Origin of the sequence: Acinetobacter sp. F-1, from assembly GCF_022869025.1 — a bacterium.
Lineage (GTDB): Bacteria > Pseudomonadota > Gammaproteobacteria > Pseudomonadales > Moraxellaceae > Acinetobacter > Acinetobacter pseudolwoffii.
In genome coordinates this window covers 1-57,671 of sequence record NZ_JAJKFX010000010.1, presented here as the reverse complement: position 1 = coordinate 57,671, position 57,671 = coordinate 1, and the positions used below count along the sequence as shown (strand labels likewise).

The following is a 57,671-nucleotide window of genomic DNA, read 5'->3' as shown; positions in this document are numbered from 1 at the left end:
ATTTAGGCTTGCGTTGTACCAGCCGTCATACTCAGGATAAGACTTGACCCAGTAAATACTGAGTAACCAGGTAATAATAGAAGCCACCCATAACAACAAAGCGACTTCAGCAAAATACAATGCCAATGCTGATAGAGCCGCGGTCAGCAACCCATATCCCCATGCAACGGGTTTGATGACATGTTTAAATTTTCGCGGCATGAGTTTGAACCACTCATAACCGGCCACCCCAGCAGCAAGAACCATCAATACAAACATTGGATAATGTGATTCGGTAGCAAACATACAGCTCAGTACAACTGCTACCAACACCAATGCGGTTATAATCCGCTCAAACATGTATTAATTCTCAAGTTTTTCCTGACGAATCTGTTCTGATGTTTTACCAAAACGACGTTCACGCCCACCAAATACGGCAAGTGCATCATCAAGTTCTTCAACGGTAAATTCTGGCCATAGCGTCTCAGTGAAATAAAGCTCTGCATAGGCTGCCTGCCACAACAGGAAATTCGACAGACGGAAATCTCCACCCGTACGAATCAGCAGATCAACTGCAGGTAAATCACCAAGGCTGACATATTGACCAAATACATCAGTATTAATTGCATCAAGATCTAATTTATTTGTTAAAACATCGCTGGCAATTCGCTGTGCAGCTTGTGCCATATCCCACATACCACCATAACTGATTGCAATAGTGAGTGTCATACTATTGAAATTAGCAGTCCTTTGTTCGGCATGCAACATAAGCCCCTGTAATTCTGGGGACAAACGGCTGCGATCACCGATAAAGCGTAAGGCAATATTGAATTTTTCCATGCGGGGTAATTGTTCATGAATGGTATCAACCAGCAACTTCATGAGCAATTCGACTTCAAACTGTGGACGATTCCAGTTTTCACTGGAAAAGGCAAATACAGTTAAAGCCTGGATATTTCTTTTTTTACAGTGTTCAACAATCGGATCCAGAACCGTTTTTCCTTCACGGTGTCCATCACCTTTCTGCATCTGATTTTTTTTGGCAAAACGATTGTTGCCATCCATAATGATGGCAACATGTTTCGGAAGACGGGGATTTTCTTCAGCAACGGTCATCGATGAATTAGACCTTCATCAATTCAGCTTCTTTCGCAGCCAAGCGCTTATCAACTTCAGCAACAAATTTGTCCGTAATTTTCTGGATTTCGTCAGCAGCACGACGCTCTTCGTCTTCAGAAATTTCTTTTTCTTTCAACAAAGCTTTGATATCACCCAATACATCACGGCGAATGTTACGGATCGCTACTTTGGCATTTTCTGCTTCATTACGCGCAACTTTTTGCATGTCACGACGCGTTTCTTCAGTTAACGCAGCCATCGGTACACGAATCGCATCTGCTGTAATTGGGTTCAGACCCAAATCAGATTCACGAATCGCTTTATCAATTGCAGAAACCATTGAACGTTCGAAAGGCTGGATTAACAAAGTACGTGAATCTTCAACACCTACGTTTGCCACCTGGTTCAATGGAACGTCTGAACCATAGTAAGAAACCATCACGTTATTTAAAATAGATGGATGCGCGCGACCGGTACGAACTTTTGCAAAACCATGCTCTAGAGATTCTAGAGTTTTGTTCATACGGTCTTCGCTGTCTTTTTTAAGATCGTTAATCATATGATCTTCCTTACTTAATTCTAAAAAAGTTAATTGCTAAATTAGCGCGTAGTATAAAGTGCTTTGGTGCTCACGTCATTAATTGGTAACGTGAGTCCCTTCTTTTTCGCCCATCACCACTGAAAGTAATGCGCCAGATTTATTCATATCGAATACTTGTAGTGGCACATTGTGGTCACGACATAAACAGATCGCAGTTAAGTCCATGACACCCAGTTTTTCATCCAGCACCTGATCAAAGGTTAAAGTGTCATATTTAACCGCATCGTCATATTTGCTTGGATCTTTGTTATATACGCCATCGACTTTAGTGGCTTTCAAAATCAAATCTGATTCGATTTCAATACCACGCAAACATGCTGCGGTATCTGTGGTAAAGAATGGATTACCTGTACCTGCCACGAATACACACACTTCACCCTGAGTCAGGTGACGGATCGCATCACGGCTCGAGTAAGACTCAACCACTGCACCAATTGGCAGTGCAGACATCAAACGGGTTTTAATATTACGGCGCACCAAAGCGTCGCGTAGTGCCAGACCGTTCATCACGGTTGCCAGCATACCCATCTGGTCGCCAGTGACCCGGCCAACCAGACCGTCTTTTTGCAGCTGGCTACCGCGGTACAGGTTACCACCACCAACCACGATACCTACTTGTACGCCTAAACCCACAAGGTGCGCAATAGAAAGCGACATCTGGTCGAGCACTTGTGCATCGATTCCCATGTCTTTATTGCCTGCCAGTGCTTCACCAGAAAGCTTTAACAGGATGCGACCAAAGCGTGGCTTTTTAGAATCCAACATCATCAAACTCCAAAGTATTCAATTTAAATTTTTTTAATTCAAAATCTTAAGCAGATTTGACTGAAATGAGTTTTGCATACAGATCGTACTCGTCTGCATCGGTAATCTCGACTTCAAGCAAATCCCCTGCCTTAATGACGCTTTTATCGATATCTTCAACAAAAACATTGCCATCAATTTCAGGTGCATCTGCATAAGAACGCGCAACTGCCACCGGGAATTCTTCTTCCAGGTCATCTACCAGCACGGTCATGGTCTGACCAATACGTTTTTGGAGTTTGGCTGCCGAGATTTCTTGCTGAACCTGCATGAAACGCTCATAACGCTCTTGTTTAATTTCTTCAGGAACGTGATCTGGCAAATCGTTTGCTGTCGCACCTTCAACTGGTGAATAGGTAAAGCAACCTACACGATCCAATTGAGCTTGTTTCAGCCAATCGAGCAGCATCTGGAAGTCTTCTTCGGTTTCACCCGGGAAGCCCACCACAAATGTTGAACGGATAACCAGATCAGGACATTTTTCACGCCAGATATTCAATCGCTCCAGTGTGTTTTCACTGTGCGCAGGACGTTTCATCAGCTTGAGAATTTTTGGACTCGCATGCTGAAATGGAATATCCAGATAAGGCAGGATTTTGCCTTGAGCCATCAGATCAATCACGGCATCGACATGCGGATATGGATAAACATAGTGCAAACGCACCCAGATTCCCAACTGACCGAGTGCTTCACACATGTCATAGAATTTGGTTTTCACCGGCTGGCCGTTCCAGAAATCCAGCTTGTATTTGGTGTCCAGACCGTAAGCAGAAGTATCCTGGGAGATAACGAGTACTTCTTTAACACCGGCACGTTTCAGCGCTGCGGCTTCTTCAAGCACAGAACCAACTGGACGGGAGACCAAATCACCACGCATGCTTGGAATAATACAGAAAGTACAACGATGGTTGCAGCCTTCCGATATTTTCAAATAGGCATAATGTTTAGGCGTTAGGCGGATGCCTTGCTCTGGAACTAAATCAATAAATGGATTGTGTTTTGGCGGTTCAGGCACGTATTGATGAACCGCATCCATAACATCTTTATATGCCGCTGCACCTGTCACTTTCAGGACATTTGGATGCATCTGGCGAATCTTGTCTTCGTCTTTACCTAGACAGCCTGTTACGATAACGCGACCATTCGCGCTCATCGCCTCACCAATCGCGTCTAGCGATTCTTGCACTGCGGATTCAATGAAACCACAGGTATTTACTACAACTAAATCAGCACCGTCATAATCCGAAGCGACGTCATAACCTTCAGTCTTTAACTGGGTTAAAATACGTTCAGAATCTACCAATGCCTTAGGACAACCTAAAGATACAAAACCGACTTTGGGGGACTTCATGAATTTTCGCTCTACTAGAATGCGCGTATTGTATGTCTTTTCGCATCATAAAAATAGTTGAAAACCTGACTCTTTGCATCATGCACTAAAATAACGCCATAAAATATACAACATATTTGCGCGCGCACCAAAATAGAACATTTTAGATTTACAGCCTCAATTTAATCCGCTATACCTAAGATGAATTGTGTCGCTGTGGCACATTTCTGCATTTCATCGCAATAAATAAGCTTTAGTCATAAAAGTTGGCGTGCATCTTGCATCAAATCAGAACTTAAAATTGATTAAATTGCTTTATGAAGATGCCATTGCGCCATTTTAATACAGGAAAAAAACCGCGAATGGATCAGCTTATTCCGATCGACTATCGTGTTTTAGTGGACAATATGACCACGTGTATCTTATTGGTAGACCGCGATCTTAATATTTATTATCTCAACTCTGCCTGCGAAGCCTTATTTGATGTGAGCTTATTTCGCGCCAGTGGAAGTCCGGCACTAGGTCTTCTGCAACATCCGACCGATGAGTTTAATACTGAAGAAGCGCTGAACAACACTTTAACTACAGGCCAACCTTATACGCGCCGTGAAGCCACACTGATTGTCAACTTTAAGGACATTCATGTCGATTACACCGTTTCTCAGCTAAATCTGGGTAAGCCCTATCACCCACTGTTGTTAATCGAGCTCAATCCTCGCGACCGCATGCTCAAAATTTCGCGTGAAGAAAACCTGATTCAGCAACATCAAGTGGCTCGCCAGCTGATTCGTGGTGTCGCGCACGAAATCAAGAATCCACTCGGCGGAATTCGGGGGGCAACACAACTTCTGGCTCGCAGTCTGAATGATCCACAATACAAAGAATTTACCGATATTATTATTAGTGAAGTCGATCGACTCCGAAATCTGGCCGACACCATGCTCGGTTCACGCCAACTGCCAAGCTATGAGCTGGTAAATGTACATGAGCCACTTGAGCGGGTGCGCTCACTCATCGCCAATCAAAGCAAAAAGAAAATCAAGATTATTCGGGATTATGACCTGTCCTTACCTGAAGTGCTGGCAGACCGTGATCAACTGATTCAGGTGATCTTGAATATTTGCGCCAATGCAGTACAGGCCATGACCGAGAACAAAGAGTTTTTTGTCGATCACCAGCCTGAACTGGTTTTAAGAACCCGGATTCAGCGCCTATTTACCATTAACGGGGCAATTCATCGCTCTGTGGTACGCATTGATATTGAAGACAATGGCCCTGGGGTCCCCGAAGACATTATCGAATCTGTGTTTTATCCACTGGTCACCAGTCGCGCCAAAGGTACCGGACTGGGTCTCAGTATTGCTCAAAATATTATTCATCAGCATAACGGCATGATTGAATGTCAGTCCGTGGCTGGAAAAACCGTGTTTAGCTTATATTTACCTTGGGAGTCGAATCATGTCGCGAAATAAAATATGGGTGATTGATGACGATCGTGCCATGCGCTGGGTACTGGAAAAAACCTTTAAAGAAGAAGGCTTGGACGTGACCAGCTTTGAAGAAGCACAATCCGCACTAGATCAACTCAGTGTTGATGCACCAGATGTGATTCTGACCGATATCCGTATGCCGGGGATTGATGGACTCACCTTCTTGGGTAAGGTCAAACACAATTATCCTGACCTGCCTGTGATTATTATGACGGCGCATTCAGACCTAGAGTCTGCTGTATCAAGTTATCAAACTGGTGCTTTTGAATATCTGCCAAAGCCTTTTGATATTGATGAAGCGCTGGCACTGGTCAATCGTGCGATTTTGCATATTACCAAGCTGCAACAACAAGAATCAGCAAAAGTTGCCCCGCCGATTCAATCGACTGAAATTATCGGTGAATCTCCCGCCATGCAGGAAGTGTTTCGCGCCATCGGCCGTTTAGCGCAATCGCATATTACTGTACTCATTAATGGTGAGTCCGGTACAGGGAAAGAATTGGTGGCACATGCCTTGCACCGCCATTCACCGCGTAGTGCAAAGCCCTTTATTGCCCTGAATATGGCAGCCATTCCCAAAGACCTGATCGAAACCGAACTTTTTGGTCACGAAAAAGGTGCATTTACCGGTGCCAATACCCAGCGTCAAGGTCGTTTTGAACAGGCCAACGGCGGCACGCTGTTTCTAGATGAAATTGGCGACATGCCTTTTGAAACCCAAACCCGTTTATTGCGTGTTTTGGCCGATGGCGAGTTTTATCGTGTCGGTGGTCATATTCCCGTCAAGGTTGATGTGCGGATTGTGGCTGCCACACATCAGGATCTGGAAAAACTGGTACATGACGGCCGTTTCCGTGAAGACTTGTATCACCGCCTGAATGTGATTCGGATTCACATTCCAAAACTGGCACATCGCAGTGAAGACATTCCGATGCTGGCGCAGCACTTCCTGGCACGTGCTGGTAAAGAACTCGGCGTTAATCCCAAAATTCTGCGTCCTGAAACCCAGGAATATATGCAAAAACTGCCGTGGCAAGGCAACGTACGCCAGCTTGAAAATACCTGTCGCTGGCTAACCGTGATGATCACGGGTCGTGAAGTCTATCCAGAAGACCTACCACCTGAGCTGAAACAAATCCCAATTCAAGATTTAGATTTAGGCTCACCAATTCCAAACTTAAACCAAGTGGGTCCACAGCACTGGGATGAATTGCTGGGTCAATGGGCCATGCAAAAACTCAAAAATGGCGAGATGAAACTTCTGGATGTTGCGACGCCGATGTTTGAACGCACCCTGATTAATGCTGCGCTACAACAAACCCGTGGTCGCAAACGTCATGCAGCTGAACTTTTGGGCTGGGGCCGTAATACACTAACCCGCAAGCTCAAAGAACTCGGTATGGATACGGCCGATGATGAGGTAGAAGAAGAAATCGAAAGTCCAAGCTAATCTATAAAAGCACCTTCGGGTGCTTTTTTATACTGAAATGAGTTAAACAGTTAAGCCGATATAACGCGAATAACCTGCTGCGCCCAAGTCTGACTTTAAGATCAGATAGTCTGAATAAGTACTGGCGGTAATTTCATCAAACATATTCACCTGATCGTCATTGGCATGCAGATCATCTACCGAACGCGGCATGCTGTGCTCAAATTCATCGGTCATATATTCAAAGCCAATATCCATGGCAATAAATAAAGTATGTTCACATGGCTGTACATATTGTTCTTCAGTCCAGTCAATAATGTTCTGCTGGCAATGTGGACAGGCAATATTATCGGCGGCCTGAATATCGAGTTCGATCAGTTGGTAAGGCATATAAAAATCAGTCTGTTTGCTATCCATCTATTTTAGCAAATTTTATCTGCCGATTTTACTCAATTAAAATATGAGCCATAACAAAGGAATCCGTAGATTCCTTTTTAGTAGCGAAAAAAGCACAAAATTGGCTTATTTATGAGCTGCCTTATAACGTGACAGTGCCGTGACCGCTACCGCTGATACAACCACCGCAGGTAAACTTGCCATAAGGATACCTGTAGTTCCCAAACCTAATGCCAAAATTTTTCCGGTTAATAACGGACCGGTCATGGCACCTAAACGGCCTAAAGAAATGGCGCTGCCCACGCCTGTAACTTTACCTGCACCTGAATAAAAAATCGGTGAGATGCCATACAGAATAGATTGACCACCTGTAGAAAAGATCCCACCCATCACCCCGGCTAAAATTAATAGCGGAATCGAAGTACTGGTGAACAACAAAACCAAGGCAACAAATAAGCCGCTGTAAATAAGGGTTGCCATTTGCCACAATTTTAAACGATCTAGCAAATAACCCAAACTCAAGGTTCCAATCACCGCACCCACCTGAAACACCAGCATCACCAGAAATGCCTGCTGTTTTTGCAAGCCTTGTTCCATTAGCAGATTAGGCAACCAGCTAATCAGAATATAGTTGATCATCAAGGTAAAAAAGAAACCCACCCAAAGCGGCACTGTATTTTTATACTGTTGCTGCTTGAACAAAACCTCGACCATGCCCGGTACAGCTTCGCCAGATCTTTTTTGCGCTACCGCTGCTGTAGACTGATCTTTAAGAATAAAGGTCATAAAAGGGAGAAGCGCTAAAGGCGTTAAACCACCAATTAAAAATAAAGTCTGCCATTGAATATCTGGAAGCAGCATAGCCAAACCGGCGACAAAAATAGCACCGACAGGCAGGCCACAATACATCAAGCTATTGAGCTTACCGCGATTGGCTTCAGTTGCTTCATCTCCAACCACGGAAATCATGGTCGGCATTGCAGCACCCAGACCCAAACCGGTCAAGAAACGCGCAGCATATAAAACCTCGATGCTCGGTGCAATTGCAGTCAGCGACATGAACACACCAAAAATAGCCACAGACAACATCAGGACTTTCTTTTGTCCCAAATAATCCGCGATACGTCCGCCAAAGAATGCACCAAAGAGCATTCCAAAGACGCCCAGACTAAACACATAGCCCATCTGAACCTGATCTAAAGCAAAGCTTGCCGCAATTCCTTTTGCTGCAATTCCAGGAGCCTGAAGATCGAAACCCTCAAAAAATGCCACCCAAAAGCACAAGAAAATCGTCAATATTTTTCGTAATTTTTCACTATAAGGCTTTATCATGATTGATCTCCATCAATAACCTATAAATCGTTTGATAGCCTGACGATCCTATTTCCCCTATTCTTATCCTAATCTGGTCAGAGAAATACCACGACAATAGTCGGATTTAAGTCCATCAACTCTACTTAATACCCTTTCCATTAGACCTAAAAGCTAAAATTTATAGACTTTTTACATCTTAATAATTTTTATTATCTTTATAAATAAGACACTTAGTTAAATAGTAGTTATTTATAATTGAATGATAGCCGAGACTTATACAAAAACATCAGCCGATAAAAAGCCCGCATTGCGCGGGCTTTTTCACACTGTATTCTTAAGCAGATTTTTTCGTTTGTGCATTCTTACGAATCGTAATCATCACCAATTGAACAGCCGCAGGCGTCACACCCGGAATACGGCTGGCTTGCGCCAATGTTTCAGGACGTACATCCTTCAGTTTCAACGTGATTTCACGCGACAGACCCGACACGATATCATAATCGAAGTCGCCTGGAATACGGGTTTCCTCAAGACGTTTCATTTGTGCCACATCTTCATGCTGACGGTTGATATAACCCGCATATTTCACTGCGATTTCAATCTGATCACCGACCTGCGCAGATACATCAGAACCGGTTAACTCGGCAATTTGTGCAAATGAAATATTTGGACGTTTCAAAAGATCGATCGCTGAACATTCTTTAGATAAATCTGCGCCAGTCATCTCAACGAATTTCTTGCCCATTGGATTGTTTGGCGCCGCCCAAAGATGCTGCAAACGACCGGTTTCTTTTTCAACTGCTTCCATTTTTTCGCAGTAAACCGCCCAACGTGCATCATCGACCAGACCCAATTCACGACCGATCGTAGTTAAACGCTGGTCGGCATTGTCTTCACGTAACATCAAACGATATTCAGCACGTGAGGTAAACATACGGTACGGTTCTTTGGTGCCTAACGTAATCAGGTCATCTACCAATACACCCATATAGGCTTCATCGCGTTTTGGTGTCCACTGCTCTTGATCCCAGGCACGACGTGCAGCATTTAAACCTGCCAGCAAACCTTGTGCACCTGCTTCTTCATAACCAGTGGTTCCATTAATTTGACCAGCGAAATACAGGTTATTAATCGCTTTGGTTTCAAGGGTAAATTTCAACGCTTGCGGGTTGAAATAGTCGTACTCAATGGCGTAGCCCGGACGCAAAATATGCGCATTTTCCATACCACGGATTGAGCGAACCAACTCAAACTGCACATCAAATGGCAATGAAGTTGAAATACCATTTGGATAAAGCTCATGCGTATCCAGACCTTCCGGTTCCAAGAATACTTGATGCGAGTCTTTATCGGCAAAACGGTGAATCTTATCTTCAATTGATGGGCAATAACGCGGCCCCACACCTTCAATTTTACCAGTATACATCGGTGAGCGATCTAGACCACCGCGAATAATCTCATGCGTACGTTCATTGGTATGCGTGATATAGCAGTTCACCTGTTCCGGATGCATAGACGCATCGCCCATAAACGACATGGTTGGAGATGGGAAATCACCCGGCTGCGGTGTCATTACAGAAAAGTCGACCGAACGTGCATCGATACGCGGTGGTGTACCGGTTTTTAAACGCCCCACAGGTAAATTCAATTCGCGCAAACGTGCTGCCAATGAAATCGACGGCGGATCACCGGCTCGACCACCACTGGATTTTTCCAGACCAACGTGAATTACGCCACCCAGGAATGTACCCGCAGTCAACACCACAGTTTTGGCATCAAAACGAATACCCATTTGGGTAACCACACCTTTGACGGTATCGCCTTCAACAATCAGGTCATCAGCCGCTTGCTGGAAAATATCCAAGTTCGCCTGATTCTCTAAGGTTTCACGAATTGCCGCTTTAAAACGGACACGGTCTGCCTGCGCACGTGTTGCACGAACTGCTGCACCTTTACGCGAGTTCAAAATACGGAACTGAATACCGCCTTTGTCGGCAGCCAGCGCCATTGCACCGCCCAAGGCATCAATTTCACGCACCAAGTGCGATTTACCAATACCACCGATGGCCGGGTTACAGCTCATCTGCCCTAAAGTCTCAATGTTATGAGTTAAGAGTAAAGTCTGTCGACCCATACGCGCTGCAGCCAGAGCTGCTTCTGTACCGGCGTGACCGCCACCGATAACAATGACATCGTATACTTTAGGATAATGCATAGTGGTAATTGAGAGATAAAAAAGGATAGCTGAGTATTATAGCAAATTTCATTCTAAAGTAGACAGATTCAGTCGAATTTATCCTGAGATAAAAAATGAATCATCTTGTACAAGAATCAAGCACTGTAATTTAACTTTGCAGAGGGACTATATAAATTAAACATATAAGTTCAGAAAATTACTCGATTTACACTGTTTAATTTTGAGTATTTTTTAAGCTATATACTGCTTACATTACAAACAAAGGTATAACTGATGAATAAGAATATTTTTCTCTCAACTGTTCTGTGTGGTTTATGTTTTGCGCCATTTGCAGCCTCAGCAAATGATAAGGTCGAAACCACTTATAATGCGCAAAAGTATCAACAGGTTTGTAAAGGCAAAACCCAAGGTGCACAAGTCAGTTTTGCCCATCGAGGCATTATCTGGAATGGAACCTGTGAGCCACAGTTTTTCGCTTCATCAAAAAATGCTTCAATCAAAGGTGATGAAGCTGAACTCATGAGTACCTGTAGTGGCAATAGTAGCGCGACCACCGCCACCATTAATGGAACCGAAGTCAAAGGTAAATGTGCTTTAGGCTTTATGCCGCCACGCCCTCAGGGACAATCCCAAATGCACAGTCAGCCAATGCAACCACAAATGAGCCAGCCGCAAATGCAGCAACCAATGAATGACCAACAGACTCCGCCTGATGCGCAAATGCAAACTCAGCCAGGCATGTAAGCTGTCATAGCTCTAAATAGCTTACATTTCAAGTAAAAGCTTTGACGGGCAAAGTGAATACATTTTGCCCGTTTTATATTGCTTATTTATTCAGCTCCGCTACACTTAAAATCTATCTAAAAATCAATAATAAAAAGGATTTTTCATGGATTCGGGGTTTTTTAACTTTTTTTTGCCTATTACATTGGCAATCATGATGATGGGGCTGGGACTCGAATTAAAAATCAAGGATTTCCTGCGCTTAAGCCGCTATCCTAAAGTCATTTTTATTGCCCTATTTACACAGCTCGTGCTGTTGACCAGTATTGCTTTCTTTATTTGCCTGATTCTGGACTTAGCTCCTTTACTCGCAGTAGGTTTAATGCTTCTGGCCGCTTCACCAGGAGGCCCAACCGCCAACCTGTTTAGCTATCTGTATAAAGGCGATGTCGCACTGAATATCACCCTGACTGCCATCAATACCATCATTTCTATTTTCACCCTGCCCTTTATTATCAATCTCTCATTACAATACTTTATGAGTCACGACTCGACTGTGACATTTCCAGTTGAAAAAATGATACAGGTGTTTTTAATTACCCTGATCCCCGTGATCATCGGGATGCTGCTTCGAGCCAAATTTCCACATTTATCCATTACCGTCAGCAAATCGATGCGCTTCGTTTCAATTAGTTTTTTAAGCATACTCTTGATATTTGCCGTTTTTAGAGATCGTTTTAATCTCTTTGAATATTTTTCCAGTATTGGTTTAGCTACTGTGATTTTATGTTTTTCCAGCCTGTTTATTGGTTATTGCATTCCGCTACTGATGGGTATTCCAGAAAAAATGGCACGGGCCTGTACCTTTGAAATCGGCATTCATAATACGGCGATTGCGATCACCATTGCGATTTCGGTCTTAGGCAATGTCACCATGGCGATTCCGGCCGGCATTTACACCATTGTCATGTATAGTTTTGCGACTATTTTCGGGGTGATGATGAGTCGCCAATATATCGCTTATCGCCATAAAAATCGTTTATCGGATTTGTAATTTATTTGGCTGAGTCTGCGATAAAGCTGTATGCTTTTCCCAAGAAAAGCAAAAGTATTAAAATAATTTTTAACAAGGAGCATGACAGATGGATTCTGGCATTATTACGATTTTACTGCCGCTTGCGCTCGCAATTATTATGGTGGGTTTAGGTCTCGAACTTACCCTCAAAGATTTCGCCCGGGTCACCCAACATCCTAAAGCTGTTTTAGTCGCATTATTTTGTCAACTGGTCTTATTGGTCGGTATTGCATTTATCCTGTGTAAAGTTCTGGCCCTACCCCCACTTCTTGCCGTGGGTCTGATGCTGTTAGCCGCCTCACCCGGCGGCAGTACGGCCAATCTGTTTAGCTATCTTTTCAAAGGTGATCTGGCACTCAACATCACCCTGACTGCGATTAATTCAGTGATTGCAGCCTTAACTTTACCGTTGATCGTTAATTTTTCGATTATGCATTTCATGCAGGACAGCCAGCAGATCACGCTCCAGCTTGGCAAAATTCTTCAGGTGTTTGGCATCATTATTATTCCTGTCGCGATTGGTATGCTGATTCGACATCATGCACCACGCCTGACTGAAAAACTGAATAGACCGCTGCGTATTTTTGCAGTCATATTCTTGATTCTGATTATTGTCGGGGCCATCTATAGTGAACGCACCAATATTGCCGAATATCTGACTCAGGTCGGTGTCGCCACGGCATTGTTCTGTATTTTCAGCCTGACCATCGGCTATTTTGTCCCCCGCTTAATGAATATAGATACCGCTCAGGCACGGGCCAGTGCCTTTGAAATCGGCATTCACAACAGCACATTAGCCATGACCATTGCCCTGACCGTGATGTCCAGCACTGCTGTGGCCATGCCTGCCGCGGTTTATTCAATCTTCATGTATATTTTTGCTGCCATTTTTGGTCTACTGCTTAACCGCTTTGCACCATTAGACAGAACACCTCTTCTCTCTAAGGTTTCATAAGTCTTTATAGAGCTTTATAGAGCTTTATACAGGGTGCTTCGGCATCCTTTTTATTTTGGGTATGCATCAAGAAGATAGCAGCGTTGTGTCTGAACTTCCGTTACAATAGCTTTTTGAAAAATGTATAAAGGTTATTTCTGTGAAGTGGTTACAAATTCATATTACGGTTGAACAAGCTCAGGTCGATTATACTGAGACATTACTCAGCTCACTAGGCGCAGTGAGTGTGACCCTGGATGATGCTGAAAACCAGGATTTGCTGGAACCACTTCCAGGCGAAACACCACTCTGGAATAAAGTGATTGTGACTGGTATTTATGCACAGGAAGAAGGCGAAGAAATTGACGTTGCTGCACTAGAAACCTTTATTGGTGCGCAAATGCCAGAAGCGCCGATCAAGTACGAATTCATTGAAGATCAGGCTTGGGAACGCACCTGGATGGATGCGTATGAGCCAATCCAGATTGCTGAAAAATACTGGATTGTACCGGAATGGATGCAAGCACCTGAAGCCGATGCAGTCAATATCAAGCTTGATCCGGGTCTGGCATTCGGTACAGGGAACCACGCCTCTACATTCTTGTGCTTACAATGGCTCGGCAAAATTGACGTTAAAGACAAAATCGTCATCGATTATGGCTGTGGTTCAGGCATTCTCGCGGTAGCTGCCCTGCTCTTAGGTGCTAAAAAAGCATATGCCACTGATATTGACCCACAAGCAGTTCTGGCCACCCAGCAAAATGCTGAACTGAATGGTGTACTGGACAAACTTTATGTCGGCCTGCCAGAAGAATTTAGAGATGAACTCGGCACTACCAAGGCTGACGTATTTGTTGCCAATATTTTGGCTGCGCCACTAATGATGTTGGCTCCTGAGTTCGCAACTTTAATTAAATCTGAGGGACAGTTCGCACTTGCCGGAGTTATCGAAGAGCAAGTTGCTGATGTTACTAGCATTTACTCAAATTATTTTGATATATTAGACGTAGAAAAACGAGACGAGCACTGGTGCCGTATCTCGGGTAAACGCCATAAGAATGAATGAGTCTACAAATAGTTTATGAGTGACAAACGAACCCATTGCCCTACCTGTTCCACCACCTACAAGGTCACAGTTGCTCAACTCACCATTGCGCAGGGTATGGTTTGCTGTCCCAAATGTACCACTTCATTTAATGCCTTATCGCATCTGGTGGCCGAAGCCCAAAACTCGGTCACTACCTCAGCGTCTCAGGATCAAACCTATTCTCGATATAACCCGCCTGTATATGGTCGCGATCAACAGCAAAATACGCACAGTCTTTTATATATTTTCGATCAGAAAGTTGAACATTCAAATATCGATCTGGAAACCTATTTAAACAATCTGAACTATTTCAGTACCGAACCTATCTCGGTACTGCCGAGCATGAACTGGGAAGATCAGGCAGAAAAACAGATATACCGTGGGCCAATGTATTATATTGGCTGGAGCATCTTGAACCTGATGCTATTTGGCGTATTGCTGTTCCAGTTTTTCTGGTTTAATCCGCAATACATCAAAAATAGTCATATCATGAGTCTGGCCTTTAACAATGTATGCGAGGTGTTTAATTGTTCCAATCTGGAAAAATACTACACGCTGATTCAGGTCAATAAAGTCAAGATCAAGGCAACCAGTCACAAGAAAACTGAATTTAGCGGTGAGCTGATCAACTTCCATGACCGTAGCCTGGCTTTACCGATTTTAAAAATCAATCTGGAACAGCGCGGTGAAGTTGTTGCGACTTATAACCTGTCTGCCAAAGAGTATCTGATTGAAAGTCTGGTCAATATTGAACGTATCCCGAAAAACAGTCCATTTAAATTCAAATTTGAGCTTCCTGTCGATCGTAAAAGCTTTGATCGCTATAGTTTGGAAATAATTCGCCCTTAATCTGAATAGAAAGCATTAAAAAATTAAAAAAAGTTAAAAAAAATGCAGTTTTCTTGCTCACTTTTGCTTAGACAATGGTATGATACGCGCCACGAAAGCTATGTGCTGCAACTCCTCGCTACTTTTTCACAACAAATACAGTCTTGCCTAATGCGCTATAAAATTTATTGCGTATCGTGCAGATTTTTTTGTTTTGATTTTGGTCAGTAACAAAACTTTAACTATTGTTACGCTTATTTTTCGACCAAAACGTTGAGATGTGTCAAGCTATTGGCTCAATGCAATGATTAAGTTTTAGAACTCCAGTTTTAGGATCTAAAGCGGAGTTCATTTCAATTTTAGACCACTTTTTATATCGCTTTACCCAAGCGATATTTGTTTTTCGGATTAATTCGCATGAATAGCAAATCTCCTATTTTTACTGCACAATCTGATGTTGCTTTACGTATCCACGTAGATCGCGCAGTTCGCCATTATTTTGCGCAACTACAGGGCGAGCAACCATCTCAGGTATACGACATGGTGCTAGCAGAAATGGAGAAACCTCTTCTATCTGTAGTTCTAGAATATACACGTGGTAACCAAACACGTGCTGCCGAGATTCTCGGACTCAACCGTGGTACTTTACGTAAAAAGTTAAAAGCTCACGGTTTAATGAGTGAATAAATGATAAAATGCTTGCGGCTTCCGCAGGCATTTTTTTTAACCTGTAAATTGCTGATTTTGTTTTATTCTGTTCCTTAAAAACTGTGACGAAGATCATGACTATTAAACGCGCTTTAATCTCTGTGTCTGACAAGACTGGTATTGTTGAATTTGCACAAGAACTTGCTGCTCTAGGGGTAGAAATTTTATCTACAGGTGGTACCTACAAATTGTTGAAAGACAATAGTGTCGCTGTAGTAGAAGTTTCAGAGCATACTGGTTTCCCAGAGATGATGGACGGCCGTGTAAAAACGCTACATCCTAAAATTCATGGTGGTATTCTGGCTCGTCGTGGTCTAGACGAAGCTGTGATGGCTGAACACAACATTGATGCTATTGATTTAGTCGTTGTAAACCTCTATCCATTTGCTGCAACTGTAGCAAAACCAAACTGTTCACTGGCTGATGCGATCGAAAACATCGACATTGGTGGCCCTACCATGGTTCGCGCTGCGGCAAAAAACCATGCATCTGTAGGCATCGTGGTGAATGCTTCTGACTATGCCACTGTTGTAGCTGAGCTTAAAGCTGAAGGCGCTTTATCGCATGCGACTCGTTTCGACCTTGCAGTAAAAGCATTTGAACATACTGCACAATATGACGGCATGATCGCATCTTACCTTGGCGCTCGCGTAGGCAAACAAGAAGGTGAAGCGGACAAGTTTGCACGTACCTTCAATACACAATTGAACAAAGTTCAAGATCTTCGTTACGGTGAAAACCCGCACCAGTCTGCTGCGTTCTACGTTGAAGACACAGCGACAGAAGCATCTGTTTCTACTGCGAAACAGCTTCAAGGTAAAGAACTCTCTTATAACAACATTGCAGACACAGACGCTGCACTTGAATGTGTTAAATCTTTTGCGAAACCTGCTTGTGTAATCGTTAAGCACGCAAACCCATGTGGCGTTGCAGTGTCTTTAGACGGCATTCAAGCGGCTTATGACCTTGCGTATGCAACAGATCCCGAATCTGCATTTGGCGGCATCATTGCATTCAACCGTGAATTAGACGTTGCAACTGCACAAGCGATTGTTGAGCGTCAATTCGTTGAAGTGATCATTGCACCAAGTATTGCTGATGGCGTACTTGAAGTGACTGGTGCGAAGAAAAACGTACGTGTTTTAGTTTGCGGTGAACTTCCAGCAATCGATGCACGTCAATCACAACTTGACTACAAACGCGTGAATGGCGGCTTGTTAGTACAAGATCAAGACTTGGGCATGATTACTAAAGATGATCTTAAAGTGGTGACCAAGCGTGCTCCGACTGAACAAGAAATTGATGACATGATCTTTGCCTGGAAAGTCGCAAAATACGTGAAATCTAATGCGATTGTTTATGCGAAAAACCGTCAAACCATTGGTGTTGGCGCAGGTCAAATGAGCCGTGTTAACTCTGCTCGTATTGCTGCAATTAAAGCTGAACATGCTGGCTTGGTCGTTGAGGGTGCAGTTATGGCGTCTGATGCATTCTTCCCATTCCGGGATGGTATTGATAACGCCGCTAAAGCGGGTATCAAATGTATTATCCAGCCGGGTGGTTCTATGCGTGACGAAGAAACCATTGCGGCTGCTGACGAAGCAGGTATTGCGATGGTGTTCACTGGCATGCGTCATTTCCGTCACTAATTGATTCAAAGTCGTATTTATTAATCCCCCTAAATCCCCCTTTGTAAAAAGGGGGACTTTTCACAAATAAAGGGACATTTTTATTCGTGAAGCCCTTCTTTTTTACAGGGTGAGAAGCATGGCTTCGCAAGGTGGGATTCTATTCTTTTGAGGGATTTTTAGATGAATATTTTAGTTTTGGGTAATGGCGGTCGTGAACATGCACTTGCATGGAAAATCGCACAAGACGATAAAGTTGCAAAAGTCTTTGTTGCTCCGGGCAACGCAGGTACAGCCACTGAAAATAAATGTGAAAACGTAAATTTAAGTATTTTAGACAATGCTGCGATTATCGATTTCGCAAAAAACAATGCCGTTGAGCTTGTCATTGTCGGCCCAGAAGCTCCATTGGTAAACGGTGTCGTTGATGCTTGCCGTGAAGCGGGTGTAAAAATTTGGGGTCCAACTCAATTTGCTGCGCAGCTTGAAGGCTCTAAAGCTTTCGCGAAACATTTCTTAAAACGCCACAACATTCCAACTGCGTTTTACGATGTATTTACAGAAGTAGATGCTGCGAAAGCATTTGTTGAAAAAAATGGTGCGCCGATCGTCATTAAGGCCGACGGTCTTGCTGCGGGCAAAGGCGTGATCGTTGCCATGACCAATCAAGAAGCATTTGATGCGATCGATGACATGCTTGCAGGCAACAAATTTGGCGATGCAGGTTCTCGCGTTGTAATTGAAGAATTCCTTGCAGGCGAAGAAGCATCTTTCATTTGTATGATTGATGGCGACAACATCTTACCTATGGCGACTTCACAAGATCACAAACGTATCTTTGAAGGCGACCAAGGTCCAAACACGGGTGGTATGGGTGCTTACTCGCCTGCGCCTGTTGTGACTGCGGATGTATTTGAAAAAACCATGAATGAAGTGATGCGTCCTACCGTTGAAGGTATGAAAAAAGACGGTCACGTTTATACTGGTTTCTTGTACGCTGGCTTGATGATTGATGAACAAGGTCAACCGAAAGTGATCGAGTTCAACTGTCGTTTTGGCGACCCTGAAACTCAACCCATCATGATGCGTTTAAAATCATCTTTAGTGGATTTGGTTCAAGCAGGCTTAGACGGTAATTTACCGAAAGAAGCTGAATGGGATGAGCGCAAGACTGTCGGTATCGTACTGGCATCAAAAGGCTACCCAGAAACATCAAGCAATGGTGATGTGATTTCTGGTTTAGACACTGAAATGACTGATGCAAAAGTTTTCCATGCCGGTACGAAAGCCAATGAAAATGGCGAGATTGTGACTGCGGGTGGTCGTGTACTTTGCGTAACTGCGCTTGGTAATACGATTGGTGAAGCACAAGCCAAAGCTTTGGAACTTTGCAAAAAAGTGACATTCGACGGCGTTCAATATCGTAAAGATATCGGTTACCGTGCCATTGCACGTGAAAATGCTTAATCTTAATTTTGATTAAGTAAAAACCCCGCTGAGTGCGGGGTTTTTTTAATACATTTATTTCATCAGAGATACTAATTCTTTCCATTCATCAAAATTATTATTATGTGAATTATTCCAATTGATTTCTTGTCCAATTTTTATTTCTCTCATACCTATATTTTTATAATCCGTAGCAGACTCTAGAAGTTCGGGCAATTGTTCCCATAACGTAATAACTACTTCACGATTTGGCTGTCTTCCTCTATGTGCTAAATTATTACGAGATTTTCGAGCGCATTCTAGTATTTTATAATTTTGCCTTGTGATAACTTTAGCCAACCTCAAAAGCTTATGTTTTGTAGCAATATGCTTTAAATAATTACTTTCTTTGTAATTTGCATGACACTTTTGCACTCGTCTTGGATAATTATCTTTATGCCTAATATAAATTTGCTTCCATAAAATTTCTGTAAGTTGTTCAACAACAATCCAAAGATTATTTAAAGCATCATTAATATTTTGATTGATTAACGATGTATAACCATTTAAAAGAAAAAATGGCGTGAAAGTAGGTATAGATTCAAGAATTTCTCGCCCATCCATATAAGCTTTTTGCAAATCATTTAAATGTAAAACTCTTGGAACCATCAATGGCTGAAACCTATCTGCAATAGATGCCCAATTGAATCTCAATTGATTATAAAGCGATGGTGCATAACAAAATAAGTGCGTTTTTTCATGTAAAGTCCCTACTGTTAACTCATGTGTATGCAATACTTCTGTATGAATTCCACCTAATAAAAAACGACAGAGAATTTCATTTAACTTAGTAATACCATCAACTCTCTTTGAAAATTTTTCACTTTGAGGTATTGCTATTCCACCATCATAGCTGATCAATACATCTAAATTATCCTCTAAAGAAAGTATTCCTATTACTTTAGATAATTGCATTCCATCATAAGAATTGTTATTGATTTGATCTAATGAGAACTGAAACTGTGGTTGTTTATCACTCACTATTGCTGAATAGGGTTTTAAATGTACCATCCAAGCAGGATTGTATGATGGTACGCTAGAAGTAGGCTCTATATAATCAATTGGCGCATCTGTTCTCTCAATCCAACCACCATCATACCAAACTGATGTTTCTGTTGGTCTTGTTTTAATATTTTTAGTTAGTGTCTTAGGAGTATTACGATTATCAGAAAGAAAGGGATCATAATCATCTTCAAAAGCATAAATCTGACCTGTTTCCTTATCCTGATAATTCTTCACAAATACATCTCTGTTATAATTAATTCGTCAATAATAGTGTAATACCACGATGCCATCCATAAGCATTCAGCCCCCTAGCCTGATCCTCCGCCAATGGAAAGACTCCGACACCGACCCATTTATCCAAATGTGCACAGACGATGAAGTTATGTGCTATTTCCCAAAGAAGCTGAATCGAGATAACACCCTGATGTCTAGAACAGCGCAACGCTACTTTGATTCCATCAATAAATCATATATATCCATTTTTATGATTTAGATTGGATAAAATCTTATAAAGCTCACTATTTAAACAACCCCCTAAAAACCATACCCCTAATATAAATAAAATATTGTTTTAATTAATATTTTTATAAAACAACTTGGTTTTTTATTCAACTAAAGAGCTAAACAAGGCTTTGCTATCCAGTATATCGAATATAGATTTATTGCTATGATATCGACAATCCCAGAATGCTCAAACTACTTCATGTGCTTATAAACTATCTATTTTTCTCTCCAAAATAGATCATTTACAATCAGGTTTGTGGCATTTCTGACTTGATCGCGTTCACCAGAACAATTGCTGTAGGCTTGGATCTTTTAGTTTAAGGCCAGCACCAACAACGATCAGGACACATACTTAGATCGTATAAAAATCTTATTTAACACGATTTAAAAATTCTTATACTCTAGGCAAGATTAAAATTAGGAAAATTTCATGAAAAAATTACTTGGCGTTTTATTGAGTGCCTCTGTATTAACTTTGACTGGGTGTGGCAAACAAGAAGCGCCTGCCAATGATGCAGCACAAGCCAAAGATGCGAATGGCCTTCAAACCGTAACCATGGCATCGACCGGTTCAGATGCAGATGTATGGCGCTATATCGCCACATTACCTGAAACCAAAGCAGCCGGCATTAAACTTGATGTGAAAAATTTCACTGACTATGTGTCAATGAACACAGCCGTTGCCAATAAAGAAATCGATGTCAATGCATTCCAGTCATATGCCTATATGGTTGCGTATAACGATGCCAATACAGCAAAAATTGCACCATTGTCTACCACCTATTTAGAACCAATGGGAATTTACTCAAGCAAAGTAAAATCTTTGAATGAGTTTAAAACAGGTGCAACCATTGCCATTCCAAACGACGGTGCAAATGAATCACGCGCGTTATTACTTTTACAATCGGCAGGTCTGGTCAAATTAAAAGCTGGCTTTGACAATGTAAAAGGCACAACAGCTGATGTGGCTGAAAATGCAAAACAAATCGTGATTAAGCCTATTCAAATGGCAACTGCAGTACGTGTAAAAGATGAAGTTGATGCAATTGTGCTAGGCAATACGCTGGCAATGGAAGGCGGTTTAAACGTATTAAAAGATGCGGTTTACTATGAGCCAATTGATCAAAGCACAAAAATGAATGTAAACGTATTAGCGGTTGCAGCAGATCGTCAAACGGATCCTGTACTGCAAAAAGTAGGTGCCTTGTATCATACGCCAGCAGTTCAAGCGTATGTCGATGAAAATTTTGGTGGCACTAAAGTTGCAGTAAACAAGCCGGTGACGTATTTAACTGAATCAAAATAGTACTATAATAGTCTTTTAGAACAGGCAAGGACGATTTCTTGCCTGTTTTTTTATCCGTGATGCAGTTTTTGACACTATGATTGAATTTAAAGATATTTCAAAACAGTATGAGCTTAAGGGTCAAACCTTGCATGCCTTGAATCAGATTAATCTATCGATTCCAACCGGCAGTATTTTTGGCATCATCGGTTATAGTGGTGCCGGTAAAAGTACCCTCATCCGTCTGATTAATTTACTTGAGCGTCCAAGCTCAGGTCAGATTATCATTAATGGAACAGATTTTACCGCACTCGATGCCAAAACATTGCGTCAAGAACGTGCCAATATCGGCATGATTTTCCAGCATTTTAATTTAATGCAAACCAAAACCGTGGCGGCCAATATCGAAATGCCTATGAAGCTTCTGGGCTGGAGCAAGGCTGAACGGGAAAAACGCCTCGAAGAATTATTAGATTTTATTGACCTGAAACATAAACGGCAGGCTTTTCCGGATGAATTGTCTGGTGGTCAAAAACAGCGCGTCGGGATTGCCCGTGCCCTTGCCAACCATCCCAAGATTTTACTTTGTGATGAAGCGACTTCGGCACTCGATCCACAAACCACCAAATCAGTTCTGCAATTACTCAAAAAAATCAATCAAGAGCAAGGTATTACCATTGTCATGGTCACTCATGAAATGGATGTAATTGAAACCGTCTGTGATTATGTCGCTGTGATGGAAAAAGGTGATGTGATTGAAACCGGCAGCACGCTACAGATCTTCAGTCAGCCGCAACACCCGACCACCAAAAATTTTATTCAAACCGTGCTTCAGCAACATTTGCCGGTCAATATTCTGAATAATCTGGAAAACCAGAATCATCACAGTATTTATTGTTTAAAATTCCTTGGCAGCTCGGCTCAGGAAACGGTGATTCAGGCCGTGATTAAACAGTTTGATATCAGTTTAAATATCCTGTTTGCCAACATGACCGAAATTAATGGTTCGGTGATTGGTCAGATGTTTATTCAGCTCCTGGGTGATTCCGCAGAGATTAGCGCTGCAGTGCAATATCTGAAAGATAACGGCGTACAGGTAGATCAAGCAGGAGTACAGGCATGAGAGATTTAATTGTACAGTGGCTGACGACAATTACTGCGCCGTTCTGGAAAAGCTCGCTGTCGATGGATCAATTTGTGACAGCGCTGCAAGAAACCTTTCATATGGTGTTCTTCGCAATGCTGTTTGGCTGTATCTGGGGTTTTATTCAGGCAATTACTTTAGTGGTGACGCGTCCTAACGGCATCTTGCAAAATCGTGTGATTTATCACGGTCTCAATCCGATTGTCAATGCGTTACGTTCACTACCATTTATTATTCTACTGATTGCCGTTATTCCGCTGACCAAGTTTTTGGTCGGCACTTCAATTGGTACTTGGGCCGCAATTGTACCACTGACTATTTATGTCGGCCCTTATATTGGTCGCTTGGTTGAAACCTCATTACTGGAAGTGAATGAAGGCATTATTGAATCTGCGCAAGCGATGGGTGCAACCCCAATGCAGATTATCTTCAAGTTTGTCTTACCTGAAGCACGTAGTTCACTGATTCTGAACCTGACCACTGCCACCATCAGCTTGATTGGTGCAACAGCAATGGCGGGTGCTGTCGGTGCCGGCGGTATCGGTGATCTGGCCATTTCTTACGGTTATCAGCGTTTCGATACCTCTGTGGTGATCATGACGGTGATTGTGTTATTGATTTTGGTACAGATTGTACAAAGTCTGGGGGACTGGTTGTCCCGACTTCGTTAATCTAGTTTTTATTGTTTTTAATACTTACGAACCCTTTCTCATTATTTCAAAGTAAAGTCCTGCAACTATTTGATACGTGCCATGGCGACAGGAAGTCGCCCGTTGATCTGTGGTACTGGGATGTACCATCAGATCAACAAAGGGGTTTTGTTACTTTTGCCCCGTCAAAAGTAAGGCACAAATATTACAAAGTTAAAATTGAAGTAAAAATAACGAAATTCTATTTTTCAAATAATGTCATGAATAAACTTACTAATATTTAAAATTCTTCTTTTACTTTTGAAAGCACTGCTATGCAAGGTAACAAAAATCTTCTGTTGGCTTGATGATACTTCCTTGTGCCACAGATCAACTGGCGACATCCATGTCGCTAGTCAGAAATTCAATTTCGGTTAACAATCCCATCTCGTTATAGATATGAACAAAGCCCCAAATCAACATTTAATTAAAATCTAAAAGTTAGCCATTTCCCCTCATTTTCAAACTGAAACAATAAATCCCATGTTAAACTATTCAATGGTTTTAGCAGGGACTCATCTATGCACTTTGTTCATCTTGGTATTCATACAGAATTTTCGATTACTGAATCCATCGTACGGATACCTGACTTGGTCAAAGCTGCCGAAAAAGAACAGATGCCTGCCCTCGCGCTGACGGATCTGTCTAACCTGCATGCCGCAGTCAAGTTCTATGGCAAATGCTTAGGCAAAGGCATCAAGCCGATCCTCGGTTCTGAAATTCGCCTGAATGATGCCGAACATCGTATGACCTTATTGGCGATGACCAATAAAGGCTGGCGTAACCTGACTGAACTGGTGTCTGAAGGCTTTATCAGTGGTCAGCAATTAGACATTCCATGCGTACAAAAACAATGGATTTTAAACCAGTCCGAGGACATGATTGCCCTGCTCGGCATGCATTCCGATGTCGGCAAGATGCTGATGAGTTCAAATCCGCAAAAAGCGGAACCCTTGCTGGAAGAATGGGTTGAAAAATTCGGCAATCGCGTTTATATCGCCCTGACCCGCACCAACCGTCCGGATGAAGATGACTTTATTCTGGAAGCAGTGAAACTGGCCAAAAAATATAATATCGGTGTAGTGGCACATAACGACGTGCACTTCATGACCCGCAATGATTATGAAGCCCACGAAGCCCGGGTGTGTATCGCCGATGGTTATGTACTGGGGGATAACCGCCGCCCTAAAACCTATTCACCTGAACAATATTTTAAATCTGCTGAGGAAATGGCAGAGCTGTTCTCGGATATTCCCTCTGCGATTGAGAACACTTACCACATTGCCAAACGCTGTAATGTCACATTGCGACTGGGTCAATACTTTCTGCCGGATTATCCGATTCCTGAAGGTCATACCATTGATACTTTCTTTGCACACTTGTCCAAAGAAGGTCTGGAAGAACGTCTGAATTTCCTGTATCCACCTGAACAGCGTGATGAACACTGGCCAGAAGTTCGCAAGCCTTATGATGAGCGAATCGAGTACGAAATTAATATCATTAACTCGATGGGGTTTCCGGGCTACTTTCTGATCGTGATGGACTTTATTCAGTGGTCGAAAAGTAACGGCGTTCCAGTAGGCCCGGGGCGTGGTTCAGGTGCAGGCTCACTGGTGGCTTATAGCTTAAAAATCACCGATCTTGATCCGCTACGTTATGAATTACTCTTCGAACGTTTCTTGAACCCGGAACGTGTGTCGATGCCCGATTTCGACGTCGATTTCTGTATCGCAGGTCGTGACCGCGTGATTGACTATGTGGCGCGTACTTATGGGCGTGATGCAGTTTCGCAAATTGCCACCTTCGGTACCATGGCGGCCAAAGGTGCGATTCGTGATGTGGCGCGTGTCTTGGGTAAATCTTATGGTCTGGCCGATCGTATCTCGAAAATGATCCCGACCAAGCCTTTAGGCCTGAGTCTGCTGGAATCCTTAGAAGCCGAACCACAGCTTAAAGATATCGTCACCAATCCATCCAACCCAGATAATGATGATGCGGCTGAAATCTGGGAAATGGCACTAAAACTGGAAGGTATTACCCGAAATACCGGTAAACATGCCGGCGGTGTGGTCATCTCACCAACCAAAATTACCGATTTCTCTGCCGTCATGTGTGAGGCCGATGGTACTTCACGCGTGGCACAGTTCGATAAAGACGATGTTGAATCTGCTGGTCTGGTCAAGTTTGACTTCTTGGGTTTGCGTAACCTGACCGTAATTGAAGATGCAGTTAAAAATATTAATAAACGCATCAAATCTGACAAGCCTCTAGACATTGCCTATATCCCGCTTGAAGATAAAGACGCGTATCTGGTTTTTGCCAATGCCAACACCACCGCGGTATTCCAGTTTGAATCCGTGGGCATGAAGAAGATGCTGAAAGAGGCACGCCCAAGCAAATTTGAAGAAATTATTGCCTTCGTGTCGCTGTACCGTCCGGGCCCGATGGATCTGATTCCTGACTTTATCCACCGGATGCATGGAGGCGATTTTGAATATCTACATCCCTTGCTTGAAGGCGTACTAGAACCCACCTACGGGATTATGGTCTATCAGGAACAGGTCATGCAGGCTGCACAGTACTGTGCCGGCTACACCCTCGGTGGCGCAGACTTGTTACGTCGTGCCATGGGTAAGAAAAAACCGGAAGAGATGGTCAAACAGCGCCAGATCTTTATTGAAGGTGCATCGAAAAAAGACATTGATGAAGCCACTGCCAACCATATTTTCGACTATATGGAAAAGTTTGCCGGCTATGGCTTTAACAAATCACATGCTGCGGCCTATGCTTTGGTTGCCTATCAGACTGCATGGCTAAAAGCGCATTATCCGGCGGAATTCCTGTCTGCAGTGTTGACCTCGGAGATGCAGAACACCGACAACGTGGTGTTTCTGATCGATGACTGTCGCAAGAATAACCTGGAAGTTTTACCACCGTCAGTGAATATGTCGCTGTATCAGTTCCATGCCACGGATGAACAAACCATTGTCTATGGTCTGGGTGCGATTAAAGGTGTCGGTGAAGCTGCGATGCAATCAGTGATTGACGCGCGTACACAAGAAGGTCCTTTCCGTGACCTGTTTGATTTCTGTCATCGTATTGACCTGAAAAAAATCAATAAACGTACCCTGGAAGCATTGATTCGCTCCGGTGCGCTGGATTGTTTAGGCATTGATCGTGCCGACCTGATGGCACAACTGCCTGAAGCGGTGCAAGCTGCGGAACAGGCGCGCTCCAACCGTGAAACCGGCATCATGGATCTGTTTGGTGAAGTGGAAGAAGTTCAGCGCAAACCCTCTAAACCGGTCAAGCCATGGGCGGATGAAGTTCGCCTGAAAGGTGAAAAAGACACCCTCGGCCTGTACCTCACCGGCCACCCGATTGATGTCTATCGTAATGAACTGAAATCCTTTGTACCTAGTCAGATCAATGAGCTGACGCCGACCCGCCGTGGCGTGACCACCGTATTTGCAGGACTGGTGGTGGATATTGCCAATTTCCCGAACCGGATGATGATGACTCTGGATGATGGTACGGCGCGTATTGAAATTTCAGCCAATCATGAACGTTTTAACCGCTTTAAAGAGATTATCCAGCTGGATAAAGTTGTGGTGATTGAAGGTGAAATTTATGAGCGTGAAGGCTTTGACCGCCCAATGGGACGTCTCACTAAAGCCTTTAGCCTGAATGAAATTCGCCAGAAGCGTGCCAACAGCATTAAAATCACCTTAACTACTGAGCATTTCAGTAAAAGTCTGAGTCGTGACTTGCAGCAGATTTTGACACCATATACCAATATCGACATGTCAGCGCATATTCCGGTAATTCTGTATTTAGACTATCCTTATGCTACGACCGAACTTCATCTGGGTCTCAACTGGAAAGTGGCGCCACTGGATGAGTTATTGGCTAAATTGCGTGATTATTTTGGTAAAGAAGCATTGCATATTGAATATCAGGTCAAGTCCAAAGCCGCCAAAGCTGTTTCTTATGAACAGGCCAAACCGGTCAATGTTCCACCGCCACCTGCTGGCATGAGCATGGACGATGCGCTGGAACTGTATCAGGCTGAATCCCAGCCACAATATTCATAAATCCTGATCTTTAAAAAACCTTTAAATTGGAATCCTCATGAGTCAAATTGACAATGCTGCTGTTTCAGCACATCTCTCCCATGTGCGTATTGTCATGGTCAATACCACTTTACCTGCCAACATCGGCAGTGCTTTACGCGCCATGAAAACCATGGGCCTGTCCAAGTTGGTTCTGGTGGCGCCAAAAACCTATCCGCATCCGGATATTGATGCACTGGCCGCAGGCGCAACTGACCTGATCGAGCAGATCGAGATTGTAGAAACGCTCGAAGATGCCATTAAAGACTGTCAGATTGTATTCGGTACCAGCGCACGTAGCCGTACCATTCCCTGGCCGCTGTTAGATGTGCGCCCTGCTGCGACAAAAGCCATGAGCGCCGTGGTACAAGAGCAGCAAGAAGTTGCAATTCTATTTGGCCGTGAAGACCGCGGTCTGACCAATGAAGAACTGGCAATGGCCAACTATCACCTGACCATTCCAGTCAATACCGATTACGGCGTACTGAATGTGGCTCAAGCCATTCAGGTGATCTGCTATGAAATGCGCATGGCAGCCATGAGCCAGATTGAACAACCACGTGATGCTAAAGCAACCATGCAAGTCATTGATGGCATTGAAATGGAATGGGATGAGCCTTTGGTGAATCATGCGCAGATGGAACAGTTCTATCCGCATTTGGAAAAAATGCTGGCCGAAATTGAATTTATGGACCCAAAAAATCCAAGATTATTGCCTTTACGCTTGCGTCGTCTCTTTGGACGTATACAATTAGATCGTATGGAATATCATTTACTTCGTGGTATTTTCAGCCGCGTTCAGGCCTTAAATAACGGCACGTGGAAAAAATCTTCACATACATCATCACAGGACGAGGATCAAATCTAATGCTAAAACAGCTCAAAGAAGATATACAAGCTGTCTTTGCGCGCGATCCTGCAGCACGCAATACCTTAGAAGTCTTAACCACTTACCCTGGCATCCATGCGCTGATCATGCATCGCATGGCACATGAGCTATGGAACAAAGACTGTAAGGGAACTGCACGTGCATTGTCTTCATTTAGCCGTTTTGCGACTGGTATTGAAATACATCCGGGCGCCAAGATAGGCCGTCGTTTCTTTATTGATCACGGTATGGGTGTCGTAATTGGGGAAACTGCAGAAATTGGCGATGATGTTACCCTCTATCATGGGGTGACTTTGGGTGGAACGACCTGGAATAAAGGCAAACGCCATCCAACTTTAGAAGATGGCGTGGTGGTTGGCGCTGGTGCCAAGATTTTAGGGCCATTTACTGTCGGTAAAAATGCCAAGGTCGGTTCTAATGCGGTCGTGACTAAAGCAGTTCCTGAAAACACGACGGCTGTGGGTAACCCTGCACGCTTTATTACCAAAAATAAACCGAAGGATGATGCAGAAACCCGTCGTCGTGATTATGCAGAAAGTATCGGCTTCCAGCCCTATGCTGCAACTGAAGACCAGTCTGATCCAATTCTGGAGGGTATGCGCATTCTGCTGGACCGTATTCAGCAAAATGAAAAACGCATGAACAACTTGTGCAACCGTCTTTCTTTGCTGGATCCGACCTTTAATAAACAGCAACAAGATGGTCAGCCTTTAAGCAAAAAAGAATTACAGATTCTGGAAGAAGCGCGCCGTGAATGTGAAGCTCAAACCAGTCAGTCTAAAGCCTGAATAGAGCGTTCAATTCTGTAACATGCATTTACTTGCATGATCGTTAAAGTTTTCATAGACTGACGGTCATGTGATTTTTGTACTAGCTGTTTTAAAAAATAACACGAATGGATGAATATTATGACCTTTAAGCCCTTGGCACTTGCTTGTTTAGCATTCACAATGACTGCATGTTCGACCGTCTCTCAGAAGTCTGCTGAGAAACCTGTGGATCAAGTGGTTTTTGTAGAACCTGAATTAAGTCCGCCATTTTATGCATTAAATCCATTCAATTATAATGAACCACCTCCGTTTGAGGTGCATTTGCAAAAAGCTGCGGCTCAACCCGTGACCAAAATGGTCGTGACTCATCCAAATGATCCATCCAAGCAATTAACCTTGGATGTCAATAAACTGATTATTCCCATTGTAGACAGCAATACACGTTCAATGCGTTATGCGGCTCTGGCAAATACCAATGAAATCGACATCACCGAGATTGATGATTTCCTGCAAATGGTGGAAGGTAAAGCACGTCATTATCCACCACGTTTTAGCGATCGTCAGGAACGTCGTGGCTTTGAAGCCAAACTGCGTGAAGTCACTCAACAGCTGGATACTTTAGCTGCACGTGAAAATGCCTCTTTCGATGTTCTGGTACGTGCATTTAAAGCCAGTGTCATGGCACGTAATCTGGATCTGGGTTCAGTCTATACCACCAAATCCCTGACCTATGCACAACGAATTCTTAAGATCAACCAAGATGATCCTGAAGTGAACTTCTGGTTCGGCTTTGGCCTGTCCGAAGGTGGCGGTCAACGTGAAGCGATCCCTTATCTGGACAAAGCCATGAAAGCTGGCGTTCAGGAAGCCTATCTTGCTGCAGCCAATAATTATATTGCGCTGGAACAGAAAAAAAATGCGGCTCAAACCTTGGCAAACTATAAAGTGAAATACCCGCAAGAAGCTGAAGTGGCAGACCGTCTGATTCAGGAAATTGAGAAACAAGGTCGCTGGAATGTTTGGCAAGTTCTGCAAACCGCAAATCAAGCTCCAGTTGCTGCAACCCCTAAAACGCCATAATCAGAATTTATCTTCTTTCTCTGATTACAAATAGACTGCTACGGCGGTCTATTTTTATGAGAAAAAATTAGTAAAATACAAACCATTATCCAAACTTACAACTTAAATTCAGTGAAAGGTTTTATGCACGAAAAAATAAATAAAAGATTAATACTGTGCACTTTAGTCATCACCAGCGTGCTGAGCGGCTGTCAGGTGGTCAGTGTTAAGGAACAGGCACTTAATGTCACACTCAGCAATGAGCGTGACAGTATTTTGACGCGCGACAAACTGAGCGAAGCCAGTCTAAATGTGTTGTCCATGACGGGGCGTGAAGCCCAGATCTGTATTGACCAGCCCGAAGAATGTGTAAAGGATCTTAAAAAGATTCCCCAGATTTTAGATGAACAATTACTTTCTACAGCAAGTGAGTTGTATCTCGCCAATTCTTTACAGAATGCCAAGTCAGCCGAGTGCAACACCAGTGTTTTGAGCAAGACCCAATCTCAGGAAAAGCAACAGCTGCAAAAACAGAATATCCAGAAATGTCTGGATCAGCAGCTCAGCATGCTGGATAAAAGCATTCGTTATAGTTATGCCTACCTGTTTAAAACCGAGCGTGCCCCGCAAGACCGTATTTTCGACAACCGTCAGGTTCAGATTCGTGATTTTTATAACCTGGCGATTGCTCATCTGATTCAACGCTATGCTGAACGTTATGAAACCAAGCGTTCCGGCCAACGGATTCAGGTGGGTAACAGTGTGTATAGCATTGATCTGGAAAATTTTCCGCAGCTGAAAAACCAGCCCATTGAGCAACTATTATCCACCTACAACATGAACTTCTCTGGGCTTCGTTCAATTACCCGTCGTGACGGTTTTGGTTCAGAGTTTTTAGTGGTTCTACCGGAGCAGCAACCATCCGAAAAAGATAAAAAATATGTTACTGACCCACTCAATCACAAATATCCGAATGGTATCAATCCCAATATCCACGCAGCACGATATCTGGCCACCACGATCACCGCTGTACCTAAATCAGCCAATAGTACTGAACAGATTTTATCGACCTCCGAATTTCATCTGAAACTCTATGATCCCTATAAATATGAAAAAATTAAGGTCGCTTCTAAGGAATATGCTCTGGCAGCCAATTTTTCAGCACCTTATGGTTTATGGCTGGCCGAGAACAATCTGGGGCGTCTGGCCTATCTGACCCTGATTGATCGGGATGATAGTCTGAGCATGCCCCACCTGTATATGCTGGAACCTTATAATCCGAACAAGAAGATCCTGGTATTGGTCCATGGTCTGGCCAGCAGCCCCGAAGCCTGGATTCGTATGACCAACGATATTATGGGGGATCCGGTTCTAAGAGAAAACTTTCAGGTCTGGCAGGTGTTTTATTCTACCAACATGCCGATTCTGGAAAGCCGTTTTCAAATCAATGCACTGGTTCAGCAAGGATTTGCCCAGGTCGCGAACAATGCCGCAGCTAAAAAAGATGCAGTACTGGTCGGACATAGTATGGGCGGCGTGATTGCCCGTTTGATGGTCAGCAATGCCGATATCAGCCAAGATGCTTTTAAACTGGTACAAAATACCCGTATTGAACAGTTTAAGGATAAACCGCTGTTTCAAGCACGCCTGCAAATGCAGCCGATTCCAAATTTTAGCCGGGCGATTTTCTTGGCCACACCGCATCGTGGCACAGAATATGCCAATCGCTGGCATACCAAACTGGCGCGTAAAATTATCCGGGTTCCAGGTGCATTTTTAGGTGCCTTTGCTGATACTTTACAAGGCGAAATCGGATTAAAAGAATTTGTCAAAGAACTGGGACATGACCTGATTCAAAATGGCCCGAGTGATTTGAGTGAAAATTCGAAATTCAATGCGCTGACTAAAAACATTCAGCCCTATACCGGCTTCAAATTTCACTCCATCATCGGTAATACCGTAGATACTACAGAACCTCAGCTGATGAGTGATGGCATTGTTTCCTACGAAAGTGCTTATTTGCAAGGTGCAGTATCCAGTAAAGTGATCAAGGGTGGCCATTCCATTCAGGAAACCCCTGAGGCCGTACTGGAATTGCGCCGGATTCTCAGATTACACCTGTCTGACCTGGGTCTTTATGATCCCGAATAAACAATTCCCTTAATTTAAATCAACCACTGCATGTTCACATCCAGTGGTTGATTTAAAATTGGAAATCATGCTGAATAAAAACTCAGACCGACAGATCTGTCGCATGACTTAAATATTCATCTGGAATTTCATTTCTTTCTAAAAATTAAATTTGATAGACTTGTGTCAATCTTGATTTAAAGCACCCTAAGATAAGCGACCTCATTCACTATGCTCCTGAGCAGATCCTCGATAAAATATTTTTATAGATCTGTTTAGATATGCTTTAAATTTTTTTGCATACGCTGCTTATCAGTATTTGCATTTCTCTCTTGTTGAAAGGATTTATTTTTAATGACCAGTTCGGAAATTATGGCTGATCTTTCTACCTTAACGCCCATGATGCAGCAATACATGTCGGTGAAAGTGCAGCATCCACACTCATTGATGTTTTATCGTATGGGTGATTTTTATGAACTGTTCTTTGAAGATGCACACAAGGCAGCCAAAATTTTAGGCATTACCCTGACCCATCGCGGTAAAGCCAATGGTCAGCCGATCCCGATGGCAGGTGTGCCTTACCATGCAGCCGAAGGCTATCTGGCCCGTCTGGTCAAAAAAGGCGAAACAGTGGTGATCTGTGAGCAGATTGGTGAGGGCGAGAGCACAAGCACTCGCGGTAAGGCTCCCATGGAGCGCGGCGTGGTAAGGATTATCACCCCGGGCACCCTGACCGATGATGCCATGCTCGGTGCACATCAAAGCTCTAATCTGGTGGCTTTATGTATTCAGCAAAATCAGATCGGGATTGCACTGCTCGATCTCAGTGCCGGCTTATTTAAAGTACAGCAGCAGGATTATGATCTTAACCAGCTCATGATTGAACTGGCGCGCTTAATGCCAAGCGAAATTTTGCTGGATGAAAATACCGCTGATCCGATGCTGACCGAGCAACTCAAGCAGCAACTTGATATTTCCGTGACGAAGCGTCCCAATGTGGACTTTAGCCTGAACAATGCACAAAAAACCTTGTGCGACCAGTTTGCCGTCAGCACACTTTCCGGTTTCGGGATTGATCATTTGCCGTTGGCAAAAGCTGCCGCTGCGGCACTGATTCACTATGCTAAAGAAACCCAGAAAACCGCTTTACCACATATTCGTTCGATTCAGCTAGAACAGAGTTCCGACTTTATTGCCCTAGATCCAGTGACGCGTCGCAATCTGGAACTGATTGAGCCTTTATTTGAGCATGGTACTTCACTGTTTCAGTTAATTAATGATTGCCAGACGGCTATGGGTGGACGCTTGCTGAGTCGCACCCTGATGCAGCCTTTGCGTGACACTGCCTTGCTGGATGAACGTTTAGATGCCATCCAGGCCCTGCTACAAGGTTTCCATGAAGTACCTGTACGTTTGGTACTTAAGGAAATTAGCGATATTGAACGTGTCCTGAGCCGAATTGCTTTGGGCAGTGCCCGACCGCGGGATCTGGTACAACTACGTCAGGCCTGTGCGCAAATTCCATTTTTACGCCATGCCCTACAGCCGATTGTCAGTCAACAACAGTCTGAGCTATTAATCCAGCTAAATGAAGAACTCGGAGATTTCCATGGCCTGCATCAACGCTTGATGTCTGCCATCGTAGAAAATCCGCCGGTATTGCTGCGTGATGGAAATGTGATTGCCGAAGGCTTTGATAGTGAACTGGATGAATTACGTCAGATTCGTGATCACGCCAGCCAGTTCCTGATTGATCTGGAAATTAAAGAACGTGAAGCCAGCGGAATTCCGGGACTGAAAATTGGTTATAACCGAGTGAGTGGTTATTATATTGAACTCTCACGTGCTCAGGCCGAACAGGCACCCGAGCACTATATCCGCCGTCAGACTCTGAAAAATGCTGAACGCTATATCACACCTGAACTGAAAGCCTTTGAAGATAAGGTTTTATCCAGTGAATCCCGTGCTCTGGCGCGTGAAAAAATGCTGTTTGAAATGCTGCTGGATGAATTACGTCAGGATATCGGCAATTTACAGATGATGAGCAGTGCCATTGCCCAGATTGATCTGGTGGCAAACTTTGCCCATCAGGCACGTTTACGCAACTGGTCACGGCCAAAATTCAGCCCTGAAGTCGGTGTAAGTATCACTGCTGGCCGTCATCCGGTGGTGGAAGCTTTAAGCAAAACTGCTTTTACACCGAACGATACGCGACTGGACTTTTCCCATCGCATGGCGATTATTACCGGACCCAATATGGGCGGTAAATCGACCTTTATGCGCCAGACCGCATTGATCGTCTTGCTGGCGTATTGCGGGGCTTATGTTCCTGCACAAGCTGCGACTTTAGGGCCTATTGACCGGGTTTTCACCCGTATTGGTTCTGCCGATGATTTATCAACTGGCAAATCGACCTTTATGGTGGAAATGACCGAGACTTCGCAAATTCTGCATCATGCCACCAGTCAGTCGCTGGTACTGATGGATGAAGTCGGTCGTGGCACCAGTACCTATGATGGCCTGTCTCTGGCCTGGGCCTGTGTGCTGGATCTGAGCAAACGCATTCAATGCCTGTGTCTATTCGCAACCCATTATTTTGAGCTGACCGAACTCGATAAAGAAAGCGGCATTGATAACTACCATGTCACGGCTAAAGAACTGAATGGCAATCTGATTTTGTTACATAAGGTACAACATGGCCCTGCCAGCCAGAGTCATGGCTTACAGGTGGCGAAACTTGCCGGTATTCCGGCATCAGTCATTAAAGAAGCACAAAACCGCTTAAAGATTCTGGAAAAGCAACAACTGGTCAAACCAAAGAGTCTACAACATGATCTATTTGCACTGCCGGAAATTGTAGAGCCAGTGGAACGTATTGTCGAAATTGAGAAAGAATCTCCAGCTCTCGAATTACTTGAGGACATCGATGTAGACAACCTGAGTCCACGCGAAGCCTTAGCACAATTATATGCACTAAAAGATTTACTCAAACAGCCGGGGTAATTCTCTGAGCCATAGACCTCATCCCGTATGGGGTCTAGCACTGATTTATACTTGAATTTAGCCCTATTCCGGCTTTTTTCAAATTTAACAGCCCTATATATAACAAATATCAATAAAAGGAATTGTTAGTTCCCCCTGTTTTTGCCTAAAATACAGTATTCGTAAATAGAACCATATTTTTTAGGTAGCTGTCGCCATGACCTTCGTTGTCACTGAAAATTGTATTAAATGTAAATATCAAGACTGTGTTGAAGTTTGCCCTGTAGACTGTTTCTATGAAGGTCCTAACTTCCTGGTGATTAACCCGGACGAGTGCATCGATTGTGCCTTATGCGAACCTGAATGTCCGGCGAATGCAATTTTCTCTGAAGATGAATTACCAGAAGGCCAAGAAGTATTTATTGAATTGAATGCTGACCTGTCGCAAAAATGGCCAAATATCACACAAATTGGTGACCAGCCAGCAGATCGTGAAGAATGGAATGGTAAAGCTGACAAATTACAATATCTTGAAAAGTAATTAATTTCAGTTAAAAAAGATCAGCACATGCTGATCTTTTTTATACTCAATCCACACATTTTATTGCAATATTCTCCAAATTTCTCCGTATATTTAGTCTAAAATGGCGCTATTTATAAATATCTGATTTCTATAAATGAAGAATTTTGCAAAGGGATTATTGAGTCTGTGTGTAATCCCTCTCGTTTTTGTGGGTTGTACCACGACCACAAAACCACCGGGACAGACCGTGCCCGATGGAAAGCGGATTTATATTCCCCAAGAACGTGTTCAATACGACCGCAAAGTCCAACCCAAAACTGTACCTTATCTGTATACCCACTGGGTCTCTGCGCTGGATAATTTATCACGTGTACGTGAGTACGAAGTGTTTCTGGAACGCAATGGCGTAGGTAATATTATTCCCAGTTTTGAATTAATGCGCACCGCGCGAGACTGGGCCAAATGTGGTCGTTCACAGTACATGATTCCAAGCCGTGAATTATGGGCCAATCAGGTTCCAACCTTGCGTGTATTTAAATATTTAGTAGCCGCCAATGTCCTGACTGATTTTGAAGTCACTTCCGTCTATCGTGACCTGCCTTTAAACCAGTGTGCCGGTGGTGCCAATTCTTCACGCCATCTGTATAATTCTGCCATCGATTTTCGTATTGGCCCAGAATATCCACAAGCGCAAGACTATAGTTATATTGAAAATACCAAGTTCAAACTGTGCCAGTTCTGGGCGCAACATGGTCAAAGTCTGAATATGGGACTCGGCATGTATGCTTCTGGTCAGATCCACATCGATACCCAAGGTTACCGTACCTGGGGGCCAAGTCTGGGGCGAAACTCCTCAATGTGTAATTACTAAGTCATGACAACGGCTATACAAAGTTCATTTAGGACTTTATGTAGCCTAAAAAAACAGCAGCTATAGCACAATAAATTGCGCTATGCCGCGAAAAGTTTAAAATGCACCCATCGCAATTGATGGTGCTAAAACTATGCAACACATGTGGACAGACATTGACAACTACATTGAGTCACATTTAATTCCTGAAGATCCCATCCTGAATCAGACTCTGGAAAATACTGCTGCGCATGGTCTGCCAGATCATCTGGCTGTAGCAGCAAATCAAGGCATGTTGTTGCAGATGCTGATCCAGATGAATCAATGTAAACGTGTACTGGAACTCGGAACATTTGCCGCATACAGCACCATGTGGTTGGCACGTGCTTTGCCCGATGATGGCTATATCCTGACAATTGAAGGACGTGATACCCACGCGGCAATGGGTCAGGAAAATATTGACCGTGCCCAGCTCAAGCAAACTGTTGAACTGAAATGTGGTCGTGCAGCAGATGTACTCAAAGCTCTACCCGCAGAGACCGAGGCTTTTGATTTTATCTTCATTGATGCAGACAAACAGAGTTATCCGGAATATCTGGAACTCAGTTTAAATCTGTCGCATTCAGGTACACTTATTTTTCTGGACAATGTAATCCGTGCAGGCGAGATTATCAATCCGGACAATCACAAGCCAAGTATTGAAGGCATCCGTGCCATGTTTAAAGCGCTGCAAAATCATCCACGTATCTTGTCTTGTACCGCTTTACAGACTGTAGGCAGTAAAGGACATGATGGTTTTGCACTTGCGATTGTCAAATAAAATCAGAAGAACAAAAATTACCCAGCGCCATATTTACCATATATAACATTAACTTAAAAACATTAACCACAGAGTTATCCACAATATATGAGGATAACTCTGATCATTTTTAAATCAAGCTGTAACAATTTACGTTTAAATTTTAATTTTGTTTGCTTTTTAGGCAATCCTCACTTTGCGACCAGTAAAGGCACCTTGGAATTACGGAAAATTGTGGTGGCAATACTACCGAGGAAAAACTGATGGATTTTGCTGTGACTAAATGCGCCCAGAACAATCAGTTGAATACCCATCTCCTGTTGATAGGTCAAAATATTCTCGGCGACATCGCCATAGCGATATTGCGGCACTACATCTAGACCCGCTTGAGTCAGATATTGCAGCGGCTCAGTTAAAATTTCGGCATGATCGCCAATATATAACAGGTGACATTGTAATAAACGCAGCAGATCACTTTCCGCAATCCGTCTCATCATTTTGATACAGGTCGGAGAATATTCATAGGCAAAAATAAATCGTGTTGGCGGTTTAAACTGCTCCCCAACGGTCATGACCGTACAATTGGCACCACGAATAAAATTCTCGACATTGGTGCCGATCGGTTTATTCTTTTCAGCTGAGCGCTCACCGAGCAATCCAATTAATGCGATATCATCCGGCTCAAGAATCTGGAAACTTTGCTCCAGAAAATCCCCTTTTTCCTGAATATGTGTGGTTTGAATACCATGTTCGGCTAAAATCCGCTCGGAAATATGTTGCAGCAGATTATTGCTATAATCCAAGGCAATTTCGCTTTGTTTTTGTTCAAGCTCGGCCAATTCCTTCAGCAACATGGCATTGCTTTCAAACCCGATTACCCCACTGATTTCGCCCAGATGATAACTGGCCGGGTAATAATCCAAGACCTGTAACAAAACCAGTTCACGTCCAGTCTGTTTGGCAATCCATGCAGCCGCGTCTGCCAGCGCGTTTATACATGGTGAAGAGTCGATGCAGGCGATGACACGTTTCATGTTTAGCCTCTCTATTTATGATAAAAATTTCTTTGTTATTTTTAACTTAGCATAAGCTTTATAAAATGTGCAGCAAAATCTGTAAGGCTTGAATTGAAATATGTTAACTTTTATATGATTGACCGATAATTAGAAGAATAATTCAGCCATTAGGCCAAACACTTAAATTCAGATCATTAAAATGCGTTTAAAATCATTTTCTAATTTATACCAGCGAAATTCCCTCTTGCTGTTAGGAAGTCAGCAATACTGTTGCATAAGGAAGAGGTCTTTATAAAATCCGCTCATGCCCTTGCGAAGCACTGCTTCTCATCCGAAAGGAAGAAAGGGCTTTTAATATCTCGTGGATTTAAATATCAATAGAACCATCATTTTCTGATTGATGAAAGAGATCTACCGAGTGTAAAGCTTTATTTGCGGTATCGAATAAAGCTTGCAGGATTCCCAGCAACGATAGCCCGTGCTTCGACATCTTTGGTGACCATACTGTCCATTCCGACAATGGCCTGATCTGCGATTTTAACGCCATCTTTAATACCGACATGTGCGCCGAGCCAGACATCCCGGCCAATTTCGATGCCTTGTGAGCGTACCGCCTGCTGATAAATTGGCTGTTCTAGCTGCATACCATGATCAAATGCATACAGATGACAATACGCTGCGATACGCACCTGATCATGCAGTTTAATCCCCACCCGGCCACCATCCAGAATACAGTGATGATTGATCGCCACTTCATTGCCAATATCCAGGGGGCCATGCAGGGTGCAATCTGCGGCGATAAAGGTATTATCGCCAATGACGATCTTGCGTCCCGGTTCCGCAAAAATATGTGCCAGTGGCGAAATGAAACAGTTTTCACCAATCTCGACGGTTTCCATTTCCATCAGATAAGCCTGATATTCTTTTTGCCAAGCTTCTGCCCAGCCACGGTTTTTCGCCTTTAAGGACCAGTATAGCCAAGGCATATAGTTCAGGCGATGTTTATGCTGCTCACGATATTTCAGTAATGGATCTGCTTCAGTCATCTGTTGCTTCTTCTATGATTTTGAGCTGTTCACGGCCACGAGTCACATCCTGAATTTTTAAAGCAAAAGCTTCAATCTGATGCTTCTGCAACTGCGCCTGAACCTGAACGCCTTCGGCACTATAGTCTTCCTGATAATCGATTTGCTGCTGATTCAGTTCATACTGAAAAATGGCCCATTCATTAAACTGACAGAAAAATTGCACTTTTTTCTTTTCAATCAGTTCAATTTTGTCTGCCAGCAGCAAGCATTGTCCAGCGCAGCCGCCATAGGCACGAACCAAACCTCCGGTGCCGAGTTTAATCCCGCCATACCAGCGATTGACCAGCACCAGTACATTAGTCAATTCATTACCTTCAATGGTGGCGAGAATCGGGCGCCCCGCAGTGCCTGAAGGTTCACCATCATCATTAAAGCGCACCTGATGGCCAATTTTCCAGGCCCAGCATTGATGTGTGGTACTTGGATCACGATAAGCGTCCAGAAAATCTTTGACCTGCTGTTCATTTTCTACAGGGGTCGCAAATGCCTGAAATCGGCTTTTTTTGATGTCTTCCTCAAAACTGACCAGGCTGGCAAGCGTATATGGCATAACTTCAGGCTTTAAAATAGAACCCTGGCAGTATACCTGCTTTGTCCAGACAAATAAAAAGCCTCTCCATGGAGAGGCCTGATTTGACTCGATTGTTTGACTCAATGAACTGAAAGGCTTAACGTTCCCGCAACGCTTCTTTGGCCTTGTTGAATGGCTTGATCAGATAATCCATGACAGTTTTTGAACCGGTGCGAATGTCTACCGTGGCCACCATACCTGGGGTGATATTAAACTCCTGACCTGCATTATTATTCAGTTTGTCACTGTCCGTGCGGATATAGACCCGGTAATAGAACTGATCCTGCTTGACTTCATCACGGATGGTGTCTGGTGAAATCATCGTAACTTTACCATTCAACCCACCATAGATTGAATAATCATAGGCTGTAATTTTAACCAGTGCTTCCTGATCTGGACGAATAAAGGCAATATCACGTGGTGAAATCCGCGCTTCAACCAGTAGTTTTTCGTCGAGTGGCACGATGGTCATCAACTTGCCATTTTGTGGAATCACGCCGCCCAAGGTCATCACATCAATTTCTTTTACGATACCGCGTACCGGTGATTTAAAAATAGTCCGGCTCAACGTATCTGACTTTCCGCGTACCACCTGCTGCTGAGTTTCCACATCGGTATTGGCTTTGGACAGCTCTTCCCGCGCACTCACATAATATTGATTACGAATATCATTCATTTGATTACGCAGGTCGTTGGCTTCACGTTTTAAGCGCAGCACTTCAACCTCACTGGCTGCCCCTTTAGCCACCAGTGGTGCTGTCATTTCCAGCTCTTGCTGTACCAGTACCAAGGCCTGTTCTAGACCGGCCACGGATTCCTCCAGATTGGCACGACGTGACTGATACAGTGCCGTTTCTTCTTTCACCAGTTTTGGGTATTTCAAGACTTCTTCGGGAAATACCAATGGCGTACCGCTCACTTCCGCGCGTAAGCGAGCTGAGGTCGCACGTGATGAAATCAGTAAGGATTCAGATTCACCGACATTGGATTCAAAACGGGTCGGGTCGAGCTGAGCCAACACTTGGCCGCGCTCTACAATTTCACCTTCTCTAACATTGAGTGTGGTCAAAATACCGCCTTCTAAAGACTGAACCACCTGCTCTTTAGAAGATGGAATCACTTTACCCGTACCGGTAGAGACTTCTTCCAGGCTAAATAACCAGGCCCAGATCAGCAATACCAATAAACCAATGCCGACAATCCAGATAATAACACTCGATTTCGGTAAAGGTGGTTCCTGAAAGCTGACTTTGCTTGAACGTTTTAGTTCTTTGAGTTCACTCATGCACTTGCTCCAACAACCCGCTTATTACCACCCTGTGACTGATTCAGGATCTGATCTCGTGGACCATCCATGACAATTTTCCCATCATTCACCACAATAATACGATCCACCAGCTCCAGTACCGCACGGCGATGCGTCGCAACCACCATGGTACGATGGCTCAAATAACTTTTAAGATGATCAATCAACTGCTTTTCTGACACATCATCAATCGCAGCAGTAGGTTCATCTAGCAGTAGAATTTTCGGTTGACGGATCAATAACCGTGTTAACAACAGCGCCTGACGCTGACCGCCAGAAAAACCAACACCACCTTCCAGAATGATATGATCCAGACCTTCTTTTTTCTCCTGCACAAAAGCGAATGCACCCGTGATTTGCAGCGCTTCCAGAATTTGCTGATCGGTGGCCAAGGGCGCACCCAAGCTGAGATTTTCACGAATCGAACCATAAAATAGCTGCGAATTCTGGTTCAGCAAGCCCATATCACGACGTACATCTGAAGGATCGATCAGGGTCAGGTCAATACCATCCAGCTTGACCTTGCCCTGTAACGGCGTCTGCATACCAGACAAGAGCTGCAACAAGGTTGATTTCCCGGCACCGTTACGGCCCAGAATCGCAATCTTTTCACCCGGTTTGATTTCAAGCTTTGGAATCATCAGGCTTGGTTTTGGATCATCTTCGCCGTACTTGAATACCACACCACTGAGTTCATAATGACCATCCAGAGCTGGGCGATGAATCAGATGAGAATAATCCGGCTGATCGACCGATTTTTTCATCAACTCATCCAGACCGGCTTTGGCCACTTTGGCCTGTTGCAGACGACCCAACACGCCAGTAATTTGTGAAATGGGTGCCAGCATTCGTGAAGACAGAATCGAACAGGCCACCAATGCACCTGTGGTCATCTCGCCGTCCATCACCGCAAAAGCACCGACCAATACCACAATGGCAAAGGTCAAGCCTTGGATTTTTTGGGTCCAGGCCGTCATCAAACCCACAATCTTACGTTGCTGCATGCTGACATCGGCTGAAACTTCATTCATATGGTTCCACTGATTCTGGAAGCGTGTTTCAGCTCTGAGCAGCTTGATATCTTCAATCCCTTGCACGGCTTCTACCAGCAAGGCATTACGGATGGCAGATTCACGCATGCCCAGCTGAGCCAGTTCTGCCAGTTTTTTCTGCGCCAGAATGCCAGGCAGAATCATCAGTGGCACCACCAGCAGCATCACCCAGAACAGGTTGCCGCCAATCACCCAGAAAATCCCTAAGAACAGGAAGAAAAATGGCAGGTCGGCAATCGCAGTCACTGTGGTTGAAGTGACCAGTTCGCGTACCCCTTCCAGTTCCCGAATCTGCGAGATAAAGGTACCGGTCGATTTGGAACGTTCACTATTTTTGATGCGTAAGGAATGGCCAAATACCCGATCAGAGATTTTCAGATCAGCACGTTTACCAATAATGTCTGACAGATAGATTCGGGAGACGCGTAAAACAAACTCGAAAATTGCCGCAATCAGCACACCGCCAGCCAAAACCCATAAGGTAGGAATCGATTGTGATGGAATCACGCGGTCATACACGTTCATCGAGAAAACAATCGTGGCCAGTGCCAGAATATTCGCGATTAAAGAGGCGAACATGACATCGATATAACGTTTCCAGTCATTCAAGACAATTGACCAGAACCAGTTTTTCTCAAACGGCTTGATATATTCATCCACCCGCGCATCCGGCACAGAAGATTCGGGACGCAGAACATACAGATGCTTTACGCCCGTCTCTAACTGTTCAACCGTGAAACTTTGAGACAAGCCTTCATCGCCACTGAGCTGTATACTGACGTTACCTTGGGTGTCGATGCGTTCAATCACACCCACATCCCCACTCTCAAACTCCACCAGCAAAGGCAAACGCCACGGATTCAGCAAGCTGCTGTCAAATTTATTTTTACGGACATTTAAACCAATCTGCCGGCTGACAATTTTGAGCATCTCGTCGATGTCATGATGCTGGTTCCAGTCCAGTTGCAGACGAATCCGCTCCTCAGAAGGTTCAATCCGGTAATGTCTGGCAATATTCAAAACAGCTTTAAGCCACGGTTGATAATTTATTGTAGTACTCATGGCTGAACTTCAAACCCCTGAATAGAAATACGGTTAAGCGCGTAAATATCCCGTGTACGGCCGGTGACCTGAATATATTGCACAATCGCCGAATAGATGTCATAGCGTGCAGATTCAATTTCCTGTGCTGCACTATGAATCGCCTGTTCTGCGTTGAGCAAATCCACCACGGTTCGGGTACCCAATTTATATTGTTCTTGATACAGCTCTTTGGTTCGTACCGTGGTTGCACGACGTTGGGATAAAACTCCCATTTGTTTTTGCTTATTCTCAATCTGCTCACGAATCAAGCGAACCTGATCCAGTACATCCAGATAAACCGTATTGACCTGTGCACGTGCAGCTTCTTCGGCATAACTGGCAGAACGTGCCTGAGAGCGTGCTGCGCCACCCTGATAAAAATTACTGCTGGCTTCAATCATGATTGAATTATAAAAGCCGTCATCTTCATTATTATTCGGATTTCGCCCATTAACAGCCTGACTTAAACTGCCTTTCAGATGAATGCTTGGATAACGACTTAATCGTGCCTGATCTTTTTGAAAGCGTGCAACCTCTACACCCGATTGTGCCAGAATCATATTGGGAATCTGGGTAAATTCCGGATCCTGATACAGATCGGCCTGCGCCACAATACGTTCTGGAATCTCCCATTCCACCGCAGACACATCAAACCCCAGCAAAGTGCGTAAACGTTGCTGATATTGTCTGAGCTGGGTCTGCTGCACCAGCAGGTTCGATTGTGCCGCTTCCAGATTGGACTGAGCCTGAATTGGATCGGCCTGACTGCTGATACCGGCACGGGCACGCAAATTGGCAATTTCTGCAATCCGTCCAATACCCTGAATCTGTTGCTGGGCAATTTTGGTAATTTCCTGATAACGCTTGATATTGACAATCGCATCTGCCACTTCAAAAGCCACCTGATCCAGATTGACCAGCACCCTTGCCTGCTCTTCTGCCAATCTGGCTTCCTCGATACTGACATTGGTTTTGATCTTGCCAAAGTCATACAGCATCTGTGTTGCATTTAAGGAAACCACTTGACGTCCACGCTCACCCGAGGTCAGATCACCGGTCCCCAATCCGCCCGATAACTGCGGATAATAGGCTGCTTTTGCCACATCAATATTGGCCGCCTGTGCAGACAGGGTAGAAATACTCTGGCTAATTTCAGGACGTCGCTGAACTGCGGTATGGATCGCTTCCACCACATTCATCTTTTGTGGAATAGGAGCCACGATAGAGCCGGTAGCAGACTGTCCCTGTTGTGGCTGGGTAATCTGTGGCAGTTCAGCTACCTGAGAAGTGTCTAATGAGTAGCGACTGAGTGACGTAATATTAACTGAATGCGCTGACCCTGTTGGCTCTGGTGCAATCAGTTTACTTAAACCGTTTTTAATATTTGCAAAATGGTTTTGCGAAGTTTCTGCATGTGCCAAGGAAATAGATAAAGGCAAAAGAAGACTCATGAAGATCCCCCTTTTTTTATCGGTTTTCCCCTGAACATTTTTTATGTGCTGTACCCTAAATCGCATAATAATTAATGTTTCGTGTTTTAGCCTAACAATATATCGAATCGTTGTAAAAGATACTTTTTTAACGTTGATTTGATGAAAAAAAACCCTCATCCGACAATTGGTGTCGTGATGTGGGTATCTTACAGACATAAAAGCTGTTTATACGGTAAAATCATCACCTAAATAAACTTTTCTTACTGTTTCATTGGCCAGAATTTCTGCTGGCGTACCTTCAGCAAGCAATGCTCCCTCACTCACAATATAAGCATGTTCACAAATCGCCAACGTTTCACGCACATTATGATCGGTAATCAATACCCCAATCCCACGATCTTTCAAAGTGGTGATGATATCTTTAATATCACCAACCGAGATCGGGTCGACACCAGCAAAAGGCTCATCGAGTAGCATAAATTTTGGATCTGCCGCCAATGCACGTGCAATCTCGGCACGGCGTCGCTCACCACCGGAAACACTCATTCCTAAAGAATCTTTGATATGAGTGATTTTAAAGTCGGCCAAAAGTTCCGCCAGACGTTGCTGACGCTGAGCCTTGGTCAAATCCTTGCGGATTTCCAGAATCGCCATAATATTTTGTGAAATTGTCAGCTTGCGGAAAATCGATGCTTCTTGCGGCAAATAGCCAATTCCCTTGCGTGCCCGTTCATGCATGGCCAGATCAGAAAGATCCAGATCATCCAGATAGATTTCACCTTTATCCATACGTACCAGACCGACGACCATATAGAAGCTGGTGGTTTTACCTGCACCATTAGGTCCGAGCAATCCGACAATCTGGCCACTTTCCATACTGAAAGACACATCTTTCACCACCCAGCGCTTATTATAATTTTTCGCCAGATGTTTGATGGTCAAGGTTTGAACTTGCTGCGATTGTTCCATTAATCACGTGCTCCTGGAAAGGATTGTGAAGCTGATGGTGGAATCACAATTTTTACGCGACCTTCAGCTGAACCTGTTTTATTCGGTGTACCAATCGCTTCAACATCACCTTTATTCATACTATATTTTAAAGTCGCACCACGAATACTGGCCCCATCCTGCTGCAATAAGGCATTACCAGACAGGGTAATAATTCCGGTTTCAGCATTGTAGACAATTTTCTGAGCCTGACCTTTGGTTAGACCTTTGGAGGCATCTACTTTTTGCTGGAACTGTGTCGGGCTACCGGTAGCCGTGATCAGGCTAATTTGGCGCTTATTGTTCAGATTGGCCACAATTGAATTGGCTTGCAGCTTCATGGTGCCCTGTTCAATGATGACATTGCCAGAGTAGGTCGTCACCCCAGTACGCTCATTAAAAGTCGCGCGATCCGCCAGCAAGGTGATCGGCTGGTTACGGTCAGATGGCAAGGCAAAGGCCGCGATTGAAGCAAGTCCAATCACAGTCGCCAGCGCAGTACGCTTCAGGAAAGTGTGCATCATTTTGACTTTAGGAATTTGGTTCATACTTTCCTCGAATATTAAAGAATTCGTATTGACCATCATTAAGATTGGCTTTAAGACCCTGGCTGATAAATTCAGCCTGTGGAGACTCCACGATCACCGTTTTATCAGTTTCAATTTCACGTGTTTTTGGAAAAGCCGTCAGCTCCTCAGTACGGAACTCTAACTGTCCATTTTGCATGATTTTGGTGGCAAGCACTTCTTGAGAGAGTACAACTTTTGTATTGTCATCATAGCCATGCGCCATTTTGGCAGAGAAAGTCGCATCGACTTGAGCATTGTCATAGGTCGAAGCTTGCAGGTTTTCCAGCTTGGAGGTCTGTTGCTGTAGGTTCTGCTCAAGTCGATCCACCTGGGCGCGAACCGATAACATGCCTGATTCATCTGTCTGGGTTAAGTTAATCTCTTGAGCGGAATAGGTCATGCTGCGCGCGGAGTCCGTCTGCAGCTTATTGCCCTTGCCACTGTAATAATAATAACCACCACTTATTGCGGCAATCATCACAGCCGTAATATATAAAACTTTAGTATCCATAAGCGGTGTACTTAATCCAAAAGATATGACTTATTAATAAGGCGCACGAGTATATTTTTCAAGTAACTCTTGGTATACGCCTTTGGACATCAGCAGCATATCGCAGATTTCACGTACTGCACCACGGCCACCCAGCGCCTGAGTCACCAGATCTGCACGGCGACGAACTTCGATATGACCATTCGGCACGGTCACTTTCATGCCAGCAATGGCAAAAGCAGACAGATCAGGCCAGTCATCACCCATATATAAGCAATCTTCAGGGTCGATATTGAGCTGTGCACATGCTTCACGTAGTGCTGTGCCTTTATCTTCACGGCCCTGATAGACCAGATCCACACCCAGATCCGACATTCGTTTTTCGACAATATTACTTTTACGGCCAGTGATAATAATGACCTTGATTCCAGCCTGCTGAACCAGTTTCATGCCCAGACCATCGCGGATATCGAATGATTTGATTTCATCACCAGTATTGGTCAGCGTTACAAAGCCGTCACTTAAAATACCATCTACATCAAGCACTAATGCTGCAATATGACGTGCCTGCTCTAATAATACATAAGATGCCATTTATTAATTTACCCCAGCCTGAATCAGGTCATGCATACTAATCACACCAATCACTTTATTGGCCTCATCAACCACTACGAACTGGTTGATTTTACGTTCATTCATACGTTCCAGCGCCACGACTGCACGTGCTTCCTGAGAAATCGTAAGCGGATTCTTGGTCATCACGTCCTGAATTGCCAGATTGACATCAAAACCTTGCTGTTTATCAATTAAACGACGCAAGTCACCATCGGTAAAAATTCCCAGCAAGACATCATTTGCATCTACGACCGTGGTCAATCCCAGACGTTTGTTGGAAATTTCATACAATACTTTGTTCATGGCGGTATCTGGTGAAACTTTAGGTAAATCATCACCCGTACGCATCAGATGTTTTACATGTAATAACAAGCGTTTACCCAAAGCTCCGGCGGGATGCGAGCGGGCGAAATCATCTGAAGTAAAACCACGCGCATCCAGTAACGCCACCGCCAAAGCATCGCCTAAGGCCAAGGTGGCAGTCGTTGATGAGGTGGGTGCCAACCCGAGCGGACAGGCTTCCTGAATATTGCCCAGAGTCAAAGCCACATCGGCATTTTGTGGCATTGGGCCACGCTCATCGCCGCTAATGGTAATTAAAGGAATTTCAAGATGTTTGATGAGTGGCATCAGCATCATGATCTCATCACTCTTGCCTGAGTTTGAAATCGCAATCAGCACATCACCCGCGACCAGCATGCCCAAGTCGCCATGACCGGCTTCACCCGGATGCATAAAGAATGAGGGTGTTCCGGTCGAAGCAAAGGTCGCCGCCATTTTACGGCCAATATGACCTGATTTGCCCATTCCGGTAATTACCAGACGGCCAGTACACTGTAGAATAACTTCACAGGCCCGGCTAAAACGGCCATCAATCTGTGTGGCTAAAATCTGTAATGCATTTTCTTCGATGCGCAGTGTTTCAAGTGCGACTTTCTGAAAATCGAGTTGATTCGCTGTTTTTTGTGAATTCAAAGCCTGCTTACCTACGTTAAGGACAGAGAAAAACTCTCATTTGATGGGCACAATTTTCGCAATTTTAACATAGCTATGCAATTGCAAGCTTTCTAAATGTATAGGTTTTTATAAAACTCAAACACAAAGCTTTGAATTATATGCAGCCGGTATTGAAATCGTAAGGATATCAGGTAAGTCGATGTTTATTTTTTAGAGACAATAAAAAAACCCTTATCTTTCGATAAGGGTTTTTCGTATTCTGGAGCGGGAAAGGAGACTCGAACTCCCGACCCCAACCTTGGCAAGGTTATGCTCTACCAACTGAGCTATTCCCGCAATGAAGTGAATTATAGAGAATTCCACAGCAGTGTCAACTCTCTATAATATCAACTGCCTAATTAATCAGCACGACGCCAGACTGTACCTTGACGAGTATCTTCCAGAACTACACCTTGATCCAGCAAGGATTGGCGAATTTCATCGGCACGTGCAAATTCTTTAGCTTTTTTAGCATCTTGACGCTGTTGAATCAAACCTTCAATTTGTTCAGATGTTAAGTCCAAGGCTTCCTGACCAATATCTGACTTTAGGAACTCGTCGACATTGTATTGAACCAAACCAAGAATATTGGTCAAATGACGTAAAGTTGCATAATAAACCGCTGCTTGCTCAGCCTGTTCTTCTTTAACAGTACTGTTCAATGCTTTATTGATTTCAAACAGAACCGCAATGGCTTCAGAGGTATTGAAGTCATCGCGCATAGCTGCATTAAAACGCTCGACCAAGGTTTCATCCAGAGTATCTACCAGTTTTTCACCATACACTGCCTGATAAGTTTTAAACGAATGATAGAAACGGGAAAGCGTATTTTTCGCTTCTTTTAAAGCAGTATCAGAGAAGTTTACAGGGCTACGATAATGCGAAGACACAATAAAGTAACGAATCACTTCAGGATGAAACTTATCCATCACATCACGGATGGTAAAAAAGTTGCCGAGTGACTTCGACATTTTCTCGCCATCGACATTGATAAAGCCCACATGCATCCAGTAATTAACATACTGCTCGCCTGTCGATGCTTCAGATTGTGCGATTTCATTTTCATGATGCGGGAAGGTCAAGTCCGAACCACCGCCATGAATATCGAAATGATTGCCTAGGCAGCAGGTAGACATCGCTGAACATTCGATATGCCAGCCTGGACGGCCATTGCCCCAAGGAGATGCCCAAGAAGGTTCATTTTTTTTGGCGTGTTTCCACAGCACGAAGTCAAAAGGATGTTTCTTTTCTACTTCAACATCGACACGCTCAGAAGCACCCGCCTGCATCTCATCGAGCTTACGACCAGAAAGGCGGCCATATTTGGCAAACTTTTCCACTTGGAAATATACATCTCCATTGTCGGCAGGATATGCTATGCCATTGTCAACCAGAGTACCAATCATGTTTTGCATTTGATCAATATAGTCTGTAGCACGCGGTGCTTCATCTGGTGCCAGACAGCCCAAGCTTTCTGCATCTTCATTCATTGCAGCGATAAAGCGGTCAGTCAATTCAGTGATGCTTTCGCCATTTTCATTGGCACGTTTAATGATCTTGTCATCAATATCAGTAATGTTACGAACGTATTTAACGCTCCAGCCTTGACTACGCAGAAAGCGAATAATATAGTCAAATGCAACCATGACACGCGCATGCCCAATATGACAGTAGTCGTAAACAGTCATGCCACAGACATACATATCAATATGACCTTTTTTACGCGGTACGAATTCTACTTTCTTGCGTTGCTCTGAGTTATATAGAACAAATGGTTGCATAGCTATTCAAAAAACTTCAAATATAAGATGGCTCATCTTAACCTAAGCATTATTATTCATAAAGTTTTCAGAAGTGTTTTATTCTATATTTTGACCTAGAAATAAAAAGACCAGCATTTGCTGGTCTTTTTAAATTATCTTTTTATTTCAACTAGACATTGAACAAGTAAATCTTTTGCTTTTGAATCAAACATGTTGATTAAACTCGTACTTTTTATACGAGCAAAATTAATTAGATCTTTTTGATAAAAATCAATAGTATATCCTTTATACTTTCGAGTCTTCAAATATTGATAGTCCTGATACTCCTTAGGAACTATCCCTTCAGATTTAAGCTCCGCCTGTTTTTGATTTGCAGAAATTAAGCGAATAATACTTTTCTCACCTACAATATAAGATAGGTTGTGTGCCTTTGCTTCACTACAATCTAGGGCGTAGCGACCGTTTAAATCAGAACTCGCATAAGCATTTAAACTTATAACGATTCCACCCACCCCCATCAATACTGCTTTTTTCATAAAAATAAATCTCAAAAATAACTGATAAAACCATACAGAAAGCAGCCGAAGCTGCTTTCTCGTGATAGGGATTAGTAAATGATTTGGTTATTGTTGAACAAATCTTCCAATGTTGTTTGAACATTGGTTAGTGTTAACAACTCTTGCTTTTGGAATGGTGAAACATCTTGTAGTGTTTCATTGCCATCTGCATCCAAGACTGGTTGTAAGTCGACTGTACCATCACGATCAATACTGATCACGGTATTACCATCTTTGACTTCTACAGATAGATACTGCGCCAAATCATTGAGGCTTTGGATCGGATCGCCAATCAACAATGCTGAAATATCAATCTGATCTGCATTTACATCCGTGTTAACCTGACCAACAGTGAAATCACTCCATACATCATGACCATTACCACCAACAGCATCGTGTTGATTTAATAAATCAAAAATAACGGTGTCACTGCCTTGACCCATGTTATAGACATCATTTGCTGCATCACTGCTCACAAACTCAATCTGATCTGAACCATTCACAATTTTTGCAACATTGATTTCGATGGTCGATTTATCAGTCTCACCTGTTGGTGACATCAATTCATAGGTCATGATTTCTCGACCACCGCCATTACCATTTGGCGTATAGGTGTAGTTACCTTGCTTATCAACCACAAAACGACCGTACATACCATCCACTTCAATGGTTTGCACACCAACATTCGGATCAAGATACAGCACTTTATTACCTACACGCAGAATGGTTTGCGCCATTAACCCTTCACTGAAAAGATCATTGTCAAGTAAATTACCTTTTACGATGTTGTCTGCACTTGCATAATCGTATTCAGAATCTGTCATCCAACGGTCTTGATAATTTTGCACACCGTTTAATGAATACTGATAATCAGTAGTGACGAAAGCAATCGGCTGAATATTCATTTCTAAGAAATAGTAACCCGCTGCAAGATCTTTCAGCTCAAATTCAAAATGAGCTAGTTTTTGCTTTTGACTTGCAGTAACACTACCAGAGGAAATGACTTTTTCAACCTTCTCACCTTTTTCATCATAAGTTAAATGTACAAGGCGGTAAGATGCTTCGACTGATGCAGTATTTGCTTTTGCATCAAAGCTGAATACTAAAGCGTTTTCTGAATGTTCTGAGTGTGGTGCAATGGTAAATTCCTCATAAATAGTGAGATCTTTACCAGCGACACCCAGTACTTTTGCATCATCTTCAAATGTCACCAGCTTCTGAACAAATTTATCTTCACGAAGAATCATACCTGCTTGTGTAAACGACACATCACCATTGATATCCGTGGTATCTGCTTGTGCATCAACACTACCAATTTTGATATTAATGACAGAAACAGAAGTCAAACCTGTCACTTTGTCCTTCATCACATAAGTAAACGTATCAATTGCACCATACTTTGGCTGTTTCAGTGAGTTGTCCGCAGCATATGTATATGTGCCATTTGCATGCACAGTCAGCGTACCGAACTCTCCAACAACTGTGTTGTCTTCAGGTAGATCAGCACCATTCACTTTAATCACTTCAAGCTGATCAACTGCTGGATCAAATAACATACCTTCCGCAGTTGCTTCATAAGACTTCGGTTCGATGTAGTCACGACCATAAGCAGTATCGAGTTTCAGTGTTGCACCACCCATCACTTTCAGACCACGATCTGTTAAGAATGCTTTGTATTCACCTTCAGTTAATGCCAAGGTCAATGGATCATTGTGGATACCGCCCAGTGGAATACCAAGCACTGACAATGGCACCAATAAGAACTGATCTTGCTGATGGTAAAGTTCCCATTGTTTGGTTTTTTCATTTAACTTATAAATCACAAAGTCTGAAATGGCCGCAATACCCACAGCAGATGTGCCTGTTGCTGAGAATGTTGTCTCTACAACTTTACCGGCTTGTACATCAAGGCTAATCGCATTTTCAGCTTTAATCAGATTAAGATCGAGTACAGCACCAAGACCAACACCCGCTACACCAAATGAAGTCGCAGCTACTTTGTCTACAGTGACAAAATCTTGTGGCTTTTTCAAATCCAGTTTCACATTTTCAGTCACGATATTCATGTGTGCGATCACGGTCTCAATATCTGATCCGACATCATAAAGATTAAGCTGAATATCTAGCTGTGCTGTGCTGGTTTGATCAAGGATGGCATCATAAATCGTGTATTCAAAACGATCGATGTCACCATAGTTAAAGTTTTTCGTGCTATTCGCTGTATACGTATAAGAACCATCAGCAAAGAGCGTCAAGTTGCCATACTTACCTTGAATTTGTGTGCCAAGTACATTTTGATCGTCATGAACCTCCACCAATGATGCACCGCTCAACGTCAAACTTTTCGCTGAGATGACAAAGGTCGCTTCCATGTTTGGACCATTGTCAAATTGGCTCTCCTGATTGATGTCTGCAATCACATTACCCTGTGCCTGACCTTCAATGGTTAAAGGCTTAGAATAATTCAACAATAAATCACGGGTGGTTTCTAAGGTATAACCAAACAATGCATTGATACCACGAGAAGGTTGCAACAGAACAATATATTGCCCTGCATCAAACTCTTTCGTCAGCTCTTCAGAGACACCTCCGAGCAATGCTGCACCAAACCAAGCCTCTTCTTGATCAACCAATTTGTATTGCTTCGCAAGTGCATCATATTTGTAGATATAAAGATCAAAGTCAGTCAGGATTTGCACCCCACCTGTTTCTGCTTTAAATGTAATATGACGTTCAGTTTCAGCAGCCACATTAATTTCAAAACGGTTTTGAGGATCAATTAAACCTAAATCAAGAACACTGCCTAAACCGACATAAGCCACGTTAAATGCGCTCTTACTTGCTAAGGTTTGACTTTCAACATGCGGATCAACCACCAAGGTTAAGTTCATCGCATCATCTTGTGCAAAGAGTTGCGTGACTTCACCACCATTAATTTCAATGGTTAATGTATTTGCATGTGAAAGTGTGCCATTGGTTGCCGTATAGTTAAATACATCAGTTTTACCAATCGGAATGATATTTCCTTCCGCATCTTTTTGATGTACCGAAGGATTTAACTTGTACTCATAAGAACCATCTTGGGAAATAATCAAGACACCATGTTTGCCCACCAAGCTGATGCTTTGCTCAGTTTGATCCGCTGCAAAGGTCTGTACATCACCAAATGCGTTGGTCACATCAAGCAAGCTTAATTTAGTTAGATCTTGATCAAAATCATTGGCAAGAACGTTGCCCACACTTACGGAATTTTCATAGAAATACGATGTAAATTCAGCAGTTAACTGGGTTTGATTTAATAGACTTAGTGTATTACTCACCAATTGAGCCACCACTTTATCTACAATCAAATCAACCAAACCAACAACATCTTTAATCAGTGGTAGATTTAACAAAGTATTTAATAGCAATGATACTGGTGTTGTCAGAATATTAACGCCCGTCAATACCCCTTCCAAGATCTCAATTAAACCTTGAGTCGATGGACTATCTTCGCCAAGTGCTTCTGAAACCAAATCTAAAACAACCTTTTGATTGTCTTTACCTAGCAGCGCACCATCACCTAAAGCACCTAAACCAATGTCTTCAATGGCTTTGGTCAGTTCACTGTCTGACTTATAAGGCACAACGCGATATTGTCCTTCACTGAGCCCATTAAATGTCACCACATAATTGTCATTATCAACAGCACCCAATGCATGCTGCGTGCCTAATGATGCAATCACACCGCTACCATTTAATGGCGCAGACATCACCAATTCCCATTGTTTGGTGATTGGATCTTGTTTTTGAAGTTGAATACCATAAGCTTTTGCCACAGTCAGTAATGACAGGTTAGTAAACTCAGCTCGAATCTGACCAATTGCATTACTCTTCACATTGATCACTTCAGATGATGCTTCACCCTCAGCAAGTGCCATCATGCCCATCACGGGTTGATTTGAAATTAAACCTTGTGCACCAATATTTGTAGCACCCAAATTACCAATTTCAATCACCGTGTTTTCTTGAACGTATTGAATACTTGCCGCTGTTCCCACACTGCTGTCTAATTTTTGCAGATCAGGTATCGTGAGTGCTAAAGCAATATCAAAGTCGCTTTCAGCAGTTAAGCTTTGCGTGTTATCTGCACTGTCTTTGAGGACTAATGTTGATTCCACTTTAGCTTGACCATCACTTAAACCAAGTTTATTTACTGTCGTATTCAAAGACCATGAATATGCACCAGTTGCATCTTGTACTAAAGTGAAATCAAAACCATTTTGAGTATCTTGATAGACCCAAGTTTTAGCATTGCTTTCATTTGTTTGAACAGTTAAATCTGCCCACACAATCTGATGTGGTGTAACGTAGTTACCGACATTTAGATTGATCGTCAAATCTTGAATCGCAACATCTGTTGGTAAAGCAGAAATAATGCCTGTTACTGTTAAATAACCATCTTCAACTTCTGATACATCAACCTTAAAGTCAGCGCCTTCAACGCCTGTAATACGTTGCATTGGTTGTGGATTAAGCTCCGCAGACCATACTTCTGTATCGACTGTAAATGTCTTTTGATCAATGACATTCTTCTGGTTACCCGCAGCATCCTGCACCAGAGCATCCGCAACAAAAGTGGCTTGATCACCGTGTTTAAGGCCTAAACCTGCTGTTGATACATCCGCAGTCCATTGACCATTTTGGATCTGATCTTCAGCTACAGTCACAACACGCGTTACCCCATTATGGGTAATTGTCACATTGACATGACCCACTACATCACCAGAGATCACTCCTAAAACCTGACCACTGACGGTAATAAATTCATCTGCAAGTGCTGCTTGGTTGACAACAAATGTCATTTGATCATTGACTAAAGATGATTTTCCTTCAATCTGATTAATTTCATTTTTTGCAGCGTGTGAATCCAATTGCGTATCGATGGTAAATTTAATCTCAGGAGATTGTGTTGGGTTTTCACCATTACTATTGGTCACAGTATAACTAATAGTATACGGCCCATCAGCTAACGCTGTTTCAGGGGTATAACGCCATGTCCCATCTGCGCCAACAACAATCGGTTGAGTTGTAACAACTTCATTGCCATTAATAATCAGGGTAATCAATTCACCTTCAACGCGATTTTGACCTTGAATGGTTGGTTGGCTATCATTGGTGACTTCGTTGTCTTTGATCTGACCAACATATAATGGTACATCATCTACAATTTCAGGTTTTGATGTCGGTGATTGAGGAATAAAGGTTGCAACCTGAATCTCACTGTCTACACTATCAATATTTGACCACTCATCAACCGCAGAAACCTTAATTGGGTTGGTACCTTCGCGCACAGGAACAAAGACCTGTAAGGATTCAGCCTGCACTTCGGTCGCATTTAGTACATAACGATCACCATTTACCGAAATGATATCACCGACTTTTGCATCAGCACCTAAGCCAACTTTTATCGCAGTGTAGTATTTACCAGCCATTTCTTGTGCATTAAGCATCCCATCTGTATTTACATCAGATGTAAACTCAATTGACTCAACAATGTTACGAGGTTGACCAAGTACATCAAACTGTTGAGAAGCCGTATCTAATAAAATGCCATCGGCAGATTTAACTTGGATGTCAAAGATCTGATTCGAACCTGTAACAACAGGCAACGTATCGAATTGAATAAAGCCTTTTTGTAGATCGCTCGATTGCAACGTTTTTTCGATCCCATTGATCGAAATCACATCACCTTCTCGAAGATCTGCACCCAAATCAATTTGAACGCTAATCGTGTTACTTGCATCCAATTCATTATTTTCAAGTTTTTGGTTGTTATTCACATCATTCAAAACTTTGAATTGACCTAAATACTCACCTGATACCACTTCAACAAAACTTACTGCAAAATCAGTTTGTTTATCAGTATTTTGAGCATTTACCTGAATTGCATTAAAACCTGTTGATACTTCAACACCTAAAACATCGAAATAACCAAGGCTTACATCCGTAACCGTGTATTCCTTGCCATTTACAATGAGCTGATCACCTGCTTTCGCATCTGTACCCAATTGAATACGAAGATCTACTGTGTTTTGATCGCCAAGTTCACGCGAACTGATTTCACCATTCACATTGCTATCATTCAGTACCGTGATTTCTTTCACTAAATCAGCAGAACCTGAAAGACCATCTGTGCCTTTTAATGATGTCAACCAGTCTTCTTTGCTAAGCGGTGTTACACCTTCTGCCAAGCTATTGACATACACTTGGTAAGCCGAATCGCCTTGATCACCTT

45 protein-coding genes, 1 tRNA gene and 1 pseudogene (1 of these 47 running past the window's edge) are annotated in these 57,671 nt (G+C 43.3%); 23 read left to right on the top strand and 24 right to left on the bottom strand.

Going from position 1 to position 57,671, the window contains the following annotated elements; genetic code table 11:
- The 5 genes from LOZ91_RS10355 to rimO form a co-directional block, all read right to left on the bottom strand.
- Positions 1-339, bottom strand: the 5' end (the start) of a protein-coding gene (locus tag LOZ91_RS10355; protein WP_244783138.1) for a phosphatidate cytidylyltransferase. Its footprint begins 486 nt before the window's first position; only the first 339 of its 825 coding nucleotides appear in the window; it begins with the start codon at positions 337-339; its stop codon lies off the left edge, out of view.
- Between the two features lie 3 nt (positions 340-342).
- Positions 343-1,095, bottom strand: coding sequence for a polyprenyl diphosphate synthase (uppS, locus tag LOZ91_RS10350; RefSeq protein ID WP_244783137.1), 753 nt, complete (start codon positions 1,093-1,095; stop codon positions 343-345).
- 7 nt (positions 1,096-1,102) lie between these two features.
- The gene (gene frr / locus LOZ91_RS10345; RefSeq protein ID WP_004279885.1) at positions 1,103-1,657 is read right to left on the bottom strand and encodes a ribosome recycling factor; all 555 of its coding nucleotides are present in this window, start codon (positions 1,655-1,657) and stop codon (positions 1,103-1,105) included.
- Between the two features lie 78 nt (positions 1,658-1,735).
- Positions 1,736-2,464 carry a UMP kinase gene (gene pyrH / locus LOZ91_RS10340; RefSeq protein WP_004279886.1) on the bottom strand — a complete coding sequence of 243 codons (729 nt, stop codon included), beginning with the start codon at positions 2,462-2,464 and terminating at the stop codon, positions 1,736-1,738.
- 46 nt (positions 2,465-2,510) lie between these two features.
- On the bottom strand, positions 2,511-3,854 hold the full coding sequence (rimO, locus tag LOZ91_RS10335) for a 30S ribosomal protein S12 methylthiotransferase RimO (protein ID WP_005096703.1): 1,344 nt from the start codon (positions 3,852-3,854) through the stop codon (positions 2,511-2,513).
- Between the two features lie 341 nt (positions 3,855-4,195).
- Here rimO and glnL point away from each other — a divergent pair, with 341 nt between their 5' ends.
- Together glnL and glnG are read left to right on the top strand one after the other, a co-directional pair.
- A complete protein-coding gene (glnL, locus tag LOZ91_RS10330) occupies positions 4,196-5,305 on the top strand; it encodes a nitrogen regulation protein NR(II) (RefSeq protein WP_005096702.1) in 1,110 nt (369 codons plus the stop codon).
- A complete protein-coding gene (glnG, locus tag LOZ91_RS10325; RefSeq protein ID WP_005096701.1) occupies positions 5,292-6,773 on the top strand; it encodes a nitrogen regulation protein NR(I) in 1,482 nt (493 codons plus the stop codon). Before glnL ends, glnG begins: the two co-directional genes overlap by 14 nt.
- A gap of 42 nt (positions 6,774-6,815) precedes the next feature.
- Here glnG and LOZ91_RS10320 read toward each other — a convergent pair whose 3' ends face one another.
- The 3 genes from LOZ91_RS10320 to mnmG form a co-directional block, all read right to left on the bottom strand.
- Positions 6,816-7,142: a hypothetical protein gene (locus tag LOZ91_RS10320; protein ID WP_100535160.1), complete on the bottom strand. Its 327-nt coding sequence runs from the start codon at positions 7,140-7,142 to the stop codon at positions 6,816-6,818.
- Between the two features lie 132 nt (positions 7,143-7,274).
- Positions 7,275-8,480 carry a 3-(3-hydroxy-phenyl)propionate transporter MhpT gene (mhpT, locus tag LOZ91_RS10315; RefSeq protein ID WP_244783136.1) on the bottom strand — a complete coding sequence of 402 codons (1,206 nt, stop codon included), beginning with the start codon at positions 8,478-8,480 and terminating at the stop codon, positions 7,275-7,277.
- A gap of 316 nt (positions 8,481-8,796) precedes the next feature.
- Complete coding sequence (gene mnmG / locus LOZ91_RS10310) at positions 8,797-10,677, bottom strand: tRNA uridine-5-carboxymethylaminomethyl(34) synthesis enzyme MnmG (RefSeq protein ID WP_244783135.1); 1,881 nt, start codon at positions 10,675-10,677, stop codon at positions 8,797-8,799.
- Between the two features lie 255 nt (positions 10,678-10,932).
- Between mnmG and LOZ91_RS10305 the strand changes: the two genes are divergently transcribed.
- From LOZ91_RS10305 to purD, 8 genes are all read left to right on the top strand, one after another.
- On the top strand, positions 10,933-11,403 hold the full coding sequence (locus LOZ91_RS10305; RefSeq protein ID WP_005171252.1) for a hypothetical protein: 471 nt from the start codon (positions 10,933-10,935) through the stop codon (positions 11,401-11,403).
- Positions 11,404-11,548: 145 nt separating this feature from the next.
- Positions 11,549-12,436, top strand: coding sequence for a bile acid:sodium symporter family protein (locus LOZ91_RS10300; protein WP_159515861.1), 888 nt, complete (start codon positions 11,549-11,551; stop codon positions 12,434-12,436).
- Between the two features lie 88 nt (positions 12,437-12,524).
- Positions 12,525-13,412, top strand: a complete 888-nt coding sequence (locus tag LOZ91_RS10295) for a bile acid:sodium symporter family protein (RefSeq protein ID WP_005096694.1) — start codon at positions 12,525-12,527, stop codon at positions 13,410-13,412.
- Between the two features lie 139 nt (positions 13,413-13,551).
- Positions 13,552-14,457, top strand: a complete 906-nt coding sequence (gene prmA / locus LOZ91_RS10290; protein WP_005171256.1) for a 50S ribosomal protein L11 methyltransferase — start codon at positions 13,552-13,554, stop codon at positions 14,455-14,457.
- A 15-nt stretch (positions 14,458-14,472) separates the two neighbouring features.
- A complete protein-coding gene (locus tag LOZ91_RS10285; RefSeq protein WP_005171257.1) occupies positions 14,473-15,327 on the top strand; it encodes a DUF3426 domain-containing protein in 855 nt (284 codons plus the stop codon).
- Positions 15,328-15,723: 396 nt separating this feature from the next.
- On the top strand, positions 15,724-15,993 hold the full coding sequence (gene fis / locus LOZ91_RS10280) for a DNA-binding transcriptional regulator Fis (RefSeq protein WP_001086304.1): 270 nt from the start codon (positions 15,724-15,726) through the stop codon (positions 15,991-15,993).
- A 95-nt stretch (positions 15,994-16,088) separates the two neighbouring features.
- Positions 16,089-17,663, top strand: coding sequence for a bifunctional phosphoribosylaminoimidazolecarboxamide formyltransferase/IMP cyclohydrolase (gene purH, locus LOZ91_RS10275; RefSeq protein WP_225552672.1), 1,575 nt, complete (start codon positions 16,089-16,091; stop codon positions 17,661-17,663).
- A gap of 162 nt (positions 17,664-17,825) precedes the next feature.
- A complete protein-coding gene (gene purD, locus LOZ91_RS10270; protein ID WP_180050266.1) occupies positions 17,826-19,109 on the top strand; it encodes a phosphoribosylamine--glycine ligase in 1,284 nt (427 codons plus the stop codon).
- Positions 19,110-19,163: 54 nt separating this feature from the next.
- On the opposite strand, the gene LOZ91_RS10265 is transcribed toward purD, so the two are convergent.
- Positions 19,164-20,366 (bottom strand): hypothetical protein, encoded by a 1,203-nt coding sequence (locus LOZ91_RS10265; protein WP_244783134.1) that lies wholly within the window; start codon positions 20,364-20,366, stop codon positions 19,164-19,166.
- Between the two features lie 49 nt (positions 20,367-20,415).
- Between LOZ91_RS10265 and LOZ91_RS10260 the strand changes: the two are divergent.
- The 13 genes and pseudogenes from LOZ91_RS10260 to LOZ91_RS10200 all read left to right on the top strand — a co-directional run.
- Positions 20,416-20,541 (top strand): annotated as a pseudogene (locus LOZ91_RS10260) (GNAT family N-acetyltransferase); the annotation flags it as partial.
- Between the two features lie 525 nt (positions 20,542-21,066).
- A complete protein-coding gene (locus LOZ91_RS10255; protein ID WP_159515866.1) occupies positions 21,067-21,942 on the top strand; it encodes a MetQ/NlpA family ABC transporter substrate-binding protein in 876 nt (291 codons plus the stop codon).
- Between the two features lie 76 nt (positions 21,943-22,018).
- On the top strand, positions 22,019-23,044 hold the full coding sequence (locus tag LOZ91_RS10250) for an ATP-binding cassette domain-containing protein (RefSeq protein WP_005171261.1): 1,026 nt from the start codon (positions 22,019-22,021) through the stop codon (positions 23,042-23,044).
- Positions 23,041-23,736, top strand: a complete 696-nt coding sequence (locus tag LOZ91_RS10245; protein WP_005096687.1) for a methionine ABC transporter permease — start codon at positions 23,041-23,043, stop codon at positions 23,734-23,736. The genes LOZ91_RS10250 and LOZ91_RS10245 overlap by 4 nt, the downstream gene beginning before the upstream one ends.
- A 539-nt stretch (positions 23,737-24,275) precedes the next feature.
- Positions 24,276-27,848, top strand: a complete 3,573-nt coding sequence (dnaE, locus tag LOZ91_RS10240; protein WP_244783133.1) for a DNA polymerase III subunit alpha — start codon at positions 24,276-24,278, stop codon at positions 27,846-27,848.
- 37 nt (positions 27,849-27,885) lie between these two features.
- A complete protein-coding gene (locus tag LOZ91_RS10235) occupies positions 27,886-28,734 on the top strand; it encodes an RNA methyltransferase (protein WP_005096685.1) in 849 nt (282 codons plus the stop codon).
- Entirely contained in the window at positions 28,734-29,543 is an 810-nt protein-coding gene (cysE, locus tag LOZ91_RS10230) for a serine O-acetyltransferase (protein ID WP_005096684.1), read from the top strand. Before LOZ91_RS10235 ends, cysE begins: the two co-directional genes overlap by 1 nt.
- Positions 29,544-29,663: 120 nt before the next feature.
- Positions 29,664-30,605, top strand: coding sequence for a hypothetical protein (locus tag LOZ91_RS10225; RefSeq protein WP_159515868.1), 942 nt, complete (start codon positions 29,664-29,666; stop codon positions 30,603-30,605).
- 123 nt (positions 30,606-30,728) lie between these two features.
- On the top strand, positions 30,729-32,735 hold the full coding sequence (locus LOZ91_RS10220) for an alpha/beta fold hydrolase (protein ID WP_180039816.1): 2,007 nt from the start codon (positions 30,729-30,731) through the stop codon (positions 32,733-32,735).
- A gap of 333 nt (positions 32,736-33,068) precedes the next feature.
- Entirely contained in the window at positions 33,069-35,717 is a 2,649-nt protein-coding gene (gene mutS, locus LOZ91_RS10215) for a DNA mismatch repair protein MutS (protein WP_244783132.1), read from the top strand.
- Between the two features lie 196 nt (positions 35,718-35,913).
- Positions 35,914-36,237, top strand: a complete 324-nt coding sequence (gene fdxA, locus LOZ91_RS10210; RefSeq protein WP_004279936.1) for a ferredoxin FdxA — start codon at positions 35,914-35,916, stop codon at positions 36,235-36,237.
- Positions 36,238-36,373: 136 nt separating this feature from the next.
- The gene (locus LOZ91_RS10205; protein WP_074382876.1) at positions 36,374-37,090 is read left to right on the top strand and encodes a D-Ala-D-Ala carboxypeptidase family metallohydrolase; all 717 of its coding nucleotides are present in this window, start codon (positions 36,374-36,376) and stop codon (positions 37,088-37,090) included.
- A gap of 133 nt (positions 37,091-37,223) precedes the next feature.
- Complete coding sequence (locus LOZ91_RS10200; protein WP_005096677.1) at positions 37,224-37,889, top strand: O-methyltransferase; 666 nt, start codon at positions 37,224-37,226, stop codon at positions 37,887-37,889.
- 170 nt (positions 37,890-38,059) lie between these two features.
- Here LOZ91_RS10200 and LOZ91_RS10195 read toward each other — a convergent pair whose 3' ends face one another.
- From LOZ91_RS10195 to LOZ91_RS10125, 15 genes are all read right to left on the bottom strand, one after another.
- Positions 38,060-38,902: a universal stress protein gene (locus LOZ91_RS10195; protein ID WP_005171275.1), complete on the bottom strand. Its 843-nt coding sequence runs from the start codon at positions 38,900-38,902 to the stop codon at positions 38,060-38,062.
- Between the two features lie 410 nt (positions 38,903-39,312).
- Entirely contained in the window at positions 39,313-39,930 is a 618-nt protein-coding gene (locus LOZ91_RS10190; RefSeq protein WP_100357110.1) for an acyltransferase, read from the bottom strand.
- The gene (locus LOZ91_RS10185; protein ID WP_159515872.1) at positions 39,923-40,522 is read right to left on the bottom strand and encodes a YigZ family protein; all 600 of its coding nucleotides are present in this window, start codon (positions 40,520-40,522) and stop codon (positions 39,923-39,925) included. The genes LOZ91_RS10190 and LOZ91_RS10185 overlap by 8 nt, the downstream gene beginning before the upstream one ends.
- Positions 40,523-40,640: 118 nt before the next feature.
- The gene (locus LOZ91_RS10180) at positions 40,641-41,828 is read right to left on the bottom strand and encodes an HlyD family efflux transporter periplasmic adaptor subunit (protein WP_244783131.1); all 1,188 of its coding nucleotides are present in this window, start codon (positions 41,826-41,828) and stop codon (positions 40,641-40,643) included.
- Positions 41,825-43,963, bottom strand: a complete 2,139-nt coding sequence (locus LOZ91_RS10175) for a type I secretion system permease/ATPase (protein ID WP_244783130.1) — start codon at positions 43,961-43,963, stop codon at positions 41,825-41,827. Before LOZ91_RS10175 ends, LOZ91_RS10180 begins: the two co-directional genes overlap by 4 nt.
- Complete coding sequence (locus tag LOZ91_RS10170) at positions 43,960-45,501, bottom strand: TolC family protein (RefSeq protein ID WP_244783129.1); 1,542 nt, start codon at positions 45,499-45,501, stop codon at positions 43,960-43,962. Before LOZ91_RS10170 ends, LOZ91_RS10175 begins: the two co-directional genes overlap by 4 nt.
- 141 nt (positions 45,502-45,642) lie before the next feature.
- Entirely contained in the window at positions 45,643-46,386 is a 744-nt protein-coding gene (lptB, locus tag LOZ91_RS10165) for an LPS export ABC transporter ATP-binding protein (RefSeq protein WP_100534977.1), read from the bottom strand.
- Positions 46,386-46,952, bottom strand: a complete 567-nt coding sequence (gene lptA / locus LOZ91_RS10160) for a lipopolysaccharide transport periplasmic protein LptA (RefSeq protein WP_005171293.1) — start codon at positions 46,950-46,952, stop codon at positions 46,386-46,388. Before lptA ends, lptB begins: the two co-directional genes overlap by 1 nt.
- Entirely contained in the window at positions 46,936-47,484 is a 549-nt protein-coding gene (lptC, locus tag LOZ91_RS10155) for an LPS export ABC transporter periplasmic protein LptC (RefSeq protein WP_180039828.1), read from the bottom strand. The genes lptA and lptC overlap by 17 nt, the downstream gene beginning before the upstream one ends.
- A 33-nt stretch (positions 47,485-47,517) precedes the next feature.
- Positions 47,518-48,057: an HAD-IIIA family hydrolase gene (locus LOZ91_RS10150; protein ID WP_005171295.1), complete on the bottom strand. Its 540-nt coding sequence runs from the start codon at positions 48,055-48,057 to the stop codon at positions 47,518-47,520.
- Positions 48,058-48,060: 3 nt separating this feature from the next.
- The gene (locus LOZ91_RS10145; protein WP_074382880.1) at positions 48,061-49,053 is read right to left on the bottom strand and encodes a KpsF/GutQ family sugar-phosphate isomerase; all 993 of its coding nucleotides are present in this window, start codon (positions 49,051-49,053) and stop codon (positions 48,061-48,063) included.
- 242 nt (positions 49,054-49,295) lie between these two features.
- Positions 49,296-49,371: transfer RNA gene (locus LOZ91_RS10140), tRNA-Gly, on the bottom strand.
- Between the two features lie 62 nt (positions 49,372-49,433).
- Positions 49,434-50,855 (bottom strand): cysteine--tRNA ligase, encoded by a 1,422-nt coding sequence (cysS, locus tag LOZ91_RS10135; protein ID WP_159515876.1) that lies wholly within the window; start codon positions 50,853-50,855, stop codon positions 49,434-49,436.
- Positions 50,856-50,989: 134 nt separating this feature from the next.
- Positions 50,990-51,373: a hypothetical protein gene (locus LOZ91_RS10130; RefSeq protein WP_159515877.1), complete on the bottom strand. Its 384-nt coding sequence runs from the start codon at positions 51,371-51,373 to the stop codon at positions 50,990-50,992.
- Positions 51,374-51,444: 71 nt separating this feature from the next.
- Complete coding sequence (locus LOZ91_RS10125; RefSeq protein ID WP_244783128.1) at positions 51,445-57,627, bottom strand: BapA/Bap/LapF family large adhesin; 6,183 nt, start codon at positions 57,625-57,627, stop codon at positions 51,445-51,447.
- Between the last annotated feature and the right edge of the window lie 44 nt (positions 57,628-57,671).

What these genes read in the sequence shown, in the direction of transcription:
- pyrH (WP_004279886.1), bottom strand. Translation starts at nt 2,464, where the DNA reads ATGTTGGATTCTAAAAAGCCACGCTTTGGTCGCATCCTGTTAAAGCTT.
- LOZ91_RS10170 (WP_244783129.1), bottom strand. Translation starts at nt 45,501, where the DNA reads ATGCGATTTAGGGTACAGCACATAAAAAATGTTCAGGGGAAAACCGAT.
- lptA (WP_005171293.1), bottom strand. Translation starts at nt 46,952, where the DNA reads ATGAACCAAATTCCTAAAGTCAAAATGATGCACACTTTCCTGAAGCGT.
- LOZ91_RS10300 (WP_159515861.1), top strand. Translation starts at nt 11,549, where the DNA reads ATGGATTCGGGGTTTTTTAACTTTTTTTTGCCTATTACATTGGCAATC.
- LOZ91_RS10150 (WP_005171295.1), bottom strand. Translation starts at nt 48,057, where the DNA reads ATGGCATCTTATGTATTATTAGAGCAGGCACGTCATATTGCAGCATTA.
- LOZ91_RS10225 (WP_159515868.1), top strand. Translation starts at nt 29,664, where the DNA reads ATGACCTTTAAGCCCTTGGCACTTGCTTGTTTAGCATTCACAATGACT.
- lptC (WP_180039828.1), bottom strand. Translation starts at nt 47,484, where the DNA reads ATGGATACTAAAGTTTTATATATTACGGCTGTGATGATTGCCGCAATA.
- LOZ91_RS10205 (WP_074382876.1), top strand. Translation starts at nt 36,374, where the DNA reads ATGAAGAATTTTGCAAAGGGATTATTGAGTCTGTGTGTAATCCCTCTC.
- LOZ91_RS10285 (WP_005171257.1), top strand. Translation starts at nt 14,473, where the DNA reads ATGAGTGACAAACGAACCCATTGCCCTACCTGTTCCACCACCTACAAG.
- fdxA (WP_004279936.1), top strand. Translation starts at nt 35,914, where the DNA reads ATGACCTTCGTTGTCACTGAAAATTGTATTAAATGTAAATATCAAGAC.
- LOZ91_RS10180 (WP_244783131.1), bottom strand. Translation starts at nt 41,828, where the DNA reads ATGAGTGAACTCAAAGAACTAAAACGTTCAAGCAAAGTCAGCTTTCAG.
- LOZ91_RS10200 (WP_005096677.1), top strand. Translation starts at nt 37,224, where the DNA reads ATGCAACACATGTGGACAGACATTGACAACTACATTGAGTCACATTTA.
- LOZ91_RS10320 (WP_100535160.1), bottom strand. Translation starts at nt 7,142, where the DNA reads ATGCCTTACCAACTGATCGAACTCGATATTCAGGCCGCCGATAATATT.
- cysS (WP_159515876.1), bottom strand. Translation starts at nt 50,855, where the DNA reads ATGCAACCATTTGTTCTATATAACTCAGAGCAACGCAAGAAAGTAGAA.
- mutS (WP_244783132.1), top strand. Translation starts at nt 33,069, where the DNA reads ATGACCAGTTCGGAAATTATGGCTGATCTTTCTACCTTAACGCCCATG.
- rimO (WP_005096703.1), bottom strand. Translation starts at nt 3,854, where the DNA reads ATGAAGTCCCCCAAAGTCGGTTTTGTATCTTTAGGTTGTCCTAAGGCA.
- cysE (WP_005096684.1), top strand. Translation starts at nt 28,734, where the DNA reads ATGCTAAAACAGCTCAAAGAAGATATACAAGCTGTCTTTGCGCGCGAT.
- LOZ91_RS10250 (WP_005171261.1), top strand. Translation starts at nt 22,019, where the DNA reads ATGATTGAATTTAAAGATATTTCAAAACAGTATGAGCTTAAGGGTCAA.
- dnaE (WP_244783133.1), top strand. Translation starts at nt 24,276, where the DNA reads ATGCACTTTGTTCATCTTGGTATTCATACAGAATTTTCGATTACTGAA.
- uppS (WP_244783137.1), bottom strand. Translation starts at nt 1,095, where the DNA reads ATGACCGTTGCTGAAGAAAATCCCCGTCTTCCGAAACATGTTGCCATC.
- LOZ91_RS10190 (WP_100357110.1), bottom strand. Translation starts at nt 39,930, where the DNA reads ATGACTGAAGCAGATCCATTACTGAAATATCGTGAGCAGCATAAACAT.
- fis (WP_001086304.1), top strand. Translation starts at nt 15,724, where the DNA reads ATGAATAGCAAATCTCCTATTTTTACTGCACAATCTGATGTTGCTTTA.
- glnG (WP_005096701.1), top strand. Translation starts at nt 5,292, where the DNA reads ATGTCGCGAAATAAAATATGGGTGATTGATGACGATCGTGCCATGCGC.
- purH (WP_225552672.1), top strand. Translation starts at nt 16,089, where the DNA reads ATGACTATTAAACGCGCTTTAATCTCTGTGTCTGACAAGACTGGTATT.
- mnmG (WP_244783135.1), bottom strand. Translation starts at nt 10,677, where the DNA reads ATGCATTATCCTAAAGTATACGATGTCATTGTTATCGGTGGCGGTCAC.
- LOZ91_RS10305 (WP_005171252.1), top strand. Translation starts at nt 10,933, where the DNA reads ATGAATAAGAATATTTTTCTCTCAACTGTTCTGTGTGGTTTATGTTTT.
- LOZ91_RS10175 (WP_244783130.1), bottom strand. Translation starts at nt 43,963, where the DNA reads ATGAGTACTACAATAAATTATCAACCGTGGCTTAAAGCTGTTTTGAAT.
- glnL (WP_005096702.1), top strand. Translation starts at nt 4,196, where the DNA reads ATGGATCAGCTTATTCCGATCGACTATCGTGTTTTAGTGGACAATATG.
- LOZ91_RS10195 (WP_005171275.1), bottom strand. Translation starts at nt 38,902, where the DNA reads ATGAAACGTGTCATCGCCTGCATCGACTCTTCACCATGTATAAACGCG.
- frr (WP_004279885.1), bottom strand. Translation starts at nt 1,657, where the DNA reads ATGATTAACGATCTTAAAAAAGACAGCGAAGACCGTATGAACAAAACT.
- LOZ91_RS10295 (WP_005096694.1), top strand. Translation starts at nt 12,525, where the DNA reads ATGGATTCTGGCATTATTACGATTTTACTGCCGCTTGCGCTCGCAATT.
- LOZ91_RS10245 (WP_005096687.1), top strand. Translation starts at nt 23,041, where the DNA reads ATGAGAGATTTAATTGTACAGTGGCTGACGACAATTACTGCGCCGTTC.
- LOZ91_RS10185 (WP_159515872.1), bottom strand. Translation starts at nt 40,522, where the DNA reads ATGCCATATACGCTTGCCAGCCTGGTCAGTTTTGAGGAAGACATCAAA.
- mhpT (WP_244783136.1), bottom strand. Translation starts at nt 8,480, where the DNA reads ATGATAAAGCCTTATAGTGAAAAATTACGAAAAATATTGACGATTTTC.
- LOZ91_RS10255 (WP_159515866.1), top strand. Translation starts at nt 21,067, where the DNA reads ATGAAAAAATTACTTGGCGTTTTATTGAGTGCCTCTGTATTAACTTTG.
- LOZ91_RS10220 (WP_180039816.1), top strand. Translation starts at nt 30,729, where the DNA reads ATGCACGAAAAAATAAATAAAAGATTAATACTGTGCACTTTAGTCATC.
- LOZ91_RS10235 (WP_005096685.1), top strand. Translation starts at nt 27,886, where the DNA reads ATGAGTCAAATTGACAATGCTGCTGTTTCAGCACATCTCTCCCATGTG.
- purD (WP_180050266.1), top strand. Translation starts at nt 17,826, where the DNA reads ATGAATATTTTAGTTTTGGGTAATGGCGGTCGTGAACATGCACTTGCA.
- lptB (WP_100534977.1), bottom strand. Translation starts at nt 46,386, where the DNA reads ATGGAACAATCGCAGCAAGTTCAAACCTTGACCATCAAACATCTGGCG.
- LOZ91_RS10130 (WP_159515877.1), bottom strand. Translation starts at nt 51,373, where the DNA reads ATGAAAAAAGCAGTATTGATGGGGGTGGGTGGAATCGTTATAAGTTTA.